Annotated in this window: 54 protein-coding genes, 2 tRNA genes and 1 pseudogene (1 of these 57 running past the window's edge); 35 read left to right on the top strand and 22 right to left on the bottom strand. The window is 49.8% G+C overall.

The window, feature by feature from the left end:
* On the bottom strand, positions 1 to 66 hold the beginning of the coding sequence (locus FTO68_RS07880) for an ABC transporter substrate-binding protein (protein ID WP_255332842.1). It extends 633 nt beyond the left edge of the window; only the first 66 of its 699 coding nucleotides appear in the window; the start codon lies at positions 64 to 66; the stop codon falls past the left edge of the window.
* Between the two features lie 221 nt (positions 67 to 287).
* On the opposite strand from FTO68_RS07880, the gene FTO68_RS07875 reads away from it, so the two are divergent.
* The 6 genes from FTO68_RS07875 to FTO68_RS07850 all read left to right on the top strand — a co-directional run bounded on the left by FTO68_RS07875 (position 288) and on the right by FTO68_RS07850 (position 4,745).
* Positions 288 to 515, top strand: coding sequence for a hypothetical protein (locus FTO68_RS07875; protein ID WP_255332841.1), 228 nt, complete (start codon positions 288 to 290; stop codon positions 513 to 515).
* A 75-nt stretch (positions 516 to 590) separates the two neighbouring features.
* Positions 591 to 929: a hypothetical protein gene (locus tag FTO68_RS07870; protein ID WP_255332840.1), complete on the top strand. Its 339-nt coding sequence runs from the start codon at positions 591 to 593 to the stop codon at positions 927 to 929.
* An 82-nt stretch (positions 930 to 1,011) separates the two neighbouring features.
* Positions 1,012 to 2,145, top strand: a complete 1,134-nt coding sequence (locus FTO68_RS07865) for a putative sulfate/molybdate transporter (protein WP_255332839.1) — start codon at positions 1,012 to 1,014, stop codon at positions 2,143 to 2,145.
* Between the two features lie 48 nt (positions 2,146 to 2,193).
* Positions 2,194 to 2,760, top strand: a complete 567-nt coding sequence (locus tag FTO68_RS07860; RefSeq protein ID WP_255332838.1) for a 5-formyltetrahydrofolate cyclo-ligase — start codon at positions 2,194 to 2,196, stop codon at positions 2,758 to 2,760.
* Between the two features lie 6 nt (positions 2,761 to 2,766).
* Positions 2,767 to 3,669: a formylmethanofuran--tetrahydromethanopterin N-formyltransferase gene (fhcD, locus tag FTO68_RS07855; RefSeq protein WP_255332837.1), complete on the top strand. Its 903-nt coding sequence runs from the start codon at positions 2,767 to 2,769 to the stop codon at positions 3,667 to 3,669.
* Positions 3,666 to 4,745 (top strand): AI-2E family transporter, encoded by a 1,080-nt coding sequence (locus tag FTO68_RS07850; RefSeq protein WP_255332836.1) that lies wholly within the window; start codon positions 3,666 to 3,668, stop codon positions 4,743 to 4,745. Before fhcD ends, FTO68_RS07850 begins: the two co-directional genes overlap by 4 nt.
* Positions 4,746 to 4,802: 57 nt before the next feature.
* Here FTO68_RS07850 and FTO68_RS07845 read toward each other — a convergent pair whose 3' ends face one another.
* Positions 4,803 to 5,387: a nitroreductase family protein gene (locus tag FTO68_RS07845; protein WP_255332835.1), complete on the bottom strand. Its 585-nt coding sequence runs from the start codon at positions 5,385 to 5,387 to the stop codon at positions 4,803 to 4,805.
* Between the two features lie 87 nt (positions 5,388 to 5,474).
* On the opposite strand from FTO68_RS07845, the gene FTO68_RS07840 reads away from it, so the two are divergent.
* Together FTO68_RS07840 and FTO68_RS07835 are read left to right on the top strand one after the other, a co-directional pair.
* A complete protein-coding gene (locus FTO68_RS07840; protein ID WP_255332834.1) occupies positions 5,475 to 6,416 on the top strand; it encodes a radical SAM protein in 942 nt (313 codons plus the stop codon).
* 71 nt (positions 6,417 to 6,487) lie between these two features.
* On the top strand, positions 6,488 to 7,195 hold the full coding sequence (locus FTO68_RS07835) for a putative hemolysin (RefSeq protein WP_255332833.1): 708 nt from the start codon (positions 6,488 to 6,490) through the stop codon (positions 7,193 to 7,195).
* A 61-nt stretch (positions 7,196 to 7,256) separates the two neighbouring features.
* On the opposite strand, the gene FTO68_RS07830 is transcribed toward FTO68_RS07835, so the two are convergent.
* Positions 7,257 to 7,871 carry a LysE family transporter gene (locus tag FTO68_RS07830; protein ID WP_255332832.1) on the bottom strand — a complete coding sequence of 205 codons (615 nt, stop codon included), beginning with the start codon at positions 7,869 to 7,871 and terminating at the stop codon, positions 7,257 to 7,259.
* A 170-nt stretch (positions 7,872 to 8,041) separates the two neighbouring features.
* Here FTO68_RS07830 and FTO68_RS07825 point away from each other — a divergent pair, with 170 nt between their 5' ends.
* The 3 genes from FTO68_RS07825 (at position 8,042) to hisE (ending at position 9,656) form a co-directional block, all read left to right on the top strand.
* Positions 8,042 to 8,770: an SIMPL domain-containing protein gene (locus tag FTO68_RS07825; RefSeq protein ID WP_255332831.1), complete on the top strand. Its 729-nt coding sequence runs from the start codon at positions 8,042 to 8,044 to the stop codon at positions 8,768 to 8,770.
* Positions 8,771 to 8,905: 135 nt separating this feature from the next.
* Positions 8,906 to 9,355 carry a NusA-like transcription termination signal-binding factor gene (locus FTO68_RS07820; protein WP_255332830.1) on the top strand — a complete coding sequence of 150 codons (450 nt, stop codon included), beginning with the start codon at positions 8,906 to 8,908 and terminating at the stop codon, positions 9,353 to 9,355.
* Positions 9,345 to 9,656, top strand: coding sequence for a phosphoribosyl-ATP diphosphatase (gene hisE / locus FTO68_RS07815; RefSeq protein ID WP_255332829.1), 312 nt, complete (start codon positions 9,345 to 9,347; stop codon positions 9,654 to 9,656). The genes FTO68_RS07820 and hisE overlap by 11 nt, the downstream gene beginning before the upstream one ends.
* Positions 9,657 to 9,660: 4 nt before the next feature.
* Here hisE and FTO68_RS07810 read toward each other — a convergent pair whose 3' ends face one another.
* The 8 genes from FTO68_RS07810 to FTO68_RS07775 form a co-directional block, all read right to left on the bottom strand.
* Positions 9,661 to 10,110, bottom strand: coding sequence for a bifunctional nuclease family protein (locus FTO68_RS07810; protein WP_255332828.1), 450 nt, complete (start codon positions 10,108 to 10,110; stop codon positions 9,661 to 9,663).
* A gap of 9 nt (positions 10,111 to 10,119) precedes the next feature.
* Positions 10,120 to 11,178 carry a lysylphosphatidylglycerol synthase transmembrane domain-containing protein gene (locus FTO68_RS07805; RefSeq protein WP_255332827.1) on the bottom strand — a complete coding sequence of 353 codons (1,059 nt, stop codon included), beginning with the start codon at positions 11,176 to 11,178 and terminating at the stop codon, positions 10,120 to 10,122.
* A 69-nt stretch (positions 11,179 to 11,247) separates the two neighbouring features.
* Positions 11,248 to 11,829, bottom strand: coding sequence for a DUF357 domain-containing protein (locus tag FTO68_RS07800; RefSeq protein ID WP_255332826.1), 582 nt, complete (start codon positions 11,827 to 11,829; stop codon positions 11,248 to 11,250).
* Positions 11,826 to 12,599 (bottom strand): diphthine synthase, encoded by a 774-nt coding sequence (gene dph5, locus FTO68_RS07795; RefSeq protein WP_255332825.1) that lies wholly within the window; start codon positions 12,597 to 12,599, stop codon positions 11,826 to 11,828. The genes FTO68_RS07800 and dph5 overlap by 4 nt, the downstream gene beginning before the upstream one ends.
* A gap of 6 nt (positions 12,600 to 12,605) precedes the next feature.
* Entirely contained in the window at positions 12,606 to 13,772 is a 1,167-nt protein-coding gene (locus tag FTO68_RS07790; RefSeq protein ID WP_255332824.1) for a GTP-binding protein, read from the bottom strand.
* Complete coding sequence (locus tag FTO68_RS07785) at positions 13,769 to 14,479, bottom strand: RAD55 family ATPase (protein WP_255332823.1); 711 nt, start codon at positions 14,477 to 14,479, stop codon at positions 13,769 to 13,771. Before FTO68_RS07785 ends, FTO68_RS07790 begins: the two co-directional genes overlap by 4 nt.
* A gap of 13 nt (positions 14,480 to 14,492) precedes the next feature.
* Positions 14,493 to 16,355 (bottom strand): ferrous iron transport protein B, encoded by a 1,863-nt coding sequence (gene feoB, locus FTO68_RS07780; RefSeq protein ID WP_255332822.1) that lies wholly within the window; start codon positions 16,353 to 16,355, stop codon positions 14,493 to 14,495.
* Positions 16,352 to 16,990 (bottom strand): metal-dependent transcriptional regulator, encoded by a 639-nt coding sequence (locus FTO68_RS07775; protein WP_255332821.1) that lies wholly within the window; start codon positions 16,988 to 16,990, stop codon positions 16,352 to 16,354. The genes feoB and FTO68_RS07775 overlap by 4 nt, the downstream gene beginning before the upstream one ends.
* Positions 16,991 to 17,078: 88 nt before the next feature.
* Between FTO68_RS07775 and polX the strand changes: the two genes are divergently transcribed.
* Positions 17,079 to 18,770, top strand: coding sequence for a DNA polymerase/3'-5' exonuclease PolX (polX, locus tag FTO68_RS07770; RefSeq protein ID WP_255332820.1), 1,692 nt, complete (start codon positions 17,079 to 17,081; stop codon positions 18,768 to 18,770).
* Positions 18,767 to 19,360 (top strand): undecaprenyl diphosphate synthase family protein, encoded by a 594-nt coding sequence (locus FTO68_RS07765; protein ID WP_255332819.1) that lies wholly within the window; start codon positions 18,767 to 18,769, stop codon positions 19,358 to 19,360. Before polX ends, FTO68_RS07765 begins: the two co-directional genes overlap by 4 nt.
* Here the strand turns inward: FTO68_RS07765 and uppS are convergent.
* Positions 19,334 to 20,113, bottom strand: a complete 780-nt coding sequence (gene uppS, locus FTO68_RS07760) for a polyprenyl diphosphate synthase (protein ID WP_255332818.1) — start codon at positions 20,111 to 20,113, stop codon at positions 19,334 to 19,336. The two genes, FTO68_RS07765 and uppS, sit on opposite strands and share 27 nt — an antisense overlap.
* Positions 20,110 to 21,147, bottom strand: coding sequence for a radical SAM protein (locus FTO68_RS07755; protein WP_368659888.1), 1,038 nt, complete (start codon positions 21,145 to 21,147; stop codon positions 20,110 to 20,112). Before FTO68_RS07755 ends, uppS begins: the two co-directional genes overlap by 4 nt.
* A gap of 206 nt (positions 21,148 to 21,353) precedes the next feature.
* On the opposite strand from FTO68_RS07755, the gene FTO68_RS07750 reads away from it, so the two are divergent.
* The 14 genes from FTO68_RS07750 to FTO68_RS07685 all read left to right on the top strand — a co-directional run bounded on the left by FTO68_RS07750 (position 21,354) and on the right by FTO68_RS07685 (position 36,932).
* A complete protein-coding gene (locus tag FTO68_RS07750) occupies positions 21,354 to 22,337 on the top strand; it encodes a hypothetical protein (RefSeq protein WP_255332817.1) in 984 nt (327 codons plus the stop codon).
* A complete protein-coding gene (locus FTO68_RS07745; protein WP_255332816.1) occupies positions 22,334 to 23,407 on the top strand; it encodes a type IV pilin N-terminal domain-containing protein in 1,074 nt (357 codons plus the stop codon). Before FTO68_RS07750 ends, FTO68_RS07745 begins: the two co-directional genes overlap by 4 nt.
* Before the next feature lie 18 nt (positions 23,408 to 23,425).
* On the top strand, positions 23,426 to 26,653 hold the full coding sequence (locus FTO68_RS07740; RefSeq protein WP_304364227.1) for a PKD domain-containing protein: 3,228 nt from the start codon (positions 23,426 to 23,428) through the stop codon (positions 26,651 to 26,653).
* 163 nt (positions 26,654 to 26,816) lie between these two features.
* Entirely contained in the window at positions 26,817 to 28,691 is a 1,875-nt protein-coding gene (locus FTO68_RS07735; RefSeq protein WP_255332815.1) for a PKD domain-containing protein, read from the top strand.
* A 72-nt stretch (positions 28,692 to 28,763) separates the two neighbouring features.
* On the top strand, positions 28,764 to 29,759 hold the full coding sequence (locus FTO68_RS07730) for a type IV pilin N-terminal domain-containing protein (protein WP_255332814.1): 996 nt from the start codon (positions 28,764 to 28,766) through the stop codon (positions 29,757 to 29,759).
* Positions 29,760 to 29,879: 120 nt separating this feature from the next.
* Positions 29,880 to 31,340: a LamG-like jellyroll fold domain-containing protein gene (locus FTO68_RS07725; protein ID WP_255332813.1), complete on the top strand. Its 1,461-nt coding sequence runs from the start codon at positions 29,880 to 29,882 to the stop codon at positions 31,338 to 31,340.
* A gap of 17 nt (positions 31,341 to 31,357) precedes the next feature.
* Positions 31,358 to 31,633: a type IV pilin domain-containing protein gene (locus FTO68_RS07720; RefSeq protein ID WP_255332812.1), complete on the top strand. Its 276-nt coding sequence runs from the start codon at positions 31,358 to 31,360 to the stop codon at positions 31,631 to 31,633.
* A 119-nt stretch (positions 31,634 to 31,752) separates the two neighbouring features.
* Positions 31,753 to 32,340 carry a class I SAM-dependent methyltransferase gene (locus tag FTO68_RS07715; protein WP_255332811.1) on the top strand — a complete coding sequence of 196 codons (588 nt, stop codon included), beginning with the start codon at positions 31,753 to 31,755 and terminating at the stop codon, positions 32,338 to 32,340.
* Complete coding sequence (locus tag FTO68_RS07710) at positions 32,340 to 32,615, top strand: AbrB/MazE/SpoVT family DNA-binding domain-containing protein (protein WP_255332810.1); 276 nt, start codon at positions 32,340 to 32,342, stop codon at positions 32,613 to 32,615. The genes FTO68_RS07715 and FTO68_RS07710 overlap by 1 nt, the downstream gene beginning before the upstream one ends.
* A 111-nt stretch (positions 32,616 to 32,726) precedes the next feature.
* Positions 32,727 to 32,797, top strand: a tRNA-Gly gene (locus FTO68_RS07705).
* Positions 32,798 to 33,661: 864 nt separating this feature from the next.
* Positions 33,662 to 34,441 carry a response regulator gene (locus FTO68_RS07700; RefSeq protein WP_255332809.1) on the top strand — a complete coding sequence of 260 codons (780 nt, stop codon included), beginning with the start codon at positions 33,662 to 33,664 and terminating at the stop codon, positions 34,439 to 34,441.
* A gap of 245 nt (positions 34,442 to 34,686) precedes the next feature.
* Positions 34,687 to 35,361, top strand: a complete 675-nt coding sequence (locus FTO68_RS07695) for a DUF5612 domain-containing protein (RefSeq protein WP_255332808.1) — start codon at positions 34,687 to 34,689, stop codon at positions 35,359 to 35,361.
* 45 nt (positions 35,362 to 35,406) lie between these two features.
* Positions 35,407 to 35,985 (top strand): L-threonylcarbamoyladenylate synthase, encoded by a 579-nt coding sequence (locus tag FTO68_RS07690; RefSeq protein WP_255332807.1) that lies wholly within the window; start codon positions 35,407 to 35,409, stop codon positions 35,983 to 35,985.
* Between the two features lie 5 nt (positions 35,986 to 35,990).
* A complete protein-coding gene (locus FTO68_RS07685) occupies positions 35,991 to 36,932 on the top strand; it encodes a nucleotidyltransferase domain-containing protein (protein ID WP_255332806.1) in 942 nt (313 codons plus the stop codon).
* Positions 36,933 to 37,010: 78 nt separating this feature from the next.
* Here the strand turns inward: FTO68_RS07685 and FTO68_RS07680 are convergent, their stop codons facing one another.
* Entirely contained in the window at positions 37,011 to 37,778 is a 768-nt protein-coding gene (locus tag FTO68_RS07680; RefSeq protein WP_255332805.1) for a recombinase RecB, read from the bottom strand.
* Between the two features lie 41 nt (positions 37,779 to 37,819).
* Between FTO68_RS07680 and FTO68_RS07675 the strand changes: the two genes are divergently transcribed.
* Both FTO68_RS07675 and FTO68_RS07670 read left to right on the top strand, forming a co-directional pair.
* A complete protein-coding gene (locus tag FTO68_RS07675; RefSeq protein ID WP_255332804.1) occupies positions 37,820 to 38,113 on the top strand; it encodes a DUF3467 domain-containing protein in 294 nt (97 codons plus the stop codon).
* A gap of 107 nt (positions 38,114 to 38,220) precedes the next feature.
* Positions 38,221 to 38,294 (top strand) — tRNA-Thr (locus FTO68_RS07670).
* A gap of 96 nt (positions 38,295 to 38,390) precedes the next feature.
* Here the strand turns inward: FTO68_RS07670 and FTO68_RS07665 are convergent.
* Both FTO68_RS07665 and FTO68_RS07660 read right to left on the bottom strand, forming a co-directional pair.
* Positions 38,391 to 38,570, bottom strand: a pseudogene (locus FTO68_RS07665) (type II toxin-antitoxin system RelE family toxin); the annotation flags it as partial.
* Positions 38,567 to 38,797, bottom strand: coding sequence for a DUF7557 family protein (locus FTO68_RS07660; RefSeq protein ID WP_255332803.1), 231 nt, complete (start codon positions 38,795 to 38,797; stop codon positions 38,567 to 38,569). The gene FTO68_RS07660 and the pseudogene FTO68_RS07665, both read right to left, overlap by 4 nt.
* A 281-nt stretch (positions 38,798 to 39,078) precedes the next feature.
* Here FTO68_RS07660 and FTO68_RS07655 point away from each other — a divergent pair, with 281 nt between their 5' ends.
* The 5 genes from FTO68_RS07655 to FTO68_RS07635 all read left to right on the top strand — a co-directional run bounded on the left by FTO68_RS07655 (position 39,079) and on the right by FTO68_RS07635 (position 45,364).
* Complete coding sequence (locus tag FTO68_RS07655) at positions 39,079 to 39,234, top strand: hypothetical protein (RefSeq protein WP_255332802.1); 156 nt, start codon at positions 39,079 to 39,081, stop codon at positions 39,232 to 39,234.
* Positions 39,235 to 39,347: 113 nt separating this feature from the next.
* Complete coding sequence (locus FTO68_RS07650; protein WP_255332801.1) at positions 39,348 to 39,887, top strand: mismatch-specific DNA-glycosylase; 540 nt, start codon at positions 39,348 to 39,350, stop codon at positions 39,885 to 39,887.
* Positions 39,880 to 40,155 (top strand): hypothetical protein, encoded by a 276-nt coding sequence (locus FTO68_RS07645; protein ID WP_255332800.1) that lies wholly within the window; start codon positions 39,880 to 39,882, stop codon positions 40,153 to 40,155. The genes FTO68_RS07650 and FTO68_RS07645 overlap by 8 nt, the downstream gene beginning before the upstream one ends.
* Before the next feature lie 128 nt (positions 40,156 to 40,283).
* Complete coding sequence (locus FTO68_RS07640; RefSeq protein ID WP_255332798.1) at positions 40,284 to 42,179, top strand: propionyl-CoA synthetase; 1,896 nt, start codon at positions 40,284 to 40,286, stop codon at positions 42,177 to 42,179.
* A 305-nt stretch (positions 42,180 to 42,484) separates the two neighbouring features.
* Complete coding sequence (locus FTO68_RS07635) at positions 42,485 to 45,364, top strand: hybrid sensor histidine kinase/response regulator (protein WP_255332797.1); 2,880 nt, start codon at positions 42,485 to 42,487, stop codon at positions 45,362 to 45,364.
* A gap of 31 nt (positions 45,365 to 45,395) precedes the next feature.
* Here the strand turns inward: FTO68_RS07635 and FTO68_RS07630 are convergent, their stop codons facing one another.
* The 5 genes from FTO68_RS07630 to FTO68_RS07610 all read right to left on the bottom strand — a co-directional run bounded on the left by FTO68_RS07630 (position 45,396) and on the right by FTO68_RS07610 (position 54,908).
* Complete coding sequence (locus FTO68_RS07630) at positions 45,396 to 46,073, bottom strand: dihydrofolate reductase family protein (RefSeq protein WP_255332796.1); 678 nt, start codon at positions 46,071 to 46,073, stop codon at positions 45,396 to 45,398.
* A 131-nt stretch (positions 46,074 to 46,204) separates the two neighbouring features.
* On the bottom strand, positions 46,205 to 47,620 hold the full coding sequence (locus tag FTO68_RS07625) for a PAS domain S-box protein (RefSeq protein ID WP_255332795.1): 1,416 nt from the start codon (positions 47,618 to 47,620) through the stop codon (positions 46,205 to 46,207).
* Between the two features lie 6 nt (positions 47,621 to 47,626).
* On the bottom strand, positions 47,627 to 48,607 hold the full coding sequence (locus FTO68_RS07620) for an ABC transporter substrate-binding protein (protein WP_255332794.1): 981 nt from the start codon (positions 48,605 to 48,607) through the stop codon (positions 47,627 to 47,629).
* A 235-nt stretch (positions 48,608 to 48,842) separates the two neighbouring features.
* A complete protein-coding gene (locus FTO68_RS07615) occupies positions 48,843 to 53,564 on the bottom strand; it encodes a tetratricopeptide repeat protein (RefSeq protein WP_255332793.1) in 4,722 nt (1,573 codons plus the stop codon).
* A gap of 231 nt (positions 53,565 to 53,795) precedes the next feature.
* The gene (locus FTO68_RS07610; RefSeq protein ID WP_255332792.1) at positions 53,796 to 54,908 is read right to left on the bottom strand and encodes a hypothetical protein; all 1,113 of its coding nucleotides are present in this window, start codon (positions 54,906 to 54,908) and stop codon (positions 53,796 to 53,798) included.
* A 121-nt stretch (positions 54,909 to 55,029) separates the two neighbouring features.
* Here FTO68_RS07610 and FTO68_RS07605 point away from each other — a divergent pair, with 121 nt between their 5' ends.
* Positions 55,030 to 55,662 carry a DUF4352 domain-containing protein gene (locus FTO68_RS07605; protein ID WP_255332791.1) on the top strand — a complete coding sequence of 211 codons (633 nt, stop codon included), beginning with the start codon at positions 55,030 to 55,032 and terminating at the stop codon, positions 55,660 to 55,662.
* A gap of 66 nt (positions 55,663 to 55,728) precedes the next feature.
* Here the strand turns inward: FTO68_RS07605 and FTO68_RS07600 are convergent, their stop codons facing one another.
* Positions 55,729 to 57,318 carry an FMN-binding glutamate synthase family protein gene (locus FTO68_RS07600; protein ID WP_255332790.1) on the bottom strand — a complete coding sequence of 530 codons (1,590 nt, stop codon included), beginning with the start codon at positions 57,316 to 57,318 and terminating at the stop codon, positions 55,729 to 55,731.
* Positions 57,319 to 57,671 lie beyond the last annotated feature (353 nt).

Below are 57,671 nucleotides of genomic sequence, written 5' to 3'. Positions count from 1 at the left end.
GGCAAGCCTTCCGGTTCCCCGCGATTCCTGTGTGTCTGTATCATCAATACCAAGATAGATGGTCACGATCCCTTCTCCTCGTTCATCTGTACCTGCATAATCATACGCCCACAGGCATGAATAATGTATTGTTGATTAAATACATTTAATAAGTTAAATTGACACAATGAACTTTTTCATGCTGGAATACCAATGCAACACTCACCTCTAAAGAATGGATCATAGCAAAATTCTATATATCATGAGAGTATATCAATTGATATACCAACTGAAATGAGGTGAATGGTATGAAGATCTATGTACGAGAACGCCAGAAGGTAGGCACCGGCGTGAAACAGCCACGCTTCAGGGTTGTTGCTGTTACAGCAGGTGCGGAGGAGAAAGGCCAGCTGAAGGTAGAGGGAACCCACTTCAGGAAGACCGAACTTGAACAGATTGCCGCTGATGCCGGTGCCGAGATCGTGTATCTCCAGGATATGCCTGAAGACCAGCACGGCAAGAAGAAATCAAAATAAGCCAGCAAACAGGCACTGTCTGCCATCTGAACTGAACCGCTCTTACGAAGAGAGCAGAAAAGTGAGAGCATTCAAATGAACGCAAATGAACACCACGAAATGCTTGATGCGGCCATACGGCTCATCCTTGATGAGGGCCGCATCACCATCAGTGTAACAGCGGATGAGATCTCAATCTCCCTACCCAGGACACGGCGCCTTGCCGAACACCTTGGCATTCCCCACTATTATGTCCTGCCGCACTTTGCCGCCATGGAGAAGGACGGGCTGATCCGGAGAGCTGAAAGGGTAGGGATATCAACCACCAGAAAAGGCACCGAAGTAATCGCTTCCAAACTTCTGGAGCGGTATCCGGAAGAATTATCCGGGAAATTCCCCAAAAAAATCATCGATCTCCTGAGAGAGACCGGATAATAGTCGGACCAAAATACCGGCCTCATCCATGTTCTTTATCAATGAACACTTCCTATCCCTCTTACCAGAAGAGTGAGGCGGGATGGATCAAGAACAATTGCCAAAAATAGTACCCGGCATCCGGTTCTCCCTTGGGGAACTTGCAGGATCAGTTGGCGATTATGGGACGATCTTTCCGATCATCCTTGGTGCTGGAATTGCCGCCGGGGTCAATGTCAGCTATGCATTCCTTGGAGTCGGGCTCTGGTTCATTATTACCGGGATCTATTACAAGTTCCCGATTCCGATCGAGCCTATGAAGGCAATAGGCGCCATTGCCATCGCTGAAGGTCTGAGTGCCGGAGAGATCGCCGCTTCAGGGATCATTATCGGTCTATTTCTTTTGATTCTTGGGTATCTGAAAGGAATGGAGTGGATCCAGAAAAATATCCCGGCAAGTGTGATCCGGGGAATTCAGGTCGGTCTGGCTCTTATCCTTCTCAGAACTTCCTTTGGTTTTATCATCGAAGATCCGTTATTTGCCGGACTGGCAATTTTGATCATCGTCGCCTTCTTCATTGCCAGGTATGTTAAACAGATCCCCGATATCTCCTCACTTCTTGTGATTGGAATCGGGCTTGGTACAGGCATATATATGACCGGCCTGCCTCCATTCCGCCTGATCCCTATCCCGGAGCTTATCATTCCAGCATCCGCTGACTGGCTCTTTGCAGCAGTACACCTTGCAATCCCGCAGATCCCACTCACTATCGGCAACGCGATCCTTGCCACATCGCTCCTCACACTTGACCTTTTCAGGCATGAGATCAAACCTGATCGGCTGGCAAAGACGATCGGAGTGATGAATCTGATATCAGCCCCGCTCGGTGGATTTCCGATGTGCCACGGGGCCGGGGGGCTCGCCGCTATGTTTCGGTTCGGTGCACGAACCGGAGGTGCTAACATCATCGCCGGACTCATCATCATAGGTTTTGCGATTGCGTTTGCCCCCCCTGAAGTGCTTACCCTTATCCCCTATGGCATCTTCGGAGGGCTTCTTGTCTTTGTTGCCCTTGAACTTGGAAAACATGGCATGAAGACCGACTCCTATCCGGTTACGATTATAATGGGAATTGTTGCTCTCATCGGCGGCATCACTCCTGCATTTCTGATCGGGATGATTCTGGCATACATCCTCAGGAAAAAGAACGAGAAGGCAGCTCTGCTGGTAGGATGAATCTTATATACCTTCCTGCTCTACTACTGCCATTGGGTGATGATACCTATGGGTCAGGATAAGGAGACAATTCGGAACATACTCAGGCACAGAAAAGAGATGCAGACACCGGAAGAGCGGTTTGAAAGGAGCAAGAAGATCTGCGCCCACCTGATGAAGATGATACAGCCAAATGAGACAGTGATGGTCTACACCTCAAAGGAGAAAGAGGTGAACACGGTCCCGCTCATCACGATGCTCCTTGCATACAAAAATCCGGTCATTGTCCCGATAATCCAGAAAGAGGATTACAGCCTTCGCCTATCTTATATTGAGAATATGGGCGTTCTAATCCCAAGCACCTTCGGAGTACCTGAACCGATTGGAAATGAGATCCCAGCAGACGGTGCTGATATCGATACGATCATACTCCCTATGCTCGGATTCGACCGACGGGGCGGGCGTATCGGCTATGGGGCAGGCTATTATGACCGCTTCCTTGAGAAGTATCCGTCGATGAGGAAGATAGGGATCGCATTTGCATGCCAGGAGATGGAAGCACTTCCGCTTGACCCGCATGACATTCCGATGGATGCGATCGTAACCGAGGACGGAATCATATTCAAGAGAGAGTGATCCCGGATGGAACGAAACGGGATCATCATACTCGATACCTTTGCAGAGGCATTCCCTGTCTGGATATCCAGGGTGATTGTAACAGCAGACACACATGATCTGGCATATGCAGCAGCAACAGAAGCAACAGGTTTTGCCACGTCAAAGATATATTGCCCCTGCGAAGCCGGGATAGAAGGCATCTGGAAAGATACCCCGGATGGCAGGCCCGGCGTCTCGATTCTCATATGTGCTGAGAAGAAGCAGATGCGAACGAACGTCTCGGATCGGATCTCCCAATGTATCCTCCCGGCGCCAACGGCTTCAGCCTATGACGGACTCCCCGATGCAGACGATCGCTTCTATACCCGGATGCATTACTTCGGGGACGGGTACGAGGAGCGGTGCACCATCGGCACCAGGCAATGCTGGCGGATACCGGTCATGGAAGGTGAGTATGTCGGAGAAGAGCGGTATGGTACCGTTAAAGGGATTGCGGGAGGCAACTTCCTCGTCATGGGGAGGGATCGCCACCAGACACTCGCCGCCGCACAGGCGGGAGTACAAGCAATTGATCCCATACCGGGTGTGATCACAAGTTTTGCAGGCGGCATTGTCGGTAGCGGATCAAAAGTCGGATGCAGGAATTACCGTTTTCCCATGCCCGCAAGCACAAATCATCTCCTCTGCCCGACGTTGAAAGGAAAAGTGGAGGGATCTGTGGTACCAGACAGTGTACGTACTATCTATGAAGTGGTGATCAACGGTATTGGAGAAGATGCGATCCGATCGGCGATGAGAGCCGGGATAGAGGCGGCAACTGCTCATGGCGGCATCCTCGCAATCGGTGCATCGAACTTTGAAGGCAGACTTGGACCGCACAGGTTCCGGCTGTATGATCTTTTTGAAGAGAAAGGAAGTGAACAATGATTGACACACGGACAATCCCGATAACCTATGCGACACTCGCATTTCTCTCACTTTTGATCGTATTTGTGATTGGAATTCAGATCACCTCGTATATCATCAACATCCTCCTCCTTTCGCTCGTCCTCACCATGCTCATCTACCCATGCGTCCGGTGGATGAAGCAGAAAGGCATTCCCGACCTTGCAGCAGTCGCAATCATCACTGGGGGAGCGGTGCTGATCATCATTGGACTGGTCCTCCTGATACTTGCGTCATTAGGTCAGCTTATTGCCGACATCCCATTTTTCCAGGCAGAGCTTCAGGAACGTCTTGCTGATATATTCACACTCTTTGACAGGCTCGGGATCGAGCGGACATCAGTCACCCATCCTACAATAAATCTCCAGTCAACTGCCATGATCATCTCCCAGTCAATGCTCGGGTTGAGTGAGGCTTTATTATATATCTTCTTCATTGCGATCACCACCTTCTTTGCCCTCCTTGAAGCACCAAAGATCCCTGCCCGTATCCGGAAGATTTATGGTAGCGCGGAGAACAAATCCCTCAGCCAGTTCGCCCGGATGAGCAGGTTCATGGTGGATTTTGTGGTTGTCAGAACCGAGACAAATATCGTCCATGGTGTTCTCTTCGGAGCCTTCCTCTATGTAATGGGGGTGCATTCCGCTATCCTCTGGGGAATTATGACTATCATTCTCGGCTACATCCCCTATATCGGCCTGATCATCGCTGCACTACCCGCGATCTTCTTTGCCTGGCTTCAGTTTGGTATCTGGGGGGCTGTTGCGGTGATCGTAGCCGTCATCCTCTTAAATATCGTTGTCGAGAACCCTGTCTATGCCCATCTCGCATCAAAGCGGTTTGAAATGCCCGCACTCGTTGTTATTATCTCGCTCATCTTCTGGAGCTGGACGCTGGGTGTCGTGGGACTGGTCTTTGCTGTGCCATTTACCCTCCTCATCATGATCGTACTCCAGTCAAATGATGAGACACGGTGGATCAATACGCTGGTTGGAGTGGATCAGATCTTCGAGGAGATTGCAGAGGGGCAGACCGGGGAGATACAAGAGCCCGGATAGCAAAGGAGAACAAGATAACCCGTTTCCCACCCCACCTTTTCCCGATAAGGGAAGCGGTTACTGCCTCTGGATAATACAATCCTTCAGGGAACGTTTTGGCACATGGTGGATGCCTTCAGATGTCCGCCAGTACCGTGTATCTCCATCTTCTGAAAGGGGCTCAAGCCTGATCTCCTCATCTGAATAGCCAAGTGCAATCACGAGGAGGATCGCATAGCCTTCCGGAACCGGTAGGATCAGTTTCAGCTCTTCCCGTTTAATGGACCCGAACATACACCCGGAGATCCCCTGTTCGGCCGCAGCCAGCAGAATCGTCTGGGCAGCGATCCCGAGATCGAGTGCAGGATCCGGGCTGCAGTTCTCCGGAGCCACGATAGTAATATAGGCCGGTGGTCGTTCTCCAACAGATGGTCCGTCCCAGTCCGGGAGATCGAGTGCCCAGAGGAGGGCATACCTGATCCGGGCTGTCTCCTCGGGATTAACCGAGATGATATATTTCAGGGGCTGGCGGTTCCGAGCAGAGGGGCAGAGCCGGGCGATTTCGATCAAGCCAACGATCAGATCCTCTGAGATGGTTTTATACTCTTTAAAACGCCGCGTACTTCTGCTCTTTCGTGTGAGAGTTTGTATACAGTTATCCATTACGATCATCCCTGCTATATGGAAATTCATCAGCAGGGTGGATGATAGTATTATGGTTCGCTCTGCCAATACGGCACTGCAAGGGATATGCCGAACACAAAACCAACTCAGGAACAGATTGTTCCCCGGTATCCGGATCTCCATGCAGAGGACATATTGCTGGATCGTGCAGATGCAGCCAATAAGATCCTGAGCGACTGCACACTCTGCCCACACCGTTGCCATGTTGACAGAACCGTTGGTGAAACCGGATTCTGCAGGACAGGCAGTGAGCTTATAGTATCGAGCTTTGCCCCCCACTTCGGTGAAGAAGCACCGCTTGTCGGGAGAAGAGGATCCGGGACAATCTTCTTCACCAACTGCAATCTCAGATGCATCTTCTGCCAGAACTATGAGATCAGCCAGTGCGGGAGAGGCTTCCAGGTACAGGCAGAAGATCTGGCAGAGATCATGCTCAGGCTCCAGGAGAGAGGGTGCCACAATATCAACCTGGTCTCCCCTTCCCACCAGGTGCCCGGGATTCTCAGGGCAATAGATATCGCAACAGGAAGAGGGCTTCGTATCCCGATCGTCTATAATACCGGAGGTTATGATTCAGTTGATACCCTGCGGCTGCTTGATGGGGTGATTGACATCTACATGCCGGATGTGAAGTATGGGAGCAACGGGATCGCTCATGCCCTTTCAGGTGCCCCGGACTATGTAAATCGGATGAAAGAAGCGCTTCATGAGATGCACCGGCAGGTCGGGGACCTCATAATACAGGACGGGGTCGCAGAAAGGGGGATGATTATCCGGCACCTGGTGATCCCAGGAGGCCTTGCCGGAACAGATGAGGTGATGCAGTTCATTGCAGAAGAGCTGTCGACCTCAAGTTACGTGAATATCATGCCGCAGTACCGTCCTGCATGGAAGGTATCAGAGATGACGATTGGGTTTGATGTTCTCAAGCGAAGGATCACAAAGGCAGAATTCGATGATGCAATCGCAATTGCACAGAGATATGGGCTTTTCAGAGATCTTGAATAGATTACTGCAGAATTCCTCGCAGTTAAAGGAAAATATTTATTATTATACTACCTACTATCTCCCCGATACCAATGAAAGCAAAACTGATCATACTAGCCCTCATGGCATCATCTGCCTGCTTCTTCTTTGCAGCCGGATGTGTCACTGAGGAGCCTCCGGCAGTAACGGAGGTGTCAGGGATTGGAACAATTCACTACTTTGATCTTGAAGGAGGGTTCTATGGAATCGTAAGCGATACAGGCGAACAGTACCTACCAGTGAACCTTGCAGAAGAGCTCAAAGTCGATGGAACAGCAGTCACATTTACAGGGGTGCCGGAAGATGATAGTGTCACAATGTACATGTGGGGCACCCCGATCCGGATCACTGAGATCCGGGTTGATCATGCCGAGCCTCCGATCTCGGGCACCGGGGTTATCACCCATATCGATCTTGAAGGTGGATTCTATGGGATCATATCCGGCGCAGGTACACGATATCTCCCGCTGAATCTGGCAGAAGAATTCAAAATAGACGGGCTCTCTGTCTCCTTCACAGCAACTCCTGAGGATGTCATGACGATCCAGCAGTGGGGACAGCCGGTTACGATCATATCAATCACCGAATCCAAATCTTCGATAGCCGGTATGGCTAATCCCGCTGCCGTTTTTGTCAAAGACCTTGGATATGACTATGAGATCAGATCCGGCCCAAACGGGGAGTATGGCGTTGCGATTCTCCCGAATGGTACCGAGATTGAGGAATGGGAACTCTACAGGCAATACCATAGCGGAGCCTGATTGATTGGAGCGGGACCTCCTGGGTCAGGGCTGCCTGGCGAACCGCTGCCACCTCCTTTTTTTACAATGAACCTGAGACAAACCAGCACCCAAATCCGATTAAAAAGATACCACATACACCGAGAACAAGCCTGTAGCCCTGATCCGAGAGGAAAAACCTGCCACGGTGTAGGCTTGCTGACACCAGTGTCAGCCACCCGATATCTGCTGCCCAGTGGCCAGCCATAAAAGCACCTCCTGCTAAGATACCCCCTTCAAGATAGCTCCAGAGAAGAGCGGCCCCAACGGTAAACCACCATATCCAGAAGTAAGGGTTTGCGACACTTGTGAGAAGGCCTGCTGCAACCGGCCTTTTTGCATCTATGGTATCATCTCCTTTCGGAAGAAGAGCCCCACGGGCCGAGGAGAGAGTCAGGATACCAAAGAGTACAAGGGCTATCCCACCAACAAGGCTGATTAGCCAGGTCGCAGATCCGATCAGGGTGCCAAGCCCTGCGATGATTAAGAGGATGATCCCAATCTCTGCTGCCATATGGCCGATGCTGACGAGGGGTCCGGCACGCCATCCCGATCTGACAGATGCATTGATGGTTGCTATCAGGGTGGGACCTGGCGCAAGCGCTCCAGTGAGACCAATTGCACCCCCGATGACTAAAATGGTGATGAGATCCAACATGCACGTATCCGTGTATATTCAATTGTCGGTATGCCTGATGAAAGGTGCAGTTAATTCGAAGTCGGTTGAATAAATCGTTAATTTTACGTATTTTCAAAATTAGACTGCAAATAAGTTCGCAGTCAAGATAAACTATAAGATATATACACTCCCTTGATAGTATGATTGCTATGCGCAAACACATACTTACACCACTGCTGGCACTGCTTCTTGTGTTCAGTTTAATCGTTTTGCCGGTATCTGCGGAAACCACCTCGAATGAACGGGTGATCAACACTCAGGGAACCGGAACAATTACTACAACCCCGGATCGCGTCGAGATCTCGGTTGCTGTTATGACTGAACATGCCGATGTGAGAGCTGCACAGCGGGAGAATGCTGTGAAGATGAACACTGTCATGAATGCTCTGAAGAACGCCGGGATTACCTCGGATGACATAAAGACCACGGGATACTCGATCTATCAGGTGACAAAAGACGGATCCAGTGTCTTCCCGACCGAAAGGCAGGCGCAGGTCTACCGGGTTACAAACACCCTTATGATCACCCTCAAAGACACGACAAAAGCAGGCGATATCATCGATATCGCAATTGAAAACGGGGCAAATAACGTCAATTACATCTCATTCACCCTCAGTGACGAGAAACAGGCAAGCTTCCGGGCAGAAGCGCTCAAAGAAGCGGTTGCACAATCCCGTAGCGACGCCGATGTGGTCGCTGCATCCCTTGGCCTCTCTGTCCGTGATGTGAAGGAGGTCACAATCGGCGGCGGTTATTATCCTACATCGGCAAGGTATGACTCAATGATGTATGCAGCAGGCATGGAGAAAGCCGCAACCCCGATTGAAGCAGGTGAGGTAACAGTCAGCGCCACCGTCTCTATCACCTACCTCTGCTGAAGAATCTGCATTCATCCCCTCTTTTCTGTTTTTTTAGCATTACCAGATCAGAATTTGAGAATACATATGCTTAATGGGGAATATTGACAATATTCCTCCTGCAGAGAATGAATGATATCATCTCGGGATAGTACAATGGAGCGAACAATAAGTTTTAAGGAACGCAGGTATATAGAAGAGCTCCGTATCCTCACCAAATCTACCGCAATCGACTGTATCATCGACGACCGCTTTGACCGCCTGATCTATATAATAACTCCAGGCGACATGGGCATTGCCATTGGGAAAAGCGGTGACAATATCAAAAAAATGCAGAAAGTTCTTGGAAAGCGGATTGAAATGGTCGAGTATGCAGAGGATCGCGAGCAGTTTCTCAGGAACATCTTCAAACCTGCGGAGGTAATACATGTCTTTTTCCCAACAGGTGAGACGGGCAGCATCAGGGTGACGGTCAGGAATAAGAGTGAGGTTGGGATCGCCATCGGAAAAGGTGGCTGCACCATCGAGAAGGCACGGATGATCGTGCGCCGCTTCTTTGGACTGGAGAGCGGAGATATCATCGTAGAGGAAGAGCATGGAGCCTGATATCTTCGATACCCTCTGGGAAGTCATTGAGCAACGGGCAGATGATACGAGCGGGAAGAAATCCTATGTCAGATCGCTCCTCTACCATCAGAAAGGAATAGACAAATCCCTTGAAAAAGTCGGTGAGGAGGCAGTTGAGTATATTCTTGCCGTAAAAGGGGGAGAAGCCGACCGAATCACCTCTGAAGCAGCGGATCTGATCTTCCACCTGATGGTGAGCTTAAAAAAAGCTGGTATAAGCTTTAATTCAGTGAAAGAGGAACTCATTGCCAGGAGAGCTGGAATGAACCTCCACGATTAATGTGTCATACCATATAGCCTGCAAAATCCCTGAGTTCGGGGAGCTGATCGCGGGCGACTGCTGATTCTCTCATCAGATTCAGATCCAGGAGAACGGGCGACTTCTGCCGGACAGCCAATGCAATCCCATCGCTTGGGCGGCAATCAATAGAGAGTTCGCCGGACTGCGTATCAAGAGACAATGCTGCATAGTATACACCATCGTCAATCGAGTCGACCCTGACCTCTCTTACGTGCGCTCCAAGAGAGAGGAGCGCATCACTGAAGAGATCATGTGTCATCGGCCGTGACGGACTTGGGCCATCGAGAGCATTATGTATGGAAACCGCCTCGTACAGGCCGATAAATATGGGAATATAGAGTTCATCCGGAGTTTTCAGCAGAACGACCGGGGCTGCACCCAAATCATGTATCACCAGGTAGACTCCGGCGACCTCACAGGTGATCAGCTCCATAATGGTTCATCAGGTATCTTCAAGATTATGAAGGTGTTGGTCATTATCTACTGATCCGACTTCCCTCCTGACGATCAGAATACTGGATACAACGCCGACAGCGATATTAAAGTAATAGAGGATGATACGCCAGAGTAGCACAAAGACGCCGATCACCGATGTGCTGATGAAGAGCCCATAGATCGAACTGATTGAGATCTCTGCCACACCTGCACCGCCGGGGGTTAGGGGAATCATCATGATGATCGCAATAATCAGCTGGGATACAAATGATTCCAGGAAATTCGGACCCTGCCCAAGACCTATCAAAAGGACAGAGGCGATTAAAAACTCGAGGAACCAGAAGAATCCGGTGAATATAAGCCCAAGGAAAAGACCAAGCTTACCCCTGCCGATGAACTTGCCGAGGCTGAAATGAAAGTTATCCACCTCACGATCGACTTTCTCCATGAACCGCTCAACTCTGGCCAACTCCCATTTCTTTGTCACAAAGCCAGAGATGGTTCTCATCAACCGCTTTAAGATAAGGGGATTCCGGACAGAGAAAGCAAAGAGAACAACACCGATCGTAACGACTGCCCAGGTGAGATAGATTACGGTAGTGACGACCCCAGGGATATTAACATCCTGCCAGGCGGTTCCAAGGAGGAAGAGGGTTATTGCTCCCCCCAGGCCGAAGATGATACCATCCAGCACCCGTTCCATGATCACTATAGCGGTTGCATCCCCAACCTTAACATTCGCACGATACAGTTCATGCACCCGTACTGGTTCACCACCTGCCTGGGAGGGAGTGATAGCAGCGAGAAAGAGATTGGCGAAGACAAGATTGATGCAATGAAACAGGCCGACATGGTACCCGAGTGAGTATGCCATGACCTTGATCCGGAGAGCCCAGCAGACAAGGGCCAAAACATGGATAGCAAGTGCCAGGATGATGATAGAGGGGCTGAGGTTTTTCAGGGCGGTGATCGTCGACTCGTCGAAGGTGAAGTAGAGCAACCCGATCAAAAAGAGCGTACTCAGACCAACTGAGATCCAGATCCATTTCTTATGTTCTTGATTCATTGCAGTTCCAATAGATCAGCTATTCTGTCATCAAAGGTTATCCTGTATGATTAAAACGTCTTCTGGAAATTATGCCGTGAAGAGATGCCGATCTCCTGTGATCCTGAAGAGTCCTGACCTCACACCCGCATCAAGCCAGCCATATGCATAACTATATGATCCAAGTGCTGATGCAGCATCACTCTGTATGTAAAACGCCTCTGCACTCCCTTTCCATTTTGCCACTACCTCCCGGATTAGACCACAATGAGGATAGAGGGGGCTGGATGCATCCGGTGCATCATCCACAGCCAAAAAGGCATCTGATAGCATCATCCGGTACCTTATTGTCTTCTCCTCAAGTTTTTCGATACAATCTGTTGGTATCGTGCCACGCAGATCGATCATATCCGGAAACGATGATGATGATGTGGTGATCAGTCCAAGATGTATACCAGCATCCAGCCATCCATATCCATAGCACCAGGCAGCCATTGCATTGACGGGATCATCCTTTTTGTAAAAGACAACACCATCCTCAAGATATGCAAAAGCCATCTCCAGAATCTGGTCACCAACCTCAAGGAAAGGGGATTTCGTATTCAATACCACAATTGCATCCTCAAGCGAATCCGTGAAGGATCGGCATAGATCGCCAAGAGATGATATCATGATATCGGATAATTCCCCGGCGTCAGATTAGCAAAACGCTCCAGGTACTCCCGCTCCATCATATGGAGTGCAGCTGGCACGATCAGGATATGGAGCGGCGGACCAAAATCAACGAACTTCAGATCGTCTGCAGATCCCGCATACACAATTGGATTCTTAGAACCAGCCCGTGCGATCCCAACATAGAGAGGGATTGTCACATCCAGTTTTAGGCAGATCTCCTCGATGATCCAAATCGCCTCAGGCACCCGCATATACCGTTCATTCTGGATATCCAGATAGACGAGAGTGTGGAGGTTCTGGGAGAGGTTGGCTGCGATCACCTCCACCGGGGTGGTGGGCATCCATCTGGCTTCCGGGTACGGGAGCGAGCACGATTTGCCAAAACGGTAATTCTGAAGGCCGGAGAGACCGCAAACCGCACTTGCAATCGAGGCGGCATGGACAATCTCAGTACGAATACCCCGCTCGGATGCACGGATTCTGAGATCCGCGTGAGTAGTCGATACCATCGTATCGCCGGCTGTAAGGAAGACAGCAGATCCGATCTCAGCGGCATCAAGAATGGGATCGGGGTGCTGTTCAACATCCTCGCGGGAGAGGAGACGGAGAGGTTTTCCATAGAGTGATTCAAGCGCTGGTATATCCGCACCCATCAGCCTTGAGGTGTAGGTTTCCAGAAAGACCGCATCAGCTTCACGGATGATAGAGAGGCCTTTTAATGATATATCGGTCTCATCAAAGAGTCCAAGTCCAATAAATGTCAGCATGGTTATCTAGTATTCAAAGCGGGTGATCTGATCGACCATAGAATCGATGACATCACGGCATTGTCTGCGTTCAAATGCGGAGATGAAGTAGACCGGCGTATCTGCCCTGACTTCGAGAGCAGCACGAATCTCCTCCTTTGTAACCGAATAGGCGAGATCTGCTTTGTTGGCAACAACTATGATCGGAACAACAGTATTTCCTTCCACAATTTTCTTCAGCTTCAATGCACGGGACATCAGATCAGGGCGGGTGACATCCACCATCAGGATGACGCCCATTGCATTGCGTGCAAGTTGTGGTATGATCGGATCGAACCGTTCCTGTCCGGGTGTTCCATAGATATTGATATCAAAGCCCTTGCTTGCCATATGCCCTATATCAAGGGCAACGGTTGTGGGCGTGCCAAGAAGGCCGAGCCGGTCAACCGACATCCCGCTCTCGGAGATGTTCTTGACAAATGTTGTTTTCCCGGAGTTTGAGGGGCCTGTGACAACAATCTTTGGGATATAGGGGACGATATGGCCTTCGGTAACAATATAGGGGAGGGAACGGGAGGGAAGCGGGAGCCAGGATACTGTGTGGACGGTGAAATAATTGAAGAATGAGACGACACCGGATCCGGACTGAAGGTTAATGACGAGATCAAAGGGCGTCTCCTTCAGAAGCTCCTGAAGCATCTCTTCACCATAGAGGTTGAAGAATTCAAATGCAACAGTAACCGGCTTTTCAGATTTAAGATCCGCAAAGAGAGATACAGCACCGGCAAATTCGAAGTAATCCGAGAGGAGATCGAGATATGCAACGACCACGTCAATCCCTTCATCTTTGATAATGCCCTTGATCCGATCCTGCCAGGCTGCCCTGCATGCTTCCCGATTTTGATGTGCGGCGGTGATCGCTTCGCAATCAGATTGATCGATGAAGCTGATCAGATCGAGATAACAGTCCAGATGGTAGTGGCTCTGAGAGGCAACATCGACAAAGTATGCATCTTTGCTGGTGAAAGGTGCTATCACCAGTGTTTTCTTCCCTGATACAACAGCCGTATGGAGCAGCGTGATCAGGAAATGCTGCCCATCAGCTTCAGGCTCGATCGCAAAGAGCATCCGGCTTCCATCCGGCACCCCGCCGTCAAGCAATCCGTCCAGCGCATCTATTCCAGTATAAATCATCCTTCCACCACCAGTTTCCCATTCAGATCAAATGAATACGGAAGCCATGGAGTCATCCGGCCCCCAAGTCCGACAACACGCATTTCAAAACTCTCTTTCCCCTCTCTCACCTCAACCACCCCGTTCATAAGCTGTTTAATAACAGATACAGTCCGGGCATCAAATGACTCGTTGTTTAAGGTATACAGCCCGATCCACTCGTTCTTCTTGATCTTTGCAGACATGACATGGACGAACTGGTACATCACCTCCAGTTTCCGGTACATGAGGAATGTTGAGAGCGAATTCACACAGAACCGAATCGGGGGCGGGAAGATGCCTGGTTTTGGATTCTTCAGGCTCTCATCTACGATTCCTGCAAACATTTTGCTCATCTTGATACTGATCCCGGTTAAGTCAACCGGGCTTGCAATAAACTTCATCCGGTCGGTATCAGGGACATTCGGCAGATCGCTTTTTGTAATCGCATCGATGATTGCAAGTGATCTCCTCTCGGTTCCGTTCAGTTTAAAGAAATTCAATATCTCAGATGCCCGTTCATCAGTGGAGAGGAGGACTGAATACTCACCTTCTGCCGGAAAGGTCAGATTGTATGCAATCCGCTCGGCACCTGAGAGCGGGGGTGCCAGAATAAGTACATTCGCACCCGATGTCAACCCGCCGAGCTGAGCGTCAAGTGCAGGGATACCGAACTGGTAGCTGTACATGGTATACTACGTGTTATGTCATTCCTATTTTTAACAATGCCCCCACAATGATACCGAGGGCGACTGTGTACAACGACACCAGTATCGCCCATTTTTTCCCTATCTCCCGTATTAATACAGCAATTGTCGATATACAGGGGATAAAGAGGACACAGACGACAGCGAATATATATAGCTGAAGATTTGAGAGGACAGATCCAAGATCGGCAGTCCCCGCAAGAACGGCCAGCGTCTCAAATGCCATCTCTTTTCTGAGGATTCCGAAGAGAAGAGCAGTAGCGGCAAATCCCGGAAGTCCGAGAACACTCTCTGAATAGGGGGTGATAATATCCTGGAATGCTGAGACAAGTCCGATATATTCAAAGATCCCAAGGAAGACACTGGATATGAGGAGGAGCGGCATCGCAATGAATAGAAACTCCGATAGCCGCATCCATGCCTTCTTTACAACCATATCGGGTCGGGGAACCCGGAGTGCCGACATCTCGAGGATCATCCCGAACTGCTGGCCGGGCGTCACTTTTGAGAGTACTATCCCGGTTGCAAAAACGAGGAGGAAGACGATTGCATAGACGGAGAATGCAGCGGCAAGGCCGATGAAAGAGGCGACGATCCCTGATATGACAACAGTTCTGGCAGAACAGGGGATCATCGTCACGAGGATCGAGGCGATGATCCGCTCTCTCCTTGTGGCGAGGAGGCGGACGCTCATCAGTGCCGGGACACTGCATCCAAACCCAAGGACCATCGGGATGATCCCCTGCCCATGCATCCCGAACCGATGCATCGAGCGATCTGCGAGGAATGCTGCACGGGTGAGATACCCGGAGTCCTCGATGATTGAGATGACCAGGTAAAAGATGAAGACATAGGGAAACGCAATCCCCATGCCTGCCTGAATAGCAATGATGAGAGAGAGGCCAACAGCCGATGCAAGTCCGGGGAGATCAAGGGCGAGGAAGGGCTCGATTGCATAGGTGTCGATGAGTGTGACGATCAGCTCCTCAAAAAAAGCGCCTGCGGTGAAGACGAGGAGAAGGATACCGATGATAATGGCTATCAGGATAGGGATACCAGGAAAGCTCCGCGTCAGAATGGTATCAAGATCAAATCTCGGAGGACGGGAGTGCAGCTCGGTTACCTCCTCTGCAAGCGCACGGGAGAAGTTGTGCCGGTTGGTTGCAATGATCTGGTGCGGCGTCATATTATGACGTTTTTCGATCTCAGATCCAAGCCCCTGTGCTGAATCAGCCAGATCATCAGATCCCTCCGGCCGTACGAGGGCCTGAAGAGAGGAGCTTCTCTCGATACCATAAATCTTGGAAAGGCTCCGCGCTGCTGCCTCGACATGATGATCGTAGGGAACAGATATGGATGGAATTGCGGGGTTTGCCCGTGCTGCATCGATGATCGCCTCCATGTTCTTTCCCTCAGAGGCAACCGTCGGGATAACAGGTGATCCAATCCTCTCAGAGAGGAGATCGTAATTGATCTCTATCCCGAACTTCTCAGCCTCATCGACCATATTCAGGACGACGACCATCGGGATTTTATATTCTGCAACCTGGAGGAGGAGATAGAGGTTCCGTTCAAGGTGAGTGGCATCCAAAACGGCGATGAGGATATCCACCTCCTTCCGATTCAGAATTCCTCTGACAAGCGTCTCCTCTTCGGATTCCCCTTCAAGGGAGTAGATGCCGGGGAGATCGACAAGCTCAATTATCTCACGCTGGAAACAGACATTTCCACGCATCAGATCGACAGTGGTTCCGGGGTAATTGCTGACTTCGACACCAAGCCCTGTTAAGTGATTAAAGATGAGTGATTTTCCCACACTCGGGTTTCCGATGAGCGCGCAGGATAGGCGTCCGGTCATATTCTTCTCCGGGCATTGATCTCGGATGCTATCTCCGGGGAGAGTGCAATATCGCATCCTTTCACCGAGATGACGACTGCTTCATTATGGAGCTTTCTCCTGATAATGATCGGTTCGCCTTCGATGACACCGAGATCAATCAGCCTACGGTGGCGGCCCGGGCAGCGGACGAAGGTGACGATCAGGGTTTCACCTTCCGAAAAGTTGATCAAAGGGGCAGATTCAGAATAGTGGGCGCAATGGCGCCTGCCATGCCCCCGGCACTGCCTGTCCGGGGATTGCATGAATGAATCAAGGGCATCGATTGTCTCCTCTGAAATATCGTGTTCAAGGAGGCATGCCTCCCGGGACGCAGCCTCTGCTTCAAGCCCGAGTTTTTCAGTGAGGAAACATGCGAGGACGGCATGCCTTCGTGCGATCACCTCAGCAGTTTTCCTTCCTTCTTTTGTGAGCGTCCACAGTGAGGGAGAGTTGGATGAGATAAGACCTGAATCCCTGCATCGCTCAAGTGCAGGTAAGATCGTTTCTACAGGAAGAGAGAGGCGGGAAGCGATCTTCTCCAGCGTAGGTGTATCGCCATCCTTCTGAATCGCCAGAATATCTTCAAGAATATCTTCCTCAAGAGAGGTCTGCATATACAGAGTATCTGAGTGACAAATGATATACTATGCCATATGGATAAAATGCGTGCATCTATAAGGAGCCGGATACAATTACCCGATTATGGGAAGCGGGGTGAACGCAGAGGTTGCAGGGGTGCTTCTCAGGATAGCCGATCTTCTTCTTGTACTCGGTGAAAATCCATTCAAAATCCGTGCATATCAGCGCGCAGCAGAGGCTGTGCGGCGGAGTCCGTATGTGGTTGCGGGGATGAGCCGCTCTGAACTGATGGAACTGGATGGCATCGGGAAGGGGACATCCGAGGCCATTCTGGCAATCGCCGAGACCGGGACCTGCTCAGAGCTTGAATCACTGATGGAGAAGGTACCGGCTGACCTGCCGGAGCTGCTTGAGCTGGATGGTGTCGGGCCAAAGACGGTGCAGAAGCTCTGGAGCCACCTGAATATCACGTCGCTTGCAGAGCTCGAAGCAGCAGCCCGGGGACGGCGGATCCGGGGGCTGCGGGGGTTTGGTGAGAAGAAGGAGGAGGAGATACTCAGGGCAGTCAGGATCTATAAGAACAGATCCGGCAGGATGCTCATCTCGGAGGCAGAGGAGATTGCCGGGGAGGTTGCCGCCACACTTGTTCCGGGGACTTTTTCGTATGCAGGGTCACTCAGGCGGGGAAGGAGCACGGTCGGTGATATCGATATTGTGACGACCGAGCCTGCGCAATCGGTCAATCCAAGGATCAGGGAGATTGCAACTGAGATGATCGACGAGGGGATGAAGAAGACCTCATTCTTCTATCGCGGGAAGAGGATCGATATCCGGTTTGCAGATAACAATGAGTTTGGGGCGACGCTTCTGTACCTCACCGGATCAAAGGAGTTCAATATCAAGCTCCGTGAACGGGCAATCTCACGCGGGATGCAGCTGAATGAATACGGACTCCTGAATAAACAGAACGGCGAGATAACCCGATGCGCAACCGAGGATGAGGTCTTTTCGCTTCTTGGCCTCCATTTTATTCCCCCTGAGCTCCGGGAGGATCGTGGCGAGGTTGCTGCCGCAGAAGCCGGAACGCTGCCACAGCTGGTTGAGCTATCAGATATCAAGGGGGATCTCCATGCCCACACAACCGGATCAGATGGATCGCTCTCGGTTGATGAGCTGGCGGCAACCGCAGATGCGCTTGGATATGACTATATCCTCTGTTCTGACCATTCCGCCTCACTCGGGGTTGCACGGGGCCTCACACCTGAGGGGCTTTTCGAACAGGCACATGAGATCGAGATCGCAAACCGAAACCATGAATGTCAGACAATCGCCGGTATCGAGGTGGATATCATGACCGACGGGAGTCTCGGGCTGCCTGATTCTGTACTCGCCGATCTCGATCTCGTCATCGCCTCGGTTCATTCCTCGCTTCACCAGGAAGGCGATCAGATCACAAGAAGGGTGATAACAGCAATAGAAAACGAGCATGTCGATATCATCGGCCACCCGACCGGGCGGCTGATCGGCAGAAGGGAGCCGTCTGCAATTGATATTCCACGGATTCTTGAGGCAGCACGAGAGGCAGGGGTGGCAGTTGAACTGAATGCTTCACCATACCGGCTCGACCTTGATGATATTTATTTGAAGACGGCAAAAGAACTAGGAGTGAAGATTGCAATCGGGACCGACTCCCATGGGCCGGGAGATTTTGCCGCGATGAGATATGGCGTAACGACAGCCCGGCGTGGCTGGTGCGGAGCCCGCGATATTCTGAATACCTATTCACTATCTAAACTGCTGGATTTCTTCCGATGATACACAAGCTCTATGAATACCTGCTTTTGCGGGAGATCTCAAACCCTCCCCGCGAGATCTGTTTTATGCTCACGATCTCTGATCTCCGTTCCGCACCTGAGAGGATCAACGATGTCGTACGGTGGGCAGAGGATGTGCCGGGGATCGGGATGCTGACATTCCATATTGATACCGATGATCTCTCCTGCGTGAGCCCGTTTATTGACGAATTGAAAGAGGTCTCCCGGCATGCCCATCTCGAGCTGCATCTGGGGGATGAAATTGTTAAGACAGGGAAAGGGCTTTCTGTGCTGATCGTTGTTGGAAGAAGCGGCCGGGAGGAGATCACAGAGAGCATTCAAAAGATTGCTGAAGAGGGAGTTGATGCTTGTGATCTTACAGAAGAGATGATTGAGTCGCATCTTACCTTCAGGTCAGCACCCGATCTGATCATCAAGACCGGGGGGAGTTACCTCACTGATTTTCTCATCTGGCAATCGGTCTATTCCGAGCTCTTCTTCCTTGATGTAAACTGGGAGTTCTTCAGAAAGACCGATCTGCTCCGTGCGATTCGGGACTTCCAGTCACGGGCACGACGGTTTGGGGCCTGATCTCCTTCTCTGATCATAGACCCGGATCGCCCTCAGCAGATCAATTTTCCGGAACTGCGGCCAGTATGGTGCGCAGAAGTACACTGAGGATTCGTTCCCGTTTGCGAGCCATGGAAGGAAGTTCGAGGTCCGATATTCGTTCCCGGTTCGAATAATCAGGTCAACCGGCGGGAGGCCAAGGCCGCCGTAGAGGTTCTCCTCGACCATAGCCGGGGTGATTTCGTCGGGCCTGAGGGTGCCGGCTTTAACTCTGGCGATGAGGCGGCGGGCGGCATGGACGATCTCGTTCCTCCCCCCGTAGGCGATGGCGACATTGAGGTAGTGGTTGCTGTACTGTTTTGTTGCTTCTTCTGCTTCTTCAACACAGGTAAGGACATCTTCAGGAAGAAGGGTCTTGTCGCCTACCATCCTGACACGGATCTTGTTTCTGTGTACCCGCTCGTCTGTTAAGACTTTAAGGAACCGATCTTTGAAGAGATCGAAGAGTTCTTTAAGCTCTTCATCGCTCCGCCGGAAGTTTTCAGTCGAGAAGGCATAGAGGGTAATGTGCTTGATCCCAAACTCCCGCGCCCATTCGAGCATCGTCTCGGTGGTGTTGGCACCCTGCCGGTGCCCGAACCCCGTCTTCTGCCCCATCTCTTTTGCATACCGCCGGTTGCCATCCTGGATGATGGCGATATGGGTCGGGATATGGGTGATGGTCGATCTGAGGATCTGGATATACAGGGGTTCAAGGAGAGACCTGAGTGTCATAGCGGTTCTACCTCCACGATCATGCCGTTATTTGGGTACCGTTCGATGATCTCAAGTTCAAGGCCAGGTTTTCCTTTCAGATCATCAAGGAGCCACCATTCGCACTCGACGCTGCCATCCGGCTGGATCTCAAAGCTCCCTTCTTCGAATGTGACGAGGAGATCACTGAGATCGGTAGTGGATCTGATCCTGCCATAGACGATGGTGCCGTCATCGGTGATCTCATCGAAGTTACGGGCAGTCATGGTGGCAATTCTGATCAGCCGCTCCCGCAGCTGGACTGCATCCTTGAAGCCTGAAGAACAGAAATGCACCTTCGGATCATCGGTGATCTCTTCAGCCCATTGCTTTGCCCCTTTAATTGCGTTATAGAGCCCTTCTGCCGGTTCCATGCCGCGCCTCCGCATCTCGTCTGCACAGGTCTCGCCCCACTCGAGTTCGTTGATGTTGAAGAAGTCGAGGAGCGGAAGCATCGGCCTGAGGTTCCCGATCCCGGGGAGGGAGGGCACCTCGATCCCGATGTCAAAGCCCATCTCTTTTGCACGCCGTGCGGATTGCGGATATTCTGTCTCCATAATGTGATCCCATACTTCATACGGCGGATGCATCCGGATCTCGTCAACGAGCCCTTGAAGTGCGGCTAAATCTGCCACTGTCGGGGCCCGGCCGGTGTAGAGATGGATCTGGTGTTTGCTGCCGAAGTGATCTTTTAACAGCTTGCAGTAGCGAGCCGTCCGGTCAATGACGAGGAGGGGCTCGCCGCCGGTGACGCCTGTTCCAAGGGCATCCATCGCCTCTGCCTCGGCGATGAGGTCGGCATCGGAATGAACGGGCTTTTCATTTGCGAAGACGACATCGAGATCCTTCCGCTCGACCGATAGCGGGCAGTACCAGCAGGTGCGGTCACAGAGGCCGGTGACGAAGAGGACGAGCTTTGCGCCCTGGTAGCAGAGGATGCAGCCGTCGCTTAAGTTGTCCGGCCGAAGGTTTTCGGCCCGCTCCATGAGGCCGGATACCAGTTCATCATAGTCCATAGGGTCGCCTCGCCGGGGTTGTGTTTTGTATCTGTGTTGAGATGTGAGTGGGAAGTGTCATTTGGATCTCTGCTTCTCTATTGGTTATGGGAGAGTAAAACTGTATGCGGCGCAGCTGCGGCGGAGTTGCGAAAGGGTGATTGCGGGGGATTCATAGAGGTTTCCGGAGGAGTAGCTTTTTAATTGTAACGATGCTATTCATCATCATGCCGAGGCGATTGAACCGGTCACGGACGAAAGGATCTGATGCTGCACGATCAGATCGTACACAATCAGATGATGCCCTGTCTGAAGTGATCGGGTTCATCCTGATTATTGCCATTCTCATGATCTTCCTCTCCCTCTGGATGGTCTATGTGGTTCCTGCGGAGGGGCGCCAGCAGGAGATCGAGCATATGAACTATGTCCGGAACTGGTTCACGCAGTATAAGATCACAGCGGATTCGTTGTGGGTGAATCATGAACCAAATGACCCCTATAAATCACTTACCGGTGTAACCTTCTCGAATTCGCTCACACTTGGATCACAGGGTGGTGCAACACAGGCAGGGGGATTGTTCCTGCCGGTGATGAGCCCGATCGGATCTACCGGGGCAGTTGCAGTGGCAAATCAGCAAGCCGCATCCGGTGGTGTGGAGAGAATTGAGATAAGAAAGGATGGCAATCCGAATCCCGATATAGATTTCCAGATGGGCAGACTTGAGTATGATGCAACAAATCATTACTGGATCCCTCAGTCATACTATTACCAGATGGGGGGCGTCTTCCTCAAACAGCCATCCGGCACGGTGGCACGTGTTTCTCCGTTGATAAATTTTGAGACATCAGGCACATTTATTGCCCTTTTAGAGCTGGCAGGAGCCGGTCAGATTGGACTTTCCGGTCAGGGTCCTGTTCGTGTCGATACAAAGATGACGAACCGGACAGAGAGCTATTCCCTGATACCTGCACCAGCTACACCTTATTCAAATATTACCATCTACCTCGAGGACGAAAGTGTTGCACGGGGGTGGGAGAATGCCCTGAAGGAGTTGCGATTCCAGTCTGGAGTTTCATCAGGTGCATGTAATATTTATCGCAATCCCACAGACGTGGTCAGAATCGACCTCCAGGGTGGCCCTGAAAAAATACAGTACAGATATATATATTACACTATCTCGGTGCAGTCAATTGCAACAGGAGCTACATGATGCAGCAGAATTCGGCAGTTTCAGAGGTTATTGGATCGATCCTCCTCATATCACTGGTCATACTTGCAGTCATCATTATTGGCGTAGGGTTCCTCTCTCAGCCACCGCCCGTGCAGACACAGGATCTGAATGTAATTGCCGGCAATACAACAACCACGCTTTTTATTTATCATGATGGTGGAGATTCGATGGTTCCCGGGGAATTTGCCCTTCTTCTTGATGGAAATCCAGTTGATCCGATCCCGGCGCCATCCGGGGGATGGCCGTGGGAGATTGGTGAAGTCCTCGAAGTACCGATAACTACAACGCCACAACGCATTCAGATCGTCTCGCTACGCGGCGGGCAGCAGAATCTTATCCGTGAAATCAGTATCGGGCAGGTGACGGGAGGCGGTGTGCCAATCACACCAGGGCCTGCGCCGACTCCAGGGCCGGGGGGCCAGTGTACCCAGGAGGAGCTGGATGAGTATGCCGAAGAATATCTGGAGGATAATTATGTGGAATATTTCTCTGAAAAACTCGATAACGATGCGGTTTATTTTACGCGCCTGACACGTGGTCCAACGGGACAGACATATGTGAGGGGCTGGGTTAATCTTACAATTAATAGTACTGATTCATACATTATTCGAAGTACAACAGGGAAAATGAATCTGAACCTGGGAGATTTATTATCGATACGGTATGTAGATAGCAACAGCGGAACTGCAGATATATTCTCAGTTGGCAATAAAGGATGGTCATTCTCTGGAGATGTAACAAATATCTATGTAAATAACGTGCTATACTCAGGAAATTTGGTGGATAGCTGGATCACGTCATTTAATAACTTTCAATCTACACTTGAGTTTAAATCAGTTGGATCTGGTGGTGGGGTACAGACCAGATTGATTGTTGAAAACCAAACATTGGTAGATCAGGTAAATAATAATAATTATGAATTGATTAATATCAGACCTGCTGAGCCAACATTATTGATCCTGAACTTTCCCTCTGAACAGGGAAAGCCTATTCGATTTATTGGAAAGGTAGATCAGATCAAACAAGGTACAACGATAATTTACCCTTAATCAACGAAGGATGATACAATGCAGCCCATAAAAGATCCAAAAACTCTTGCCGCCTCAGAACTAGTCGGCACGCTGATCCTCTCTGCTTTAATCGTCCTCGTCATCGGGATCGTCGCGGTGACCCTTCTCTCCCAGGGGCCGCCAGCGGAGGTGCCGGCGCTCCGGGTGGATATCCATAATGATTCAGGTGCACTGGTTCTGATCAACCGGGGAGGTGATACACTCTTCCGGGAGAAAACCAGGATCTTTGTGAATGGCGTTGATCGGACCGCAAATTTTACTCTTGACGGTGAGAGCTGGGTGGAATATGGTGCCGGGGACTGGCTTGTCCTTCCCGGAATGTTCAGAGAGGATGTAAGTGTGCAGATCGTCCATACCGCACCTGATATCCAGGCACTCCTCTTCACAATCGGGGATATCGGGGTACCACCAGGGCCGTGGCCGGATACCTACCAACTTACTCTGACTGCCTCATCCGCTGGAGCGGGGACGCTGACAGGAGCAGGATTTTATGAAGCTGGAACAGGAGTGCCGGTCAATGCTCTTGCTAATCCGGGGTGGACCTTCAGCAACTGGACACGAAACGGCGTATTGGTCAGTGCATCACCAGGTTTCACTTATATGATGTCTGAAGAAAGTGTGGCGCTGGTGGCGAACTTCGAGATAGATCCAACAGTTAGATATACTCTCACACTTGTTGCCGATCCGTTAATGGGTGGAACAGTCAATGGCTCAGGCCTATATGAGGCGGGAGAAGAAGTTCTCATATCTGCACAGCCCAATGCAAGCCACCAGTTCATCAACTGGACACGAAATGGCGTGGAGATAGCCAATACCTCAGCATTCACTTTCACGATGCCTGCAGAAGATGTAACCCTTGTGGCGAACTTCGGGCAACAGCCCTGCTTCCCGGGTATTCGCGGATTCTACTATCCGAGAGAAGACTTTACCGGGATCCCGGTCATCCGGATCGACCAGCGCATCCGGTTTGCCGATGCCCAGGCAGTCAGCCAATATGGAGAGCCGACCGATGAAGTGAGCTGGCCACAGGCAACACTTGGGAAACAGGATGACTTCAGCATCATCTACGAGGGTTATCTGGTTGTAGAAACGGCAGATACATACACAATCTCGCTCCGCTCAGATGATGGCTCACGCCTCTGGCTAGGGAGTATCGGGGAGAGTGATCCGCCATTTATTGATAACTGGGGATTACATGCTCCGCTGACAGTAACTGGGACAACGTACTTAGCAGCAGGATATCATCCGGTACGGTTAAAGATGTTTGAGAGAACAGGGGCTGCCTGCCTTCAGCTGCGTTGGGAGTCTCCAAACATGACAGAGCAGGTTATCGAAAGCTTCTGCACCGATCCGTTGGAATACCAGATTGATTTTGCTGCCACTCCATTAAGTGGAGATGCGCCACTCCTCGTCAGCTTCAACGATCTCACAACAGGATTATCAGGGAATCGATCATGGTCATGGACGTTTGGCGATGGCGGTACTTCAACACACCAGAATCCAACCTATACCTACAACAGTCCGGGCAATTATACGGTCATTCTGTCCACATCCGGAGATGAGGGATCAGGGGTTGAGACGAAGACCGGTTATATCACGGTCACCAGCTCTGGAATAGGGTTCACGGTTGAATCATGGGTCAGGTGGAACAGGAATCCAACCCCGGATAATAATGATCAGCGATGGGCAACGATCGTCGTCGATGGGAACGCAGATTCCAACAGCCGCTACCATCTTCAGCATAATCAGAATAATGTGAACTTTGAGATTGCATTCAGGGATACTACACGACGTACTCTCCTCTCTACCACATCCCCTGTTGAGGGAGTATGGTACTATGTGGTGGGCGTCCATGATCCTGAGAACCAGCGGATCCGGATCTATGTTAACGGCATTGAGGAGAGAAGTGGGACGGCTTCTGCCGTGGGTCTCATTCCCTCACCCGGTTTATATCAGGTCGGCGGTCCTGCCGGTATAAACTGGCCCAGTCCACCACCATCAGCACAGCTGCGAAAGTTTGACGGCAACATCCTCTGCCTCCAGACACATGAACGGGCATTCACCCCACAGGAGATCCTGGATAAATACAATGCCGGATGCCCGCCAGTGGTCAACATAACTGCCAATGTTACCAGTGGCACTGCCCCGCTTGCGGTGCAGTTTAACGATCTAACCTCGCATTCACCGACTGCGTGGGCTTGGGACTTTGGGGATGGAGGCACATCGACACTCCAGAACCCCACACATACCTATCTGGCTCAGGGGAACTATACTGTCAGCCTGACAGTTACGAAGAAGGATGTGAATAATTTAGATGCAAACGTGACCGGGACGAAGATTGATTATATAACGGTCGAAGGAAAGTCGTTTGTTGACTTCGTCATCGACGAGAATGTCTTTGTGTATGGGAATGTGCTCAGTTTCAGTGGAAGTGGTGTAACAGGACCAGGAGCTACGATTGTGATAACAGGAGATCTGGATACGGCAAGTACAAACCTGGGAGCCTCTATTGATGTGACCACCATCTACATAGATGGAGATGTCACCCTGAGCGGTGGATCTGCAGGCCTTGGATCTCAGAGTCACCCAGGTAATATCTATATCAACGGAAATCTGGATTTATGGACTGGATCAAGAAACATCTATGGCGACGTCTATGTCGCAGGTAATTTCAGATTAAAGGATGCACGCATCCATAATAACGTCTATGTTGATGGAGATCTTGAATTAGGATGGACGCCATGGCTTGCAGATGATGCACGGATATACTATACCGGGACAATTATTCATCCGGCAAGTTATCCTGCCGACATTCTTGCAAAATGCATCCCCCAGGCAACTGTCCCCGGGTTCGATATGCCGGATCAGGAAATCCCGCCTGCAAAACCAGCTGACTGGTATGCAGCACGCGGGTACGTCTCCGGCGGAGCTTTGACAAGCAATATGAAGGTATTTGCTGACAGTTACTCATCCACAAGCTGGCGACCCACAGCAACAAATGTGATCATCATCGCTCGTACGGGTGATATAACAATCACTGGAATAGGTGGAAGTGGCGTGACCGGCGTCTTCTTTGCACCAAACGGCAGAGTGACATTTGGAGGAGCATTCCTCGAAGGTGTCGTCATCGCCCGAGACGGGTTCTATGTGACGAGTGGCGGGACACAGGTTACCTTCAGGAATATTGACCAATATATCGGAGATCCAAATGATTATCCATTCTGAGGAGGAGGACACCAATAATATATAAAGAGAATTATTTCTTATAGAGAGTCAAATCAAGCATACATCATACTTTAATGATTGAATGAAAATATTATTAAACTCACCAAATTATCTATACATCACCTATCACCCATTCAATATAAAAGCCGACAAGGAAAGAGCTATGAAATCTGCATTAGGGGATAAGGCAGTTAGTCCGGTTGTCAGTGCTATACTGATAATATTTATGGTGGTAGCACTTGGTGTAATTGTCTATTCCCTGATATATGGAATTCCCGGTGAACTAAAAAAATCAGCCTTTATTGCAGCTGAGGCAAAGATCGAAACAATAAATGAATCAGAATTTATCTCACTATATCACAAAAGCGGAGATACAGTCGCTTTAAATGGGTCTGGTGCGGAACGAAGCCCACAGGTCGATGTTACACTTTCTCTTTCTGGAGGAAAACAGATACGCTCGCAACCAGATGATCCAATTATCTGGGGTCCAGGACAGACGCTATATATCTATACTACACCCACAGGCCCGATGATTACAACCAATAGAATATTGGCCGAAACATCCCTGGGTTTTGGTGGACAAACAATCGATCTTGTGATCATTGATACGGATGCTGAGGTTCTGGTGTTTGGAAAAACAATAGCCGGTGGAGGATGGAAACCGGATCCATCCGAGGTGCCGGCAGCAAATTTCTCTGCGAACACGACATCGGGATATCCTCCACTCACCGTTCAGTTCTTTGATCAGTCAACCGGGCTGCCGACGATATGGAGCTGGAACTTTGGTGACGGGAATATATCCGCCATAGAAAACCCGATACATACATACGGTAGTATCGGCTCATTTACCGTAACCCTGACGGCATCCAACCCGAATGGGAGTGGCATTGTAACAAAAGAGCATTACATCATCGTTATAAGCCCGATTGATCCACTGCCTGTAGCTGACTTTGTTGCAAACACCACCGAAGGAGTGATACCATTAACCGTGCAGTTTACCGATACCTCCGCCGGCGACCCTGATGCATGGGATTGGAACTTTGGAGACGGAACAACATCAGTTGAACAACATCCAACCCATACCTACACCACAGCTGGCTATTATAATGTCACGCTAATGGCGACAAATGTAGCTGGAAATAATTCAATAACAAAGAGCAACTTCATACACGCAAAGGGGTTTGTCGATTACGTCATAGAAGAAGGAGTCTTTGTATACGGAAATGTCCTGAATTTCCAGGGAGGTAATGTTAATGGTCCTGATGCAACCGTGGTTGTCACTGGTGGGATGAGTACAGATGAAACCAATCTCGGAGCAACAATCAATGTCACAACCATCTATATCGATGGTAATGTCAATCTGTTATCAGGGAGTGCCGGTCTTGGATCCGCTACCAATCCCGGAGATATCTATGTTAATGGGAACCTGCGTTTCGGAAACGGGGGTCGAAATATCTATGGCGATGTCTATGTGAATGGCAACTTTGATCTTAAAGATGCCCGCATCCATGGGAATGTGTATGTTGATGGCGACCTGACTCTTGATTGGACACCCTGGCTTGCAGATGATGCACGGATATACTATACAGGCAGTTTCACACATCCTCCAACAATGAGTACAGATATTCTGGATAAGTGCATCCACCAGCCAACTGTCCCCGGTTTTGACATGCCGGGTCAGGAAATCCCGCCTGTGAAATCTGTTGACTGGTACGCAGCACGCGGGTATGTATCCGGGGGAACTTTGACGAGTAATATGAAGGTATTTGCTGACAGTTACTCATTTGAACCAACGGGTAGCATGAATGCACAAAACGTCATCATCATCGCAGGTGATGGAGACATTACGCTCAAACGCTTAGGAGGGAGTGTTACAGGTGTTCTCTTCGCCCCAAAAGGTAAAGTGACATTCGTCGGCAATTCATTTGAAGGACTGGTCATTGCACGAGATGGATTCTTTGTTGAGAGTGGTGGAACACAGGTTACCTTCAAAAACCTTGACCATTATATCGGAGATCCAAATGATTATCCGTTCTGATTAAGAGGTATTTGAACCCGCTGAACCCAATTTTAAAAGGACAATACAGAATAGAACACAGAAGGAACAGATATGAAATCCAAACATAACGATGCCGTCTCCCCTGTAATCGGCGTACTCCTGATGATCGCCCTCGTCTCAGTCTTTGCGATCGTAATTTATGGCTCAGTCTTCGGGCTCACCCCCACAATCGTCCAGCCGCCGTACATCGCCATTGAGAGCGAACTCCATGATCCTGATGGCACCCCCTACATCGAACTCCGGCATAAGGGCGGGGATACCATTTCCCTGAACACAACCGGAGCAGAACAGGGGAAAGTGCTTGATCTATTCGTCACCGTGCAGGCGCAGACAGTCCGGGCGGTTCCGCTTGCCCCCATGAACTGGAGGCCGGGCGAGAGCATCTTCATGTTCAACACTGCTGAGGGTCCCCGCCTCACAAAGGACAGGAGTGTTGCGATCAGCTCTGGTATCGGCTGCGCCACAGGCGAGCGATCGATCACCGCAGTTGACATTACATCCCAGCTGCTGGTATTTATGGAGCAGATGACTGTTCAGAGCATGTTGCATGGACCTGTTCCAACACCAGCACCTACACCAACACCGGAACCTACTGCCACACCAACTCCAGAGCCAACGCCAACGCCCACTACTACCCCAACCCCAACAGCTACCCCTACACCAACGCCTACTCCGACACCTGCACCAGTACCTGGGGCAATTGAGCTTGTTGGCTTTACCCAGACATCAATATCCTTCCAGGTCAATAACCCGGATGGCACCCCATATGATGGGAATCAGCCCGGTGCCGTCTCACTTCGTGAGCGGGCGGGAAATGCCCTTGTTGATCAGGCAGTCGTCATTTCAGCAGATGCTGTCTGGAGCCCAAATATCGACAGTAATGGGATCGCAACCCTGACATATACAAACCGGAATTTTGCCGGTGTCGGCACTGCAACTGTTTCGCCAATCATCATCGAGTCAACAGATGGGACAAGAGAGATCAGGTTACAGATACAACTACAGCTCAACCAGAACCGGCTCCAGAATGTGGTACTGGCTCCATAATATGGTCATAATTTGATGATTAGCATTATCGGGATATACAATGCATTAGGTATGAAGCGCAGGTTGTGATGCATACCCGAATAAAACCTATAATAGGTTTTCAGAAAGAATTGTCTGGAGGTGGAGAGAGTAAAGAGAAGTGATCAGGACGCAGTCAGCCCCGCAATTAGCGTCATGCTGCTCGTCCTCCTCGCCGCACTCATCGCGATCATCATCTATGCCTTCATGTATGGCATCCCCGGCGGGCTTGAGAAGTCGGCATTCATCGCAGCTGAGGCGGGTGTTGTTGAGATCAATGGAACGGAATATGTCACTATTCAGCACCGCGGCGGCGACGATGTCTTCCTGAACGGATCAGGCGCCGCCCGTGGCATCCCAATCGATATCAGGGCAACGGCAGCCGGGGGCGGGCCGGTTCTCGCGGGAGCGGATGCTCCTGTCACATGGACTCCTGGAGAGATCCTGTATCTCATCAATACACAGGAGGGGCATAAGATCACCAAAGACAAAACGGCTGCCGGGGCGGGCACCGGCTTTCCTGCAGGGCCTCTTGAACTTGTGATCATCGATACACAAGCCGAGGTGCGGATATTTGGATCAATTCTTACGATCTCTGGCGAAGAGCCTGGGCCGGACGATCCACCTATCAGAGCTGATTTCAATGCAACCCAGGCAAACCCCCTCTCAACCACTGTATATTTCACCGGATGGCCTGTCCACTTAACAGCAAATACAACCAATGCAACCAGTTGGTCATGGGATTTTGGAGATGGGAGCATGAGTTCGGCCCAAGATCCGACACACACATTCAATCGCGGAGTATATACAATCACTCTGAATGCAAGCAACAATGCTCACGCAGAGATAATAACAAAAGAAATCAGGGTAATTCCCAGACCAATCGGATGGTGGCTCCTTGATGGGAATGCTGAAGATGTCTCCGGACACGGAAACCACGGAACGATCCTCCGCGATCCAAACCCAAGTCCAAACCCCCCTTATGGGTCAGGCACTCATGATAATGTGATAACCGGGACATGGGTTCCAGGGAAAAGAGGACTGGCATTGAGCTTCGATGCCCGTACTTATATCAGAGTTCCCCATAGCCCGGTACTTGATCTCTCACCAGGAGGCACCATCTTCCTCTGGACGAATCCTTCTCATGTAGGAAATTACTACTTTATTATTGGCAAAGGCGCAAATGACCAACCCGATAATTATGAATGGATCATTTCTTCCGGAGGAAGGATACTCTTTGAGTACCATGATACATTTGGGGACAGCAGAAGTGCAACGAGTGCAAGCGATCTGATTGTACAAAATACATGGCAATCAATTGCCACTGTTGCCGATGGCACTACTGTTGCATTTTATCGAAATGGGGCTCTCTTTGACACAAGACCAATGATAGGAAGCCTCAAACCAAACAGCGAAACCCTCTTCGTTGGAAAGCAACAGATGTTCTGGAATGGTCGTTATTATCCATTCTATTACCGCGGTCTTTTGAATGATGTCATGATATTCCAGGAAACGCTCACCTCTGCAGAGATTCAGGAGCTTAATAGTGCCTTTCCTGCCTGATTATCAAAAACTATGAGATGAACGATTTGAACAAGACGAGGATACCAATCAACTTAGATGACGCAGTCAGCCCCACAATCAGCGTCATACTACTCGTGCTCCTCGCCGCACTCATTGCGATCATCGTGTACGCCTTCATCAACGGGATTCCCGGAAGGCTTGAGAAGTCAGCATTCATCCCAGCCGAGGCGGGCGTCGGTGAGATCAATGGAACCGAATATATCGCCATCAACAACCGGGGTGGCGACGCTGTCTTCCAGAACCGCTACAGTCTGTCACCACAAAGGGTATAAAGTATGAAACTTCATATTAGTATGAAAAGTATGAATTACATGAAAACGAACCGGACACTTCAGATCCCAAACCGGGATGTATTGAGCCCTGTACTCCATCATGCCAAGGTGATGGAGAGATGACCGGCAATAGCCATAAATCCCAGGATTCCGTCTATCGGATACCGAATGTGGCATTCTCTGCAATGGCATTCATCTTCCGTATCAGGGACAGAATCAATCCGCCTGAGAAGAAAGTATCCCGTTTTGGCATCAGGCCTGGTATGACGGTTGTTGATTACGGGTGCGGTCCTGGAGGTTATCTAGAGAGTGCAGCCGGGCTCGCCGGTCCGGATGGCATTGTGTATGCAGTCGATATCCATGAGCGTGCAATTGAATCCGTCTCACAATTGATCACAAAGACCAGACAGAAAACAATCATTCCCGTTCTGGCAGAAGGATACAACTCTGGTCTGGCAACAGGATCAGCAGATCTCGTCTATGCCCTGGATATGTTCCATATGGTTCCGGATACCGCTGCCTTTCTTAAAGAGCTGCTGCGGATCACAAAATCAGATGGCATACTGATTATCGACGATGGCCACCAGCCCCGTGACAGGACGAGGCAACTCATCTCCGGCTCAGGACTCTTTGAGATTATCTCCGAGGAGAAAGATCTCCTGAGATGCAGCCCGAAAAATAGAGAGAAACGAAAGGAGAGGAGCTGATGTTTCATCGTCACCACTGTAATCATTCCCACGCAGATGAGAAGAAGCATATCTTTGGTACGGTAAAGGTGGGTGATCGTGGCCAGATCGTAATTCCAAAAGAGGCGCGGGACATATTTGACATCAAACCCGGGGACACACTGATGGTGCTCGGGGATGAGGATCGTGGAATTGCGATCGTTAAAGCTGATAAATTCAGAAAGATCGCGCTCTCGATGCTTCAGATATTTGAAAAGCCGCCGGAAGAACCCCCGGAAGAGCCACAGGAAGAGTGAAAACAAACCAACTAAAAGAAATAACCCCTCTTTTCTCTCTCTATACGGGAGTACTTTTTGGCAGACAAACGATAACTTCTATAAGTGATCAGACAGATAAAATGAGGAAGCGCGATAATAGTCTAGTGGTAGGACAGGGGCTTCCCAAGCCTCTAGCCCGGGTTCGAATCCCGGTTATCGCATCACTTTTCTCACATCACTGTTTTTAAATTCCAAATATCATATCCATCGTGAGAATATTACGTACAATTTTGGAAGGGGAGTTCATTTCCCTTCAGATTCCCTTCCTATATTTCCTTACCAAAATCCCCCCCAGGGCAGGATCTGATCCTTCTCAGGGGCGTTTGGGCTTCCAGACGATCAGACCATTCTGTGATTTGGTGATTTCTAAGACCTATACAATCACTTCAACTTTCCGCCACAAAAGGCCGGTGATCAGGCTCAGGATGCCCATGATAAGGAGGTAGATTCCAATAAAATAGGCAAATAACACCTCAATCGCAATCGGGATTTTTGAAACATAGGATGCCGATGATGAGGGCAAAGATTCCGCGTGCCATAAAGCCCGCCCCGGGTCATTACTTCTGATTCCACAATGGATAAGTGCAGGAAATCGATCATCACTAATTCATTATTCCGGGCAGCCAATTCTCTCCATTATAATTACGATCCCTCAATCATTCTGTTTTGGTTCAGTATTTCTCCTGGCTATAACAGGAAAATTCCGATTAGTGGATAATTTCACCAAAGACCATGGTGAAATATGAAATATTCATTCAGTCAAATAGCAAGAATCAGCTGCTATTACCTTGAATAAAAGACTGAAAATTTTATATTCGAAAACTTTATCGTTTATCAACGTTATAGTCAATGTTAAATAAAACAATACATCAATAAACGGATATGCAGGAAAACCCATTATTGAAATGAGTATGATTATTTCACCATAAATAAACACATTTCATTCAATATTCCGCACCGTTTTCCAGATAAAACAAGAGGATGATATGAAGGCGACTTAGTGAGAAATGTGGTTCTGATACAGGATGGCTGCAAAAACAATACTCACTGTTGAGGATGATCCCGTAATCGCGAAGATCCTGAGTCTCAGACTTCACAAACTTGGATATACTGTTTTGGGAAATGCCACTTCTGCAGATGCCGCCTTTATTATGGCTATTGAGGAAAATCCGGATCTAATCATAATGGACATCGGGCTTGAAGGGAGGGCAAATGGTATCATTGCGGGGAAATATCTCTACCATTTCTTCTCAAAACCAATAGTATTCTGCACTGCCCACTCAGGAAGCAAAGTGGTCGAAAATGCAAAACAGGCGATGCCACTTGGCTTTATTGTAAAGCCTTTCAATGACAAGGATCTCTTTAATGCAATTGAATTTTCCCTGAATGCACATGATTCATACAAGCCAAACAACATGACTTCAACTGAATTACATGATCTTGTCAATCTGGATCTGAGTATCATGTTTCTTGACACTTCAGGACGAATTATCTATTACAATCCTTATTCTGAACACCTGACGGGGATTCCCTACAAGAGAGCATTTTTTATGAATATTCAGAAAGTCATTGAGTACGATCATAAATCAGCCATTGGATATCAAAATCCATCGCTCCTCGAAACAATCCGTGAAGTAGCTGCGATCGGTCGGCCGCTTGATATTGTAATTAAAACAGTTAAGTCAGGTAAGAGAAAGGTACTGGAGCTGAATGCACGCCCTCGAAAAGATACACATAACACGATAATTGGTTATATGATCAAATTAGAGGAGAACTTCGTTAAAACACGTGCCCTGAATCAATAATGCAGTTTGGATCATCTGTTTTCGTGATAACAATGGATATTTACATAAACCTGAATTTTTAGTTATCCTGCCTCCTGATCGAAATCATAGCAGCATCTTTTGGTATCATTCCGATACCATTTTGTTCCTTCTGCGAGTAATAGTGTAAACAGATTAAGAGAATTGTGTACGATGAAGTACAGGGAATTGCTCGTGAATATCATAGGGATTGGGATCTCGCACTCATCCCCAATTTATTAAGGTACATGGACTCTTCTCAAAGCTATGCAATCAGCCTGATAACTGAGAATAAAAAAGGCGTTCTCCGCGATATTGCAACAACTCTTGCCGAACAGAATGGAAATATCCTGACAATCCAGCAGGAGATAATAAAACGCGGACCTGAGGCGGGGCTTGCCTGGGTCGATCTCGAGATCGAGGTCGATGACAACTTCGGGTCAATCGTTGCTGCTTTGACTGCCCTTCCCCAAATCGTTGAGGTCGAGACCCATGAGACGTTTTCGAAGATTTTCGGCCAGCGGGTGATCATCATCGGCGGCGGTGCACAGGTTGCACAGGTAGCAATGGGTGCCGTCAATGAGGCGGATCGCCATAATATCCGTGGCGAGCGGATCTCGGTCGATACCATCCCGCTTGTCGGGGAAGATACGCTGGCACTCGCAGTTGATGCGGTGACACGGCTGCCCCGTGCCTCTATCCTGGTACTTGCCGGATCGATCATGGGTGGAAAGATCAGCCGTGCCGTCGAGAACGTGAAAGCAGAAGGAATACCGGTGATTGCACTGAAGATGGCAGGGAGCGTCACAAAGCATGCAGATCTCGTCGTCACGGACCCAATCCAGGCAGGAGTCTTTGCCGTGATGCACGTTTCTGAAAAGGCAGTGTTTGACATTAACAAGGTAAAAGGCCGTGAGTTCTGAACAGAGAGAGTAGTTCTTAACAGTATAGCTGATAGCATGAAAGAAATGGATGATATAATACAACAGGCAGTGTCCATCCTCCGGCATGACGGTTTAATTGTCTACCCGACCGAGACGGTGTATGGCCTTGGCGGCGATGCCTTCTCTGATATTGCAATCGAGCGTGTCTATGAAGCAAAGAACCGTCTCAGAGGAAAACCAATCTCAATTGCGGTATCTGATATCGAGATGCTCGCCTGTGTCGCCTATCTTGATCCTGCCGCAGAAGCATTCATTAACCGGTTCCTCCCAGGCCCCGTGACGGTTATCCTAAAGGCAAAGAGCTGTGTCCCGGCAGAGCTGACCGGCGGCACCGGGATGATTGGTATCCGCTGGCCGGATCATAAGATTGCACTTTCGATCATAAGAGAGCTTGATGCCCCGATCACAGCAACCAGCGCAAATCTTTCAGGCGACATCTCACCGAGGACACGGAATGAGGTGAATGTCAGGCATGAGCTCTTCGTCGATGGGGGGGAGCTGCCGGGAACCCCAAGCACCGTTGTGGATCTTCAAAAAAAGGAGATCATCAGACCGGGCTCACAGCTGGATGAGGTCGTCAGGTTCCTCATCGACATGGACTGAGCAGAATGGAAAGAGGACAGGACAGGAAGCCGATCCGGCTTCGTGATTTTTTAATTGACCAGGATGGCGGCATATACGCGGTCTCCGTCTATGACAATGACGAGCGGGCGGGCTGCGTCCTGAGATACCTCCCCGATCCTGACGGCGAGCGAGCCTGTGGAAACGGACAGCGGTACAGGAAGATCGAGTTTGACGAGGCATTCGCCTGGATTCGTGAGCACCATCCCGAATGGAATGATACTGTCCACCGGATCCCACTGGATCAGATAGCAACAGTTCTGAAGCCTGAAGAGAAGATACAGGAGATCATCAGGCGGGATTCCCGTGTCCGGAATCTCGCGAGCCTCTTCAATCTCCCTGAGAAGAGTTTCGGCTGCACCGGCTCACTCCTCTGCGGGCTTGAGAACGAGGCATCCGATATCGATCTCGTCATCTATGGAGAGCACTGGTTCTCAGCACAGCGGCAGCTTGCCGATGCAGTTTCGAAAGGATTGATCCCGGAGATGAGTGAAGAGATGTGGAGGAAGGTCTACAGGAAGCGTGTTCCTGAGATCAGTTTTGATGACTTCATCGCCCATGAAGCCCGGAAATACAACCGGGGCGAATATGAAGGCACCTACTTCGATCTCCTCTTTTCACGTGGATATACAGAACAGAACGCCGTTCCGATCAAAAAAGGAGTTCCAACCGGCCGGGATGTGATTGAAGCTACCGTGACCGATGCCTCCCTTGCATTTGACAACCCGTCTGTCTATGCAATCGACCACGAGGAGATCAGCTATGTCCTCTCCTTCACCCATACCTATGCCGGTCAGGCCCTCGCAGGAGAGATGATCGAGGCAGCAGGTGTTATAGAAGATCACGGGGATGAAAAATGGCTGATTATAGGCACCACTCGCGAGGCACGAGGCGAGTATATCCTCTCAAGAACGCTGCTGAATCGTTGAGCGGCTTTTTCAGCAGATCTCTCTTCCATCTCTGCATATCTGTTTCCACCCACTTTTTCAATGTACCCTCTCCTGAATTCACTTCCTGAAGAACCGGTCAAAGAGCGTCTGCGGCTCGCGGGCGCCCCGGGTGCAGGATTCTCTTTTCGGGCAGCGGTCGCAGGGTGCATCCGGAGGGGGCTGAGGGGTTTTGCCGCAATAGATCGCCTCTGCTTTCCTGAGGGCGGCAAGGAGGCTCCGCCTGTCCGAGGCGGTGGGGGCGACCGTGCGGACGACTCCGGATGGAATATAGGCGATCCGGACTTCAGACGGAGGGCTGCGCCACACGGAATTCAGCTCCGCCATCTCTTCGGCTGCAAGCAGGTATGCGGCCGCCCGGATCCGATCCTGCTTCCAGACCCCATAGGTCGGGGCCCGGGTTGCCCTCAGTATGCCAATTAGGGGTTTGCTGCTGAAGATCCAGTCGATCCTCCCTGATATGCCGTACTTACTGTTCGTACAGGAAACATCGGCTGCGACAGGCTCCTCCCAGGCAAGCCCCCGGCAGGCGGCGATGCACCCTTTGAGGTACTCTTTCATTGAATCGTCGATATCCGGACGGACGAGTCGGATCTCCTCCCAGATCGTCTCTGTGTCGGCATCAGACAAACCATTGAGATGGTATCCGACCTGTTTTGCAACGGTATATTCCGGCGGCTCCATGATCACCTCATACCGCTCAAGATATACACGGACCGGACAGACCGAGGTGCGGACGAGTGTTGATATTGGAATATACCGTTGTCCTGCAGTATTGTGTGTATCTCCCTCGTTTGTGTGCTCTGGAACTCTTTCTGGCGCAGACATGCGTAAGAAACCTTTTCTTTTTACTCTGCTAATAGATTTGCATGGCTTCCAAAGAAATAACCGTAAATGTGCCGCAGGATCTTGATCCTGTCTACAGCAATATGATCCAGATTGCCTTCCGGGATGACGAATTCACCTTTCTCTTTCTCCACCAGATCCCAAACATCAACCAGGCAAAAGCAAAGTCCATCGTAACCATCAGCCCAAAGCATGCAAAGAAGTTCCTGGCGGTGCTCCAGCAGAGTGTTGCTGAGTTTGAATCCAAGTTCGGCACCATCGAGCCCCCAAAAGAGCAGCAGGCTGGTGATTCGGTGACGATGCGTGGATACTCGTAAGCGATGTCAAAAAGATAGTTGCACGAGATTGAAACCAGAAATGATACCGCGATGCTCAAAAGAGCAGAACCTTTTAACCTTTTCACAGCCAATAGAATGGTCGCAGTGCCGCCGTGGCTTAGCCCGGCATAGCGGCTGATTCGTAATCAGCAGGTCGAGGGTTCAACTCCCTCCGGCGGCTCTCTTTTAAGGTTGTTAAATCGATATTTTTGCTTGGATCTCCAATCTCAAAGATGACCATTACATCATCCTCAATTGTGAGTATAATCCGATACCGCTCTATCCGATGAGAGTAAATCGGAATACTCTCCTGTCCCTTCAGTTTTTTTATGTTTATGCAAGGATAAAGCGCTTCTGCAAGAGCAGTTAATTCGTCTTTTATCTGCTGTTCCTCTGATATTGGAAAACGTTTCAAGTCACGTTCCGCTTTCGGAGTGAAGACGACTCGCCAGATCATTCCAGACCCAGTTCCCAAGCAATATCTTCAAGTGAGCGCAAGCGACCGGCCCGAATATCTGCAATCCCTGCCTCTATCTGTTGCAAAGTCTCTTCAGAGAGGGGCTCTGGGTCATATGCCATATCCAGAAGGCGGTTGAGCGTCTCATCATAACTCTCCCGGGGATGTATTTTTAGGGCTTCGAGACGGGATTTTGTCTCTGGCTGAAGTTGAATCGTTGTTGCCATAGCAACCTATAAGAAAGTATAGGATCCAAGATTTCGTATTCGCTCATCAAAAAATGATCCACCTGAGACCATCAGCCAGAGAGGGTGATCGTTTTGATAGCCACTTACAAGGTGTCCACCTCACACCCTCTCCTTAATCAGTTACGTTGACATCAAAGTAGTCTACGTATGTCTCAACAAATCTTCTTCGATTGTGTAGATGAGTTCCGGTTCCTTCCGGATCGCTATCATTCGCAGAATCCCGTTTAGTCATTGCAGCCCTCCAGAAGAAGACAGAACGTGTGCGATGGAGAGATGGTGAGCATAAAGAACGCTATACACTGATCACAAAGGAGATTGACGGGAAAGAACAACTACGGGATGAGGGATACCATGTCATTGACCTTCATGACATCACGCTGCTGTCAGAGAGGTTCCTGGCAGATAGAACCCGATAATCCGGTCAGAATCAAAACAACTACAGATCATACCCTTTTTTCTATTCCAAAACCCCGCTCATGGAAAGAACAATGCGAAAAAAATTATATGGCATCCTCACAATCACGATCTGATGCATATTCTTGAAGATATCTTAGCCCATAACCTGGCAATCGTCTTTTGTGGATCTGCCGCCAGCAGAAAGTCAGCAGAGAGGGGATGCTACTATTGCGGACCGGGGAATAAATTCTGGCCGCAGTTCTCACTAATCACCGGCGCAGAGAACAAAATCCCCCGTTCCATTGAGGATTGCCGGATTGTGTTGGAATACGGCATAGGGCTTACCGATCTGAATAAGACAGAATCGGGATCCGACAGATCCCTGACAAAAAAACAGTACGAAACTGAGAGTTTCCTGCAGAAAATGCTGGAATACACACCCCGCTGTATCGTCTTTAATGGAAAAGAAGCTGCCAGACACGCATTAAAGAGAAGAGAGATCAAATATGGCTTACAATCCGGGATGATCGGAGAGAGCTCAGTATTCGTGGCTCCGTCAACCTCAGGGCTCTCGGCTAAGGACTGGAAGAGCCATGGGGAAGAGTGCTGGGGCAGGATCGGGGAGATCTATACTGAGATACAGGTAAGGGAGAGTCAAAAATACAATGATTAACAGGAGAAATGAGCAGGAAAACAAAGAAGGGAATCAGGAAAGACGATTTCGGAGCACAGCCAGGAGGGTTATTGGAGAGCGAAAAGGAGACCTGGATGAAGCTGCAACCGATGCGATGAAGCTCAGGATTCACGTAAAGACACAGGAAGCCATAGCAACCGATGCTCTGGAACTGATCAGGAAGACATACCGGTTTGGAGAGAAGAGATATAGCAGCAGAAAGGATCTCTATCTCCGGTCAAATACCCGTTCATTCAGATGCAGGTAGTTGACATTGCAGAACAGATCACCTCCCAAGCCAGCATCACGCTCCCCCACCCACTCCATCGCCGGTAAAAACAGCAACAAATAAGAACTTTTCCCCCATTTCTACTTTACAGTAGCAAGGGGAGAGGTATGAGTGGAGAGTATGAAGATGCGTTCCGTGAATCGATAAAGAATCCAGAACAGTTCTGGGGAACTGCGGCAGAGACAATTGTCTGGTATAAAGATTATGACCGGGTGCTTACCGCTAAGGATCCCCCCATTTATCGTTGGTTTGAGGGAGGTGAGCTCAACACCTGCTATAATTGCCTCGATCGGCACATAGAGGAGGGGTGCGGAGACAGAACAGCCCTCATCTATGACAGCCCGGTCACTCAAACGATCAAAAAATATAGCTACACTGAGCTGCGTGATCTCGTTGCCCGCTGTGCCGGGGGTCTTTGGAAGCTTGGCGTGCAGAAAGGAGATCGGATCGTCATCTATATGCCGATGATCCCAGAGGCGGTCATCGCAATGCTCGCTTCTGCACGGATCGGTTCGATCCACTCTGTCGTCTTTGGCGGGTTTGCATCCCGCGAGCTTGCAAAGCGGATCGAGGATGCGGAGCCGAAGATCATCATCACGGCATCGTGCGGGATCGAAGTCGACCGGATCATCCCCTATAAGCCCCTTCTTGACGGAGCGCTTGCCCTCTGTACTCACAAGCCTTCGGCGTGTGTCTATGTCCAGCGGAAAGAGCACAAAGTTGATCTTTCCGGCAAACAGGTGATATCCTGGGATCAGCTCATGAACGCAGAGCCAGCACCTTGCATCACGGTGAAGGCAACCGATCCCCTGTACCTCCTCTATACCTCCGGCACCACCGGCAAGCCAAAAGGTGTGGTCAGGGATACCGGCGGCCATCTGGTGGCGCTCTCATGGAGTATGGAGCAGATTTATGGAATGAAACCAGGAGAAGTATACTGGGCAGCCTCGGATATCGGCTGGGTGGTCGGTCATTCCTATATCGTATACGGGCCGCTTTTACACGGGTGCACAACAATCCTCTATGAAGGAAAGTCAGTCGGCACTCCGGATCCGGGGGCATTCTGGCGCGTGATCGCCGAGCATGGTGTAGCGGTCCTCTTCTGTGCACCAACCGCCTTCCGGGCCATCCGGAAAGAAGATCCCACGGGATCATATATCAGGAAGTATGATCTCTCATCACTCAGGACGCTCTTTTTAGCGGGTGAGCGATGCGATCCTGACACACTCATCTTTGCAGAAGAACACCTCGGCGTGCCGGTGATCGATCATTGGTGGCAGACAGAAACAGGCTGGGCGATCGGAGCGAACTGTGCCGGGCTTGAACTACTCCCAATAAAGCCTGGATCATGCACGATGCCGGTTCCCGGCTATCAGATCGAGGTGCTCGATACCGAAGGCAACACCGTCCCGAAAGGAGTGACAGGAAATGTCGTCGTCCGGCTCCCGCTCCCACCCGGCTGTTTCACAACACTCTGGAATAATGATGCAGATTTCATCACCACCTACTTCTCGGCATATCCGGGCTACTACCTGACATCCGATGCAGGCTTCATCGATGAAGACGGATATCTCTGGATCATGGGGAGGACAGATGATATCATCAATGTGGCGGGGCACCGACTCTCGACAGGCGCCATGGAGGAAGTGCTTGCATCCCACCCGGATATCGCCGAATGTGCAGTCTCCGGCGTCTTTGATCCGGTCAAGGGTGAGGTTCCCCTCGGCTTTGTTGTCCTGAAGGCTGGCGTGGAGCGTGAAGTAGCGACCATCAAAACAGAGCTCATTGCACTTGTACGGCAGAAGATAGGACCTATTGCATCATTCAAAGAAGTCGCTGTAGTAAAACGCCTTCCAAAGACGAGGTCAGGAAAGATCCTGCGCGGCACGATCAAAAAGATTGCAGACGGCACCCCCTATTCGGTTCCGGCAACTATTGATGATCCCGCAATCCTTGACGAGATCAAAGAAAAACTCATGGAGATGGGGTATCCAAAACACTAAGGCGGCGAGAATGCAGGCATGCCCTGTATTTTTATCACTACTCACGAAAATGATACTCAGATGAGAAAAACATTATTTATATATCAATCAAACAACATAAGAATAAATATAACCCGATACCTTTTTAATCTATATAACATAAATCGAGAGTTTTACTTTGAAAACAAAGGCCAAAACATCGATATTTTAAAAAATAACCATACAAACCTTCATAAGCAGCTGAGATAAATATTTTTTTGTAAAAGGGATTCCCGAGCACATATTATACTCTGTTTCCATCCGGCATCCCTTCGGGATCTGACACAATGACATCACACACACTCCTCTATATTGATGATGAGCCGGATCTACTCAGGATAGGACGGCTCTTTCTCGAGAGGAACAAGGGATTGGCTGTTTCTACCTGTGAGAGCGCATTGGACGCAATAAATATCCTCTCCAATCAGCCATTTGATGCGATCATCTCGGACTACCAGATGCCCGGTATGAACGGAATACAGTTCCTCAAGCATCTCAGGCAAAATGGCGATGAAACACCCTTTATTATCTTCACTGGAAAAAGCCGTGAAGACGTGGTGATTGAGGCATTCAACAATGGTGCTGACTTCTATATGCAGAAAGGAGGCGATCCAAGATCCCAGTTTGCCGAACTCCAGAATAAGATACAATATGCGATAGAGCGAAAAAAAGCTGAAAAAGCGCTCAGAGAGAGTGAAGAGCGTTACAGGAATGTTGTCCAGGCCCAGACCGAGTTCATATGCAGGTTCAAGCCTGATGGAACCCACCTCTTTGTGAACGAGGCATACAGCACCTTCTTTGGGATGCAGGAGGCGGAAATCATCGGCACTCAGTTCAAGCCACGAATTCACCCTGATGATCGTGACAATGTCACCCGCCTCTTTGCCTCCCTTTCACTGCAGAACCCATCTGCCTTTAGTGAGCAGCGGGTTATTATGCCGGATGGCCGGATCGTCTGGCAGCGATGGAATACGCGGGCAATCTTTGATGAGAAAGGAAAACTCAAAGAATATCAGTCCGTTGGCAGGGATATAACAGAAGTTATGGATCGTGAAACAGAGCTTCAGCAGAAGAATATGGAGCTCCAGGCATCATACGAACAGCTGGCAGCAACCGAGGAGGAGATTCGCCAGCAGCTTGATGAGATCGTTTCCACACAGACGGCACTCAGGGAGAGCGAACAGCGGTACCAGGCGGTCATCGAGTACCAGACAGAATTCATCTGTAGGTTCAAGCCGGATGGCACACATATCCTGGTAAATGATGCCTATGCACGATACTTCAGAAAAGACAAACATGAGATTATGGGGAGAGTATTCTCTCCCAATATCCACCCCGATGATCAGGATCTGGTCAGCAGGTTCTTTTCATCACTCACCTATCAGAATCCTGAAGGCACCATAGAGCACCGGATCATCATGCCTGATGGCGAGGTCAGGTGGCAGCAGTGGAATGACCGGGCACTCTTTGACGAATATGGACATGTCAGGGAATACCAGTCGGTCGGACGCGATATCACTGAGAAAAAACTGGCTGAAGAAGCACTCAAAGAGCAGAATGTTGAGCTGAATGCAGCATATGAACAGCTGGCAGCAACCGAGGAGGAGATACGCCAGCAGCTCGATGAGATCATCACCACACAGACGGCACTCAGGGAGAGCGAACAGCGGTACCAGGCGGTCATCGAGTACCAGACAGAGTTCATATGCCGCTTCAGGCCGGACGGCACGCACATTCTCGTGAATGATGCCTATGCACGCTACTTCGGGAGAGACAGGCACGAGATCATGGGAAAAACGTTCTCCCCCAATATCCACCCTGAAGACAAGGAGATGGTCAGCAGGTTCTTTGCATCACTCACCTACCAGAACCCGGAAGGGACCATCGAGCATCGGATCGTCATGCCTGATGGCGAGATCAGGTGGCAGCAGTGGAATGACCGGGCACTCTTTGACGAATATGGACATGTCAGGGAATACCAGTCGGTCGGACGCGATATCACCGTGAGAAAACAGGCAGAAGAAGCGCTCAAAGAACAGAATCTGGAACTGAATGCAGCATACGAACAGCTGGCCGCAACCGAAGAGGAGATTCGCCAGCAGCTTGATGAGATCATCACCACACAGCAGGCACTCAGGGAGAGCGAGCAGCGGTACCAGGCTGTCATTGAGTACCAGACAGAGTTCATATGCCGCTTCAGGCCGGACGGCACACACATTCTCGTGAATGATGCCTATGCGAAATATTTCGGAAAAACGAAGCAGCAGCTCTTAGGAGAGAACTTCTCCCCGAAAATTCACCCCGACGATTACGAGAGGGTCAGGAACTTCTTTGCATCCCTCATCGAAGAGCATCCGATAGGTACAATCGAACACCGGATCATCATGCCTGATGGCGAAGTCAGGTGGCAGCAATGGAATGACCGGGCGATATTTGACGAATACGGGCATGTCAGGGAATACCAGTCGGTCGGACGCGATATTACTGAGAAGAAGCGGATGGAGGAGGCACTCCGCCTGACAAACAATAAACTCCACCTGCTCTCAAGCATCACCCGCCACGACATCCTAAACAAGATCATGATCGCCCAGGGGTACCTCGATCTCACAACAGAAGTAAATGCAAGCCCCGCCCTCGCAAAGTATCTTGATAATGTAACGAATGCGGTATCTGCCATAGAGGGGCAGATCATCTTCACCCGGGAATATGAACAACTCGGCGTCAGCGAGCCGGTATGGACACCCATCAAACAGACAATCGAGAGGAATTACGACCAGGATATACAGATCAGCTATGACGGGCCGGAAGCAAGAATCCTGGCAGACCCGATGATCCAGAAGGTCTTCTCTAACTTAATCGACAATACCCTCCGCCATGGAGAAGGCGCAGATCAGATCCGGATCCGGTGCAGGGAGACAGAATCCGGACTGGCGATCACCTATGAGGACAACGGCTCCGGCATCCCGGAGAAAGAGAAGGAACGGATCTTTTACCGGGGTTTTGGGAAGAATACCGGGTACGGCCTCTTCCTGGTGAGGGAGATACTCACCATCACCAATATCACCATCACCGAGAATGGCGAACCTGGGAAGGGTGCAAGATTCGAGATACATGTGCCTAAAGGAGGATACTGTATAGATGGTGCCTCCGGCCAAAGGATACAATAATACTCCCCACCACCCACCTGCTTTTATAATCTCATGTACCTGACGTTTCTTTCCTGAGCGCATACCGGAGATGCACCCGCCCCAAATCAAGCTTTCTTGAAGCGATCAGATCGAGCATGCATGCCCCTGACGAGGTAAAGAGCCGCTTGCCCTGATCCCCGGCGATCACCGGCGCTAAAATCAGGCTGATCTCATCTGCAATACCGGATCTAATCAGGTGATTATTCAGGTCAGCTCCACTGTCCGAAACAATTACCTGGACAGAGTAGTGACGTTCCAGCCCCTTCAGGGCGGCCCTGATATCCACATAATCCTTCCCGCACCTGATATATGGGTACTCCCGCTCGCTCAGGTACTGAAGATAGGCATCCGGTGTTTGTTCTGATACGAGGACAACAACATCCCGTATATGCTCCATCTGCCGGTAGAGATGAAGAAAGCCAGAGAGCACACCCCTGCTATCCACAAAGACACCTATCGGACGGGGATCTCCACAAACCTGATGTGGCCGTACCAGATCAGCTGCCATCTCAGGCCGGGCACTATCAGAAAACATCTCTACTCCGAGCCTTGCTGTATTAGACCCTACGAGAACAGCATCAGGGGCATATTCCCCAAGAATTGAATAATGGAGCCCGATATCGATATCATAGCCGAAAATTGCATGATCCAGGCTCACTGAGGAATGGATGATCACCTTTGGAGGCATTCCTGTTATTCTCACGTATAAAGACATAAATCTCGCGATTTTTCGGAGATGCAATCAATCACAACAAAGAGAGCGGAATATCCATTGGAATGATCCTTTGGTGTTTTCCCGCAATTTTTTTTATGGATTCATCACTGGTGATGCTTCCTGATATACTCCCTGATCTTCATCGACTCAAGCCATCCCTGATCAAGCTGCGTGATGATGTTGTCGATCTCATAGGCCTGTTCAAGGATCCGTTTATCATTCTCACCATCTTCCATCGAACAGAGGGCGACGATAACCGCAAGGGGGTTTCTGATAGAATCGTTCAATATCGCAAGATTCCTGATCTGCTCTTCGACCTGTACCAGTGCATTCAGACGGAGATCCTCAAGCATTTTTCGCTCGGTAATATCAATTCCATGGGCGACCATCGCAATGACATCGCTATCCTGGTTCTGGATCTCAGATGAACTCCAGAGAACCGTCTTTTCCTGGCCACCGGCGGCAATGATAGGGATCTCAACAGATTCCCAGTGTTCGCTGAAGAAAACGCGTTCCTCCTTCGGAGCTGAAAGAACAGACCCAATCGGCTCCCCGATCAGCTCATCAGCTCTCTTTCCGATCAACCGTTCAAATGCCGGGTTTACCCGGATAATATGCAGATCTGTTCCCCAGATAACAATCCCTGCATTTGCATGAGTGAGGAGTTTATCCAGGTACTCAGTCATCTGCCGAAGATCCACCTGGGCACTTGTTAGATCTTCAAACTGTTTTCGGAGCTCCTCTTCAATTGCCGTCATCTCTTCATATGCGGAATTCAAATCCTCTATCCGTTTATGAAGTTCAAATTCCACATCTCGGATCGCATCGTTCATCAGGTTGAAAGAGGCAGCAACAGACCTGAACTCTTCATCTCCTTCTTCTAAAACCCTTGCACTTCGGTCGCCGGAAGTGATCTGGTTGATGCCATGCTCAAGCGTTCCAAGAGACCGGATCACCTCCTTTCCAACCAGGAGATAGTTTGCAAGGAATACGACCAGAATAGCTGTAACAGAGAGAAGAAGGACAATATTCTGTAATGCATGAACCCTTTCCAGATCAGTTCGTATCAATAACGAAAGCTCAGATGCATCGAATATCATCGCCTGGTTTTTAATCTCAAGCCGGTTCCAGTAGAGAGAGTAAAGATCATAACCATAAACGCCAGATTCGCTCAGTTCAACATACATGCCGAAGAGCTCCTTCAGCTGAAGAATATCCTGGGCGAGATTCTCAACGAGAATTACCTTATCAGGACTTGCAACATCAATCTCTTCAATCTCATGTACGAGTGATTCATACCGGTTTTCCCATTGGATAAGCGGGCGCTCACCACCATTGAAGAGATAGTCATTCTGGAGATGTGCAAGCTCATATGCGCCATGCTGAATTGAATACGCATGCTCTTCCTGTACATGGAGCACCCGGATCTCCTGGTTGAGAAGGAGCAGGGATCCGGCAGCAAGGCTGAATATCACGATAAAGAGAAGAATATTCAGCGCAAAACGAGTACGGATCTTCATCTGATCTCACCTGATAATCCTGACACTGCCGGGCTTAATACTATCCAGCCATTCATATCTGAGGCGGGAAAGATAGTCAGGCATCGCCATATTATCTGTCAGATTCTCACGAATCATCCATCGAGCCTCATCCTCAAGAGCGATTAATAGCGATTGTTCAAGCGAGAGGAACAGTCTCGTCCGCTCCCATGCACGAACCTGCTCCCCTGCAGGTGTGGCGAGCCTTTGATCCACGATTCGCTGTGATTCTTCCGGATTTCTCTGTGCAAACTCCTCTGCCTGCTGTAAAGCCCGGAGAAGACGTTCGATTGCCGTCTGATCCCCCTCTTCAGGAACGATGAGCAGCCAGTACATCTTCTGTCCGCCCTGTACAGGCCATATGAGAAGATCTTCACCGAACGTATCTTCAATATCGTAGAGAGTTGGCGGCCAGGTGACGACGGCATCAACAGCACCGCTGGCAAGCGCCTCCTTCATCTGGACAGGCGCAAGATCGATGAGTACGACATCCGTATGGCGTAGTCCATGGAGCTCAAGATACCTCCCAAGGAAGAATTCTCCGCTGGTTCTTTTTGACACACCAATTGTTCTTCCGCGAAGATCCCGCCCATCTGCTATTCCGCTCTCTTTTCGTATCACCAGATAATGGAAATCATCAGTTCCAATAGACCCGGCCACCACAATCGGATCCCCTGCAAGTACCCGTCCGGCAAAGGCATAATCAGCAGCGGTAGCCACATCCAGTCTTCCCTGATTTAGATCAGCAATTGCATAGAGTCCGGTATCGTACCTGTTGATCGTGACATTAAGGCCGGAATCACGAAAAAAACCTTTCTCTTCTGCAAGGTAGATGAGACCGGATACCTCGTATGGGGAGGTTCCAATTGCGATATCAATCGGAATGGGAGATGGAGGAGGCAGACTATAGACCATAATAGCAATGATTGCGAGAACGATGATTGCAATCAGCATCTTCTTTCGTACCATCCTCTCTCAGATCTCCTTGAGGAATTGATTGTTTTTTTTTGGAATATGTGCCCGCCTCAGATATAAGTATCTGAAAATTCAAACCAGCGAAACCGAAGAAGAAGAAATACAGGTAATATAACATAAAATAACGACACCAGATAACCACCAGACCTTTCCGGATAGATGGAGAGCCAGAAGCATTGAGGAAATAAAACAGAATTTCCAATTCCTTTTGAATAAAGGAGAGAGTATATCAATCCCCCGGCAGAACTTCTATCCAGAACTCAAAGATCCGGCTATATTCATTTCCTTTCTCATCAAGGTACGCTGCTGACAGATCCAGCGGCACCATACCAAGAGAGAGAGGTCTCACACCAATAACAAGAGTAACGCTATCCTTAGGAGAAACGGTTACCGGAATGAGTCTTTTCGTAATAAAATCCTCAGAGAATGAGATCTTCAGGTCGATGAGCGTGGACGAACCCTCATTATGGATCGTCAGCGGAACCCGGTGCCATTGATTCCTGATAAAGCGGGAGTGATCAAGTGTTATGGTGAAACTGGCAGCAGGGAGGTGTGATCTCCCTCTCTCACGGTTTGTGAACGCAGAAGTCTCATATTCCAGAGGTAAAACCTCTTCTTTGATAGATCCAACACCCTGTTCTTGCGTCTCCATCCTGAGCGCCTCATCACGATGGGCGAGGATATCGGGATTATCAGGATCAAGTTCAAGGGCTCGTTCAAATGACCGGACCGCCTCAGGATAGATGCCAAGCTCCACGAGGGAGAGGCCGCGGATCAGCCATATTCTCGCATCGCCAGGGTCAAGAGCGATTGCACGATCAAATGAATGGATGGCATCGGCATTCCGATCAAGCCTTGCGAGCGCAAGGCCATGAACCTGCCATGAATAGCCATCGTCAGGATCGATTCCAAGAGCCCTGTTCAATGATTCGATTGCATCTGCATACTTCTCTGAATTGAATTCTGCATAACCGCGGCCGACCCAGGCACCTGCACTCTCAGGGTTGAGGAGGATCGACTTGTTGTATGATTCGACTGCTTCATCATAGCGGCCGATCTCATTGAGCACAAAGCCACGATTATTCAGGGCAAGGGGATTCTCGGGATCGAGTGTAAGCATCCGATCATATGATTCCAGTGCCTCTTCATAGCGGCCGAGTTTACGGAGGGCGACACCACGGTTATACCAGATATCCGGATCCTCAGGGGCAAGCAGGAGTGCACGATCAAATGAAGTAACCGCATCTGCAAACCGCCCGAGTTTCCTCATGGCAACTCCGCGATTGTGCCAGGTATCAGCATCATCGGAATCAAACTCGATTGCACGATCATATGATTCAATCGCATCTGCATAACGGCCAAGATTTCGGAGCGCAACACCACGGTTATACCAGGTACCGGGATCATCGGGTGCCAGAGCCAGCGCATGATCATATGATAGAACGGCATCTGCATGGCGTCCAAGATTACGGAGCGCAACACCACGGTTATACCAGACCGAGACGTTTTTTGGATCGAGTGCAAGTACCTGATCATAGAATAAAACCGCCTCCTCAAATCTCCCTTCAGTGGCAAGCTCGGTTCCTCTCCTCTCATAATCGTCGCTCTTCTTCCTGATCAATTCAACAAGAATGCGCCTGTTCTTCTCGGCCTCGGCATACCCGGGATTAAGAACAACCGCCCTCTCAAAGGATTCAACAGCATCCCGATAACGGCTAAGATTAAAGAGAACAAGGCCACGGTTATACCAGACATCAGCATCATCAGGATTGCGCGTTATTGCCCGATCATAGTATTTCAGGATCTCCGCAAAACTTCCCCCGGCTTCAAGCCCGCCAGCTTCATCACCTGATGAGGATTCCTCCTCCAGACTGGCACCGCCGGAAAGAGGAGCGGCATCAGATCCCATATCCGCATCAGGCATATCATATGCATCCGGAATATCTTCTTCATCCATATCAGGCACACTCACTGCTTCAAATTTATCTCGTGAGACCATTGGAGCCTTTCTATCCTCTTCATATAGATCACCAGCATCTTCTGTATCGCCCAGATCAGAGAGTGCCCGGGAAAGCTCTGGAGAGAGGAGATCAGAATCAGAATAGAGGAGATCCCCTCCCCAATCACCCTCTTCGATATCAGCACGAGGGAGGGCGGGATCATCTGCTTCTCCGTTTGACCCGGCTGCCACATCAGCAATATCTTCCACATGAGTACTGTTAGCAGCACTGATATCTTCTATAAGATCAGATGGACCAGACGCTTCGGTGAGAGCAGCTGAACCAGCGGAAACAATCTCGCCACCTTCACCCATCTCATGAGACTCAGCTTCTTCAATGAGATCTGCTTCTGTCAGATCAGAAAAAGGTTCAGGGAACTCAGGCGAGAGGAGATCGGTACCAGGAGCATCGTGATCATAGCCCCAATCGATCTCCTCACTCTCAAACGCGGAGAAATCAATATCATCAGGGTCATGAACGATATCCGCGGTACCAGATATCCCGACTGCCTCCTCTTTATCTGGCAGATCTGCGGACTTTGGCAAATCAGTCTCATCGAACTCTTCTGCGAGATCAAATGCACCAGAACCTTCAGACAGATCAGCTGAATCATCGGCAATCAGTGCATCTGTTTTATCCCCTTCAAAAACACCGGCTGATTCTGTGAGAACTGCATCAGCCAGAGCGTGATCTGGTGCAGTCGACTCATCGTCAGTTTCAACAGGACCCGCATAGCCATCTATATATCCGGGAGAGTGACCGGATGTGTACCATTCCCTGCCGGTTTTATACCCGATTGCAAGTGCCTTGTCAAGCGACTGGACAGCTTCCTCGGCACGTCCAATTTCCGCAAGCAGCACGCCCCTGCTATACCATACACAGGCATCACGCGGATCGACTGCAAGTGCCCGATCATATGAATCGACTGCATCTGCGGAACGGCCTAGTTCTGTTAAGGTTCGAGCCCGGTTGATCCAGGAATTGCCATGAACCGGATCAAGCAGCAAAGCACGATCATATGATTTCAGGGCATCTTCATAACGCCCGAGCCTCGCAAGTGCCACACCCCGGTTATTCCATATATCAGCCATACCAGGATCACGTGCCAGCGCACGATCATATGCTTCAACCGCTTCCTCGTACCGTTCCAGATGGATGAGTGCAACACCCCGGTTATACCATGCAGTTTCATCATCAGGATTTTTGGAGAGAGCATGATCAGAACGTTCCAATGCCTTGGAATAAGCGTTATCCCCCAGAGGCAAAGCAGTATCTTCATCCACCCATGAAGCCTCATCCGGCTCTCCGGCTTCAGACTCATGGAATTCCATTCGAATAGGTTCAGCAGCCTCAATCATCGAACCAGAATCACCCTCTTCTCCTTTTTCCGACTCTTCTTCAGGATTAAAGGGGGCTTCATCTTTTTTGGACAAAAGAGTGAGATCATCAGCCATGCCACCTCCAGAATCAACCTTCTCAGTCTCATTATGAACAGGTGACAATTTGGGCATCTCTGGAAGCTCAATCTCATCCATTTCCATGCCCTCATCAAAGACCGGTTTTCCGGGCCGGGAGGGATGATGCATTATTGGGGAGGAGAATAATTGAGGAATGGCTTTTTTGACAATACCTGCTCCAGCAAGACCCTCCTCCATCTGTTTTGCAGACAGGGCAATATCCTTGTTTTTTCTAACAGCAGAGAGATGAGAATCAATTGCAAGCGCCCGGTCATAGGAGTCGATTGCATCATCATATCGTTTGAGCTGCTGAAGAGCAAGGCCCCGGTTATACCATACTTTGGCGTTATTCGGATCGAGGTCAATTGCCTTATCAAACGAATTAACAGCATCATTATACCGCTCAAGGTTCTGGAGAGCCAGACCTCTGCCAACCCAGAGATACGCTATCCCGGAATTGTTCTCAAGTGCCCGGTCATATGCCAGAAGCGCCTCATCAAACCTGCCGGCGCTCGCAAGTTCCATACCGGATTTACCCCAGTCTACCTCTGTTCTCTCCCCATTCTGATCATGCATATCTGCTTTCATCTCCTCAAAAGAAGGAGCGGGTACAACAGTTATTCCATTAGATCCGCTATCATCATCTGTATCGTCTATGTGCGGTTCACCATTTTCCCATCCTGTTTCAACCGCCTCTGCCTCCGGAACAGGGAGAGGCAGTGATGAATCGGGTTTTTTTTGAGAACCATCTTCAGGAGATATTGAGATGGCTTCATCGGAACGTCCGGCTTTATCCCTTTTCATCTCATCAAGCAGAACAGGAAGGTTTCGTTTTGCACCGGGATGATTGGGAGCGATCTCAAGCGCACGCTGATATGATTCAATGGCATCCTGGAGACGCGTAAGTCTTTCAAGTGCAACACCCCGGTTATACCAGCCAACAGCATTACTGGGATCGATCGCCAGTGCCCGGTCATAAGATTTGACAGAGTCGGCATATCTGCCAAGCTCATCCAGTGCGACACCACGCCTGAACCAGCAATCAGCATTATTCTGATCAATTTTGAGGAGGAGGTCATATGACTCGATCGCTTCAGATGGGCGGCCAAGCTTTTGGAGTGCAAGCCCGCGATAATATAATGTATCGGTATCCTTTGGGTTGAGATCCAGTGAACGGGTATATGATTCGACTGCTTCAGATGGGCGGGCCAGATCCTGGAGGGCACGGCCACGGTTCTTCCAGGCATCAGGCTTCCGGGGATTTATCTCAATGGCCTTATCAAATGAGGTGATTGCATCAGAGTAACGATCAAGATAAAAGAGAGCAGAGCCGCGGCCGATCCATGCGTCATATGCGCCAGAATCAAGTGATAGTGCCTTTTCAAAAGATTTTATTGCATCAGCATAACGACCGATCTCGTGAAGACGCAAACCCTCTTCAGTAAATGAACGAACTGACGTAGCATTCTTATTCAGAAGATCAAACAACCCCATCTTTTACCCTCACATTTACATTACCGATAGATGATCCATCTGAACGAAAAGCTCCAGAGTCTGCGCAACCATCAGAGAGGGATCTATCGAATTCTCAGTTAATTCTCTTCCCACCCGCAATCTTATATACCTTTCAATAGGCTATGTGATTTCTGAACAATTCCTGAGAAAGAGAAATAACCAATAGCCGATCTACCAGGGTGAGGAAGGCATAACTAAGCATCTGCCGTCTCACATACGGGCTCCCATCTCTGCAATCACCCCTTCCTGCAGCATCTCGTGATAGAGCCCCTGCCGATCATAGGTTCTCCCGATAATTCGGTTATGAATGGCTATATATCGCTCTGTCGAACGGACAAGGTGATTATAGCTCTCCAAACGGCTGTTGTACCGTTCGATCATACCATTATAGACGGGAACCTGCTGGTTATATTCACTGTACCTTCCCTGCCGGATCAGGGCATCCATCTCATCTTTCAGTGAGGCGAGCTCACTATTCATCTCACTAATGATAGCTAATTCACGCTCCATATCGCGGTTCAGCCGATCGATCTCACCACGGCAGTATGTGAGGAGATCTGACAACACGATCGTCTGATCGCATCGTCCATACCCGATTGTGCCATCCCCGATAGGTATGATGAGCGGTTTGGATGCGAGGACAACATCCCCGGTGAGGCTGTCGGGAACAATTCCTACAAAATGATGCTTCGTCGTCTCGATATATGCGTACCCGTCCCCGATATCCCGGCACCCATCGGCATGTATCCCGACTGCCATATGTGACTCTTCTGAATAGAGGAGGAGGGCAACAGAGAAGCCTTCGCGTGAGAGGATACCGGCAAGAAGAAGGCTTTTATCATCACAGTCACCAGTGAGATCCCCATATGTCTCTATCGGAAACTTCGGCTCTATCAGCGTGGTATCATCATCATAGGGGAGCGACTGGATAAAGACGGTGCAGAGTTCAAGGTAGCGGTCATCATCAAGGCTGAGATCTGACCGGAGGGTTCGAAGTGCCCGGATCAGATCAGAAAAAAAAGCCTCCTGGTTAGGATCATCGATGAATGCGGTATAATATATCGGAAGCCAGTTTTGATCGGAGAGATCAGAATAGAGGTAGATCTGCTTATCGGCATCCATTGCCCCGTAATAGACCGATTGATCGAGAGGGACACTGAGGGTTACCCGGCTCTCTTCAAAGAGGAACTCATGGCTCATGACCAGAGCCGGTGCATCTGTCCGGATCGGTGATATGGACGGAGGGACCATATCGGGCTGGACGCACCCGGTTGTGGTGCAGAACAAGAGGAGCAAACCAAATATAATGAACCGATGAGTCATCTCAGGCAATTACTCTGCATTATACGCTGATATCGATTGTGGAGGGGACGATCCATACATAGAGATGATACAATGGATTGGCACAGGAGCCTTATTATACAATAAAATGATATTCCGGTCTATGAAGAAGACACTGCTGCTTACGGCAGCTTTCATTGTTATCGTTCTGGTGCTCTTTGCAGGATGCACCGAATCACCGCAGACACCTGAACCAGGCGCTGTTGAAACACCAGTACATACGACAGAGCCAACCGCCACTCCCTCCCCTGCTGCACCAGTACAGGCAGCATCCCCGTTTCCAAACGCCCTGCCATTAAAAGCAATTGCATCAGTTGGCGATGGGGAGAGCACCCGTGAGATTTCAGTGTATAAATATCTGATCAGGGACGGATATGAGTTTTATTCACATGATTGGGGGCGTTGGGAGCCGGTCAGTCCGCCCGAGGGGAAGGAGTTTCTGATCATCTTTGTCCGGGTCAGGCATATCGGGACAAAAAAGGAGATATCCGCCCCATATCCCTCGATAATCACCGTGCATACGAGCGGAAATGCCTACTCGTACAAATCCGGTAGAGATCCAACCATCCCAATCAATGATGTGCGGGAAATGGAGTATACCGGCGGCAAATTATACATACATGAGACAAAAGAAGGGTTCATCATCTACGAAGTACCAAAAGGAATCTCGCCGTTTGAAACCTATGTCAGCATCTTCCTCCCGGAAGAGGAAGCGCCTGTCTGGAAACTTGCCTGAATAGAGGGGAGGAGCGAATCATATCCCCTCATTTTCCAGAAGATTGAAGGTATTTTTTAAAAAAAATCAGCTGAGGAGAATTGCTTCCGCAGCATCGCTATATGCTTCCATCACGTATGGAATGCCGGTTACTTTGGCAGACTCCTCAGTAAGTGCCATAAGATCGTTCCTTGAGATGGATTTCAGGCTGAAGTTCCGGCTTCCCGCCATGATCTGCTGCATGCCGAGACGATAGCGCTCGACATAGCTGTAGATACCTATCGCACCAAGCGGAATATCATGGATCCGGTTCCCGTACTTCTCTTTCAGCTCCTCGTAGCAGACAAAGATCTCCTCTACACGGTTGCCATACTTCGATACGTTCTTTGGCAAATCTCCCGCATCAAGCCACTTCTGAATATTCTTCCCGACCATTCCGGGGATCATGAGGGCACGGCCCATGCAGACGGCCTTGAAGTAGGGTGCTCCCATGCAGAGTGCCTTGAAGCCATTTGCTTCATCGGCAATACCACCGGCGATGGCAAGATCAGGAACACGGATTCCACGCTTCTTCAGGAGTTCGGCATACTGGTATGCAAGGCTCTGGATATAGACAGTCGGAATACCCCATTCATTCATCATCGGCCATGGGGACATCCCGGTGCCACCAGGCGCACCATCGATTGTCAGGAGATCAATCTTCGCCTCTGCTCCATAGCGGAGCGCCATTGCCAGTTCTACAGCGGAATAGGCCCCGGTCTTGAGAGTGATCCGCTTGAACCCGATATCGCGGAGCCTGTCCACTTCATCAAGGAAATCTTCTTTTGCGACAAAACCAAGCCTTGAATGCCGTTCTATCTCCTTGATTGCACCGGATTCAAATGCCTTTCTCACTTCAGGCAGTGTTGGATCCGGCTGGACGATATAGCCGCGTTTTTTCAACTCGGATGCACAGTCAATCGACTTTACCTTAATCTCTCCACCTATGCATTTTGCTCCCTGTCCCCATTTCAACTCGATTGTCTCAAGATTATGCCTGGATGAGACATATTCCGCTGTTCCAAAACGGGTATCCTCGACATTCAGCTGTACAAGAATCTCACCATATCCATCATGGAACTCGCGGTACATATTGATCCGACGATCCATCTCGGGACATTCCTTCACCTTCCCATGGACATCCCGGATAAGTCCAGGATCGATACCACAGATATTTTCGCCGCAGACGAGAGTGATACCTGAGATTGCAGCACCAATCGCAAAGTGTTCCCAGTTTGCCCGTGCAATTTCGGTAGAGCCGAGTGCGCCGGTGAAGATGGGTACCCTCATCGGGACCTTGATATTCCACCCATACTCTGTCGTGGTATCAACAGATGAGAAAAGGGCGGTATCTGAGTTAATCGGAACACCTTCCGGCAGACCTTTCGCACCGACAGCATATCCCTGGATATTCAGGTGGGAGTAGTCAACCGGATAATTCTTATCTGCACCTGCGGTGATCTCACCAAAAGGTCCGGGATAGATAACTTCACGGCTCCGGAATGTTGAGAGCCAGATATCACAGCCGCCTTTGCAGCCGTCCACACACCTGCTGCATATCCCCGACATCGGGACAACATCCCGTGAACGATTGAACGTGCCAAGAGCTTCACTTGCATTGGGCCTTCGAAGATTCATAATACTTCTCCTTGAAAAAGGCGCCTCGGGGTGAGATTTTCCCAAAACGTCAGTATCCTGTATGCACCGGCATTTATAAGAGATTTCCTTCCATCAGTATTTAAAATAATCGGAAGTACGATGATGACAATAATAGATTGCGATAGGGATCTTATGTGAAAAATCGAATAATAGAATCAGTGAGAAAGAAGAGCTCCGCTGAAGGGAGAAGGAACCCCAAAAAAAATTGTAACTGGTCAGCTATACCTGTAAGCCACAGTGGGCATGAAGGGTTCTCTCCTGAATGCTCCTTTGATGGCGGCAAGTACTGACCCCTCATTCTTCTTCACAGTTGAGATATACCCTCTTACCCG

The sequence above is a fragment of the Methanocalculus taiwanensis genome (assembly GCF_024372745.1).
Classification (GTDB): Archaea; Halobacteriota; Methanomicrobia; order Methanomicrobiales; family Methanocorpusculaceae; genus Methanocalculus; species Methanocalculus taiwanensis.
The sequence above is the reverse complement of the archived record's forward strand: the minus strand, read 5'-3'. Positions and strand labels throughout refer to the sequence as shown.

Coding starts and splice junctions, on each gene's coding strand:
- FTO68_RS07875 (WP_255332841.1), top strand. CDS start 288: ATGAAGATCTATGTACGAGAACGCCAGAAGGTAGGCACCGGCGTGAAA.
- FTO68_RS07870 (WP_255332840.1), top strand. CDS start 591: ATGAACGCAAATGAACACCACGAAATGCTTGATGCGGCCATACGGCTC.
- FTO68_RS07865 (WP_255332839.1), top strand. CDS start 1,012: ATGGATCAAGAACAATTGCCAAAAATAGTACCCGGCATCCGGTTCTCC.
- FTO68_RS07860 (WP_255332838.1), top strand. CDS start 2,194: ATGGGTCAGGATAAGGAGACAATTCGGAACATACTCAGGCACAGAAAA.
- fhcD (WP_255332837.1), top strand. CDS start 2,767: ATGGAACGAAACGGGATCATCATACTCGATACCTTTGCAGAGGCATTC.
- FTO68_RS07850 (WP_255332836.1), top strand. CDS start 3,666: ATGATTGACACACGGACAATCCCGATAACCTATGCGACACTCGCATTT.
- FTO68_RS07845 (WP_255332835.1), bottom strand. CDS start 5,387: ATGGATAACTGTATACAAACTCTCACACGAAAGAGCAGAAGTACGCGG.
- FTO68_RS07840 (WP_255332834.1), top strand. CDS start 5,475: ATGCCGAACACAAAACCAACTCAGGAACAGATTGTTCCCCGGTATCCG.
- FTO68_RS07835 (WP_255332833.1), top strand. CDS start 6,488: ATGAAAGCAAAACTGATCATACTAGCCCTCATGGCATCATCTGCCTGC.
- FTO68_RS07830 (WP_255332832.1), bottom strand. CDS start 7,871: ATGTTGGATCTCATCACCATTTTAGTCATCGGGGGTGCAATTGGTCTC.
- FTO68_RS07825 (WP_255332831.1), top strand. CDS start 8,042: ATGCGCAAACACATACTTACACCACTGCTGGCACTGCTTCTTGTGTTC.
- FTO68_RS07820 (WP_255332830.1), top strand. CDS start 8,906: ATGGAGCGAACAATAAGTTTTAAGGAACGCAGGTATATAGAAGAGCTC.
- hisE (WP_255332829.1), top strand. CDS start 9,345: ATGGAGCCTGATATCTTCGATACCCTCTGGGAAGTCATTGAGCAACGG.
- FTO68_RS07810 (WP_255332828.1), bottom strand. CDS start 10,110: ATGGAGCTGATCACCTGTGAGGTCGCCGGAGTCTACCTGGTGATACAT.
- FTO68_RS07805 (WP_255332827.1), bottom strand. CDS start 11,178: ATGAATCAAGAACATAAGAAATGGATCTGGATCTCAGTTGGTCTGAGT.
- FTO68_RS07800 (WP_255332826.1), bottom strand. CDS start 11,829: ATGATATCATCTCTTGGCGATCTATGCCGATCCTTCACGGATTCGCTT.
- dph5 (WP_255332825.1), bottom strand. CDS start 12,599: ATGCTGACATTTATTGGACTTGGACTCTTTGATGAGACCGATATATCA.
- FTO68_RS07790 (WP_255332824.1), bottom strand. CDS start 13,772: ATGATTTATACTGGAATAGATGCGCTGGACGGATTGCTTGACGGCGGG.
- FTO68_RS07785 (WP_255332823.1), bottom strand. CDS start 14,479: ATGTACAGCTACCAGTTCGGTATCCCTGCACTTGACGCTCAGCTCGGC.
- feoB (WP_255332822.1), bottom strand. CDS start 16,355: ATGACCGGACGCCTATCCTGCGCGCTCATCGGAAACCCGAGTGTGGGA.
- FTO68_RS07775 (WP_255332821.1), bottom strand. CDS start 16,990: ATGCAGACCTCTCTTGAGGAAGATATTCTTGAAGATATTCTGGCGATT.
- polX (WP_255332820.1), top strand. CDS start 17,079: ATGGGAAGCGGGGTGAACGCAGAGGTTGCAGGGGTGCTTCTCAGGATA.
- FTO68_RS07765 (WP_255332819.1), top strand. CDS start 18,767: ATGATACACAAGCTCTATGAATACCTGCTTTTGCGGGAGATCTCAAAC.
- uppS (WP_255332818.1), bottom strand. CDS start 20,113: ATGACACTCAGGTCTCTCCTTGAACCCCTGTATATCCAGATCCTCAGA.
- FTO68_RS07755 (WP_368659888.1), bottom strand. CDS start 21,147: ATGGACTATGATGAACTGGTATCCGGCCTCATGGAGCGGGCCGAAAAC.
- FTO68_RS07750 (WP_255332817.1), top strand. CDS start 21,354: ATGCCGAGGCGATTGAACCGGTCACGGACGAAAGGATCTGATGCTGCA.
- FTO68_RS07745 (WP_255332816.1), top strand. CDS start 22,334: ATGATGCAGCAGAATTCGGCAGTTTCAGAGGTTATTGGATCGATCCTC.
- FTO68_RS07740 (WP_304364227.1), top strand. CDS start 23,426: ATGCAGCCCATAAAAGATCCAAAAACTCTTGCCGCCTCAGAACTAGTC.
- FTO68_RS07735 (WP_255332815.1), top strand. CDS start 26,817: ATGAAATCTGCATTAGGGGATAAGGCAGTTAGTCCGGTTGTCAGTGCT.
- FTO68_RS07730 (WP_255332814.1), top strand. CDS start 28,764: ATGAAATCCAAACATAACGATGCCGTCTCCCCTGTAATCGGCGTACTC.
- FTO68_RS07720 (WP_255332812.1), top strand. CDS start 31,358: ATGAACGATTTGAACAAGACGAGGATACCAATCAACTTAGATGACGCA.
- FTO68_RS07715 (WP_255332811.1), top strand. CDS start 31,753: ATGACCGGCAATAGCCATAAATCCCAGGATTCCGTCTATCGGATACCG.
- FTO68_RS07710 (WP_255332810.1), top strand. CDS start 32,340: ATGTTTCATCGTCACCACTGTAATCATTCCCACGCAGATGAGAAGAAG.
- FTO68_RS07700 (WP_255332809.1), top strand. CDS start 33,662: ATGGCTGCAAAAACAATACTCACTGTTGAGGATGATCCCGTAATCGCG.
- FTO68_RS07695 (WP_255332808.1), top strand. CDS start 34,687: ATGGACTCTTCTCAAAGCTATGCAATCAGCCTGATAACTGAGAATAAA.
- FTO68_RS07690 (WP_255332807.1), top strand. CDS start 35,407: ATGGATGATATAATACAACAGGCAGTGTCCATCCTCCGGCATGACGGT.
- FTO68_RS07685 (WP_255332806.1), top strand. CDS start 35,991: ATGGAAAGAGGACAGGACAGGAAGCCGATCCGGCTTCGTGATTTTTTA.
- FTO68_RS07680 (WP_255332805.1), bottom strand. CDS start 37,778: ATGTCTGCGCCAGAAAGAGTTCCAGAGCACACAAACGAGGGAGATACA.
- FTO68_RS07675 (WP_255332804.1), top strand. CDS start 37,820: ATGGCTTCCAAAGAAATAACCGTAAATGTGCCGCAGGATCTTGATCCT.
- FTO68_RS07660 (WP_255332803.1), bottom strand. CDS start 38,797: ATGGCAACAACGATTCAACTTCAGCCAGAGACAAAATCCCGTCTCGAA.
- FTO68_RS07650 (WP_255332801.1), top strand. CDS start 39,348: ATGCATATTCTTGAAGATATCTTAGCCCATAACCTGGCAATCGTCTTT.
- FTO68_RS07645 (WP_255332800.1), top strand. CDS start 39,880: ATGATTAACAGGAGAAATGAGCAGGAAAACAAAGAAGGGAATCAGGAA.
- FTO68_RS07640 (WP_255332798.1), top strand. CDS start 40,284: ATGAGTGGAGAGTATGAAGATGCGTTCCGTGAATCGATAAAGAATCCA.
- FTO68_RS07635 (WP_255332797.1), top strand. CDS start 42,485: ATGACATCACACACACTCCTCTATATTGATGATGAGCCGGATCTACTC.
- FTO68_RS07630 (WP_255332796.1), bottom strand. CDS start 46,073: ATGCCTCCAAAGGTGATCATCCATTCCTCAGTGAGCCTGGATCATGCA.
- FTO68_RS07625 (WP_255332795.1), bottom strand. CDS start 47,620: ATGAAGATCCGTACTCGTTTTGCGCTGAATATTCTTCTCTTTATCGTG.
- FTO68_RS07620 (WP_255332794.1), bottom strand. CDS start 48,607: ATGGTACGAAAGAAGATGCTGATTGCAATCATCGTTCTCGCAATCATT.
- FTO68_RS07615 (WP_255332793.1), bottom strand. CDS start 53,564: ATGGGGTTGTTTGATCTTCTGAATAAGAATGCTACGTCAGTTCGTTCA.
- FTO68_RS07610 (WP_255332792.1), bottom strand. CDS start 54,908: ATGACTCATCGGTTCATTATATTTGGTTTGCTCCTCTTGTTCTGCACC.
- FTO68_RS07605 (WP_255332791.1), top strand. CDS start 55,030: ATGAAGAAGACACTGCTGCTTACGGCAGCTTTCATTGTTATCGTTCTG.
- FTO68_RS07600 (WP_255332790.1), bottom strand. CDS start 57,318: ATGAATCTTCGAAGGCCCAATGCAAGTGAAGCTCTTGGCACGTTCAAT.